The organism is Paenibacillus sp. EB106-06-01-XG199 (genome assembly GCF_058791575.1).
Map to the genome: position 1 here is coordinate 623,564 of NZ_JBYTDQ010000003.1, position 57,671 is coordinate 681,234.

Here is a 57,671-nt window from a genome sequence, read left to right on the forward strand (position 1 = left end):
CTATTCCCATCTCTTCTGCCCAGCATGATAATCCAAACCCGCTGGCTGCAACTGTATCTCCATCTTTAATGAGCTCCGCTGCTTTTGCGGCTGAAATTACTTTTGTCATTTAATCTGCTCCCTCATATGTGAATATTTTCACTTTTCTGATTAAAAAAATAAAACTATTGCTTCGCATGCCTTAAATCTATTGTGAAATATTTCGCAATATCATCGTATTACAGAAAAAAGAACGGGTCAACAGGCCCGAAATAGCTCTACATCAAGGTTTTTTTCTGTAGATTTTTTGCGACTCACTCTTTTGAACACACTCTTTTTAAGCGCATTTTTTCTTTAATGATTAATAAGCCTGTGGAATAGACAAGTGAAATTCAACTCTAATTTTTTCTTATTCGGATTGGATGTAACAGTCGCAAAATAACCACACTATTTCATTCATCTTGTTTAAAAGATATTAAAACAACCTGGAGGTGACTTTTTCATATTCGGCGAATTATACAAATTCGTGCAGAATGCATTTTAAGATATTTTACAAATATCAAGAAAAAAATAAAATATTTTTCCCATGCTGCGTAAATTGCATTTTTGCAACACCTGAATCTCTTGAAAAAGACAGAGCTGTAGTTCAATTAATCACCATTGCTAATCAGAAAGGTGTCCCAGGTAAGACTGCCAATGCATACAATCTGGCGCTCCCTGTCCCATAAAGACCTCGTTAACAATCCTTCCTGCTTTCAGCTCGAAACGACCGAACCTGAAGTCCGCTTACCAGAATCAACATATAAACGTCATAATACATAACATAAAAAATTTAAAATACGCATTAAAAGTGCCTGGATATTAAAAATTTTAAATTTTATGTTATTATTATTGACATTTGTGTTGTGACTATTTATATTGACAATATAAGATTTCAACGACACAACATTGTGTCAACGAAGGATGCAACGGTTTCTCCCCACAATGCTGTGGCTGGATGGCTTGTTGCACCGGTATTCTTACATTTACTTATAAAGTCAGCCACGATGATGTGGCTGCAATTGGCAACGGGGCCGATTAACAAAATCCGCAGTGCGGGTTCTGTCAGTCGGCCCTTTTTTGCCGATTCCCTTACTTGGGGTTCATAAAAAGGAGGATGTCAGCAATGGAAGCCAAAGGTTTTCGCAAGGCGGGTCATGCCCCGAGTTTGTTCTCAGCTTTTTTGTATTTTGACGTAAGCTTTATGATTTGGGTGCTGTGCGGAGCTCTATCGCTCTACATTACCAAGGACTTCGGATTATCGGATACTCAAAAAGCAGCTATGGTCGCCATCCCTATCCTCGGCGGCTCGATATTCCGGATTCCTATGGGCATACTGGCTGACCGCATTGGCAGTAAAAAAGCGGGCCTAATCGGGATGTTCCTTACCATTATCCCTCTTCTGTGGGGCTGGCTTGGCGGAACCAGCCTGCTGCAGATCCACATGATCGGATTCCTGCTCGGTTTTGCAGGTGCAAGCTTTGCCGTATCGCTTTCCCTTGCAAGCCGCTGGTACCCTCCGCAATATCAGGGGCTGGCGATGGGCATTGCCGGCGCAGGGAACAGCGGAACCGCGCTGGCCACTTTTTTCGGACCGCAGATCGCCCAGGCTTACGGATGGCACAGTGTGTTTGGGCTTGCGCTGATTCCGCTGGCGATCGTTATGATTGTTTTTGCTATATTGGCTAAAGACGCTCCGAATGCCCCTGCTCCCAAGCCGCTCAAAGACTACCTCAGCGTCTTCAGGCATGCGGATACCTGGTGGTTCTCGATGTTCTATGCTATTACCTTCGGCGGGTTTGTCGGGTTCGCCAACTATGCGAGCATTTTCTTCTATGATGTGTATGGCGACGGCGTACACTCCGGGGGTCTAACCAAAGTTCAGGTGGGATACCTGGTTACCATCACAGTCATCGCGGGCAGCTTCTTCCGGCCTTTAGGCGGCTGGATTGCGGACCGGATTGGCGGCATGCGCCTCCTGCTTGTTTTGTACAGTGTAATTTCGGTATGTGCGTTTGCCATTGCGTCAATGCCGGGTTCATTCCTGGTGATGCTGCTCTATACCAGTGTAATGATGGCCTGCCTCGGGATGGGTAACGGCTCAGTCTTTCAGATCATCCCCCAGCGTTTCTCCAGTGAGATCGGAGTCATTACCGGAATTGTCGGTGCTGCCGGAGGTCTTGGCGGATATTTGCTGCCGACCTATATCCTGGGCCCGCTGAAGCAGTCCACAGGCTCACAGGTTACCGGTTTTCTGTTGGTCGGTTCCATTGTGCTCCTTACCACCCTTATCTTTTACGCGGTAACAAGATCCTGGAGAAAATCCTGGGCGAAGGCAGAATCCGGGGTTAATTTCTAACCAGCTTGTGCAGAAAACTTTGAGGCGGTGAACTCACATGACAACTGGCAAAATCAAAAGCGTCTGTCCTTACTGCGGGGTTGGCTGCGGGATCGTACTCGAAGTATCGGATAACCGCGTGGTCAAAATCACCGGAGATAAGGAGCATCCGGCCAATTTCGGCAGGCTCTGCACCAAAGGCAGCACTGCTGCAGCCGCGATCACAGAATCCGGCCGGATGGAGTATGCATACAGCCGCCCGTCCAGGGGGATTGAACCTGTCCAAATGGAAATAAATGCAGCCATCCGCGATACCGCGCAGCGGCTGCGCAGTATTCTGGAGGAACACGGCCCGGAAGCCCTCTCCATCTATGTATCGGGCCAGATGTCTCTGGAGGCCCAGTACCTGATTAATAAGCTGGCCAAGGGCTTCATCCGGACGCCAAATATGGAGTCCAATTCACGTCTGTGTATGGCAGGTGCCGGCAATGGCTACAAGCTCTCTCTGGGAGCAGATGGCCCTCCGGGTTCTTATCAGGATATGGATCAAACGGATTTATTCTTCGTTATTGGCGCCAATATGGCCGACTGTCATCCGATTCTGTTCCTCCGGCTGATGGACCGGGTGAAGAGCGGAGCCAAGCTGATTGTCGTTGACCCCCGGCGGACGGCAACTGCGGAGAAAGCTGATTTATTCATGCAGATCAGACCCGGAACAGATCTCGCCCTGCTCAACGGACTGCTGCATCTGCTTGTAAAAAGCGGCCATACGGACCCGGCCTTTATCGCCCGGTTCACCTCGGGTTTTGAGAGTATGGAGGAATTTCTGGAGGATTATCCTCCGGATAAAGTCTCCGAAATAACCGGCATCCCGGAAGCGGATATCCGGCAGGCGGCCGAGTGGATAGGCGAGGCGCCGGAGTGGCTGTCCTGCTGGACCATGGGTCTCAACCAGAGCATCCACGGCACCTGGCACACGAATGCCATTTGCAACCTGCACCTTGCTACAGGAGCCATCTGCCGTCCGGGGAGCGGCCCCTTCTCACTCACCGGACAGCCCAATGCCATGGGCGGCCGGGAGATGGGTTACATGGGTCCAGGCTTGCCCGGTCAACGTTCTCTGTTGTCGGAAACCGATCGAAGCTTCATAGAAAAGCTGTGGGAGATCCCCCGGGGAACGCTTCGAACCGATGCCAGCGGCGGCACCATTTCCATGTTCGAAAGCATGATCTCAGGCAAAATCAAGGCCTGCTGGATCATCTGCACCAATCCGGTGGCTACCGTCCCCAACCGCAAGAAAGTAATCGCTGCCCTGGAAGCGGCTGAACTGGTCATTACCCAGGACAGCTTCCTGGATACGGAGACCAACCGGTATGCGGATATCCTGCTGCCCGGAGCCTTATGGGCTGAAGGTGAAGGGGTGATGATTAATTCGGAGCGCAACCTGACCTTAATGCAGCAAGCCGTCGAGCCGCCTGGAGAGGCCATGCCGGACTGGCAGCTTATCACCCGGGTAGCCGCTGAAATGGGTTATGCTGAAGCTTTTTCCTATTCTTCTTCGGCAGAGGTCTATGCGGAAATCCAGCAAGCCTGGAACCCGAAAACAGGGTACGACCTGCGCGGGGCCACCTATGCACGGCTGCGTGAAACGCCTGTGCAGTGGCCTAGTGCGCCGGATCAGCCGAACGACCGCAATCCGATCCGTTATTTGAACCGTCAAGGCGGCACTGCACCAAGTGAGCTTCCAGATGACAGTTCTCTGGGTATCGTGTTCCCTACAGAAAGCGGGAAAGCTGTATTCTGGGCACGTCCGTATATGCCGCCTGCAGAGATGCCGGACAGCGATTATCCCTTTGTGCTGAATTCCGGCCGCTTGCAGCACCAATGGCATACATTGACCAAAACAGGCAAAGTTCAGAGGCTCAATAAATTGAACCCGGGTCCCTTTGTGGAAATTCACCCGGAAGATGCTGAAGTGCTGGGAATTAAAGACCGAGATCCGGTAGAACTCCGTTCGCGGCGGGGGCTGGCAATTCTCCCGGCGCTCCTTTCAGACCGTGTACGCCCCGGCAACTGCTTTGCCCCCTTTCACTGGAATGATGTCTTTGGATCACAGCTGGCTGTCAATGAAGTTACCAATGATACCGTCGACCCCCTGTCCTTACAGCCCGAGTTGAAATTTTGTTCTGTGTCACTGGTCAAGGCTGCAGGCCAGCCTTCCGGGGAACCGCATGCGCCTGTTATCGACAGCAATCCGGCTTCAACTCCAGCCAGCGCTGAGACCGCCCGTCCGAAGGAGGCCGTAACTATGAAGCAGCTCGACACGCTCGCGGGCATGCTTGGGATTGAAGCCCCCGCAGCCATGATTCTGCATAACCACGAACAGGCTTATCTGTCCGGCTTCATCACTAGCCTGCGCACCGAGGCCGGCCGGTCCGCTTCCGGCATTCCGGTGCTGCCGCCCGCCGCCCCTTTTGAGCCACCAACCCGCTTCTTTGTTGATGGCCTGCTGGCGGGCATGTTCTCCCGCACTCCCCTTCCCGGGGCTGAAGCTAACTTTAGACCCGAACCGTTATCGGAGTCGTCCCCTTCGGAGGCTGCCCCGTTCCCGGAGAGCCCCACGACAACCAACCTTCCGGTAACCATCCTATGGGCTTCGCAGACCGGAAATGCGGAGGGTGCAGCCATTGACTGTGCCAAGAAGTTACAGCAAGCCGGTTATGATGTGCAGCTCGTAAATATGAATCAATATTCCGTGAGCGATCTGGCCAAGAACCAGTCTGTCCTGTTTATCGCCAGCACCTTCGGAGCCGGCGATCCTCCGGACAATGGAGAAAGCTTCTTTCAATCCCTCAGGGCAGAGAATGCCCCACAGCTCCAGGATCTGCGTTATGCCGTGCTCGCTTTCGGGGATTCCAATTACGATCTCTTTTGCGGCTTCGGGCGGAATCTGGATACCCGTCTGGAGGAGCTTGGTGCACAGCGGCTGCTTGACTGTGCCCATTGCGATACGGACTTTCAGGAGCAGGCGGAGGCATGGACGAATGATGTCTCTGCACTGTTGGGCGGATTTACAGGCAGCCCGAAGCCCGCTATACCCGCCGCAGTAAGCGGCATCTCATCCACTCCGGTTGCCGTATCCATCCCGGTTACCACAAACCCGGAACCACGCGGATATCACCGGAACCACCCGGTACCTTCACGGCTGCTGTTCAAGCAGAATCTGAACAAGGCCGGATCTGAAAAGGAGACCCGCCATTACGCCTTCGACCTTACACCTGAAGGAGTGCAGTTCGAAGCAGGCGATGCTCTGGGGGTGTGGCCTGCCAATTGCCCTGACTTGGCCCGCAATCTGCTGCATACGCTGGGCATTGAACCTGCTACACCAGTAATGGTCAAAGGCCAGGGAGAACTGCCGGTGACCGAAGCACTGCTGCGTCATTTCGAGATTGCCCGGGTGACAACCGATATGCTCCGGTTCATCCGGGACCGCGCTCAGGATGCCCGGTTAAGCAAGCTGCTAGACAATGAGAACCTGGCGGACCTCAAGCAATGGCTGTGGGGCCGTCAACTGATTGATGTGCTGCAGGAATACCCGGTTTCCCTCAGCGCACAGGAGCTTGTGGAACAGCTCAAGCCTTTGCAGCCCCGCCTCTATTCGATTTCTTCCAGTCCGAAAGCAAATCCCAACGAGGTTCATATTACAGTTTCCACCGTTCGCTACGAGAACAACGGCAGCGCCCGCAAGGGAGTATGCTCTACATTTCTCGCCGACCTCGCTACAGAGGATACGATCATTCCCATTTTCATTCAAAAGAATGCCCAATTCCGTCCACCGGCAAATCCCGATGCCCCGATGATTATGGTTGGTCCGGGTACAGGCATTGCTCCGTTCCGGGGTTTCCTGCAAGAGCGTAAAGCGTCCGGAGCCAAAGGAAGAAATTGGCTGATCTTCGGAGAACAGCGGAAAGACAGTGATTTTTATTTCTACGACGAGCTTGAAGCTCTTCAGAAGGAAGGCTTCCTGCATCGGCTGGACACAGCCTTTTCGCGCGATCAGGCTGACAAAATCTATGTACAACACCGCATCCTTGAGCATGGAGCCGAGCTATGGGCCTGGCTTCAGGAAGGCGCGCACTTCTATGTATGTGGAGATGCCCGGCAAATGGCCAAAGAAGTAGATGCCGCACTGAAAATGGTAATCCGGCAGCACGGCGGTATGCCTGCGGATGAAGCGATTAATTATGTACAAGAAATGTCGTTATCCAAGCGGTATGCGCGGGATGTCTATTAAGAAGACTATGTGAACTCGCTTTTTCTTTTTTCCATTTATACAACAAACCTAGTACTGGGTACTGGACCGGGTACTGGGTTTGTTTTTTACAGAAACTGTATGCGTTTTGCAGGGCTCTCGGGGCTAATGATTACATATTATTTCAAACATTATTACAATAACTGCTCCCAGCTTAATGGAGTTCCAATTTTTAGATCTTTTTAATTTGCTTTCCCAAAAGTAGATCATAGTATTTTGGATCCAAACCAAATCCTGGACGAATCACTTTTATATTTTCCATTGTCAATACTTCGCCAGCCTTTATATCCTTTGAAATATAAAAAGGGAATCGTATTAAGATTCGAGTTTTCGGGTGAAGCTGGATAACTGCTCGTGCATTTTAATAAAATGAAATCAACGCAGCCTGCATCCTTAATTGTTTTTACTAAATTTTCAATTTCACCAAGTGAAGCCATCCCTGTTGAAACAATCATCGGCTTTCCTTTTGATGCGACCTTTCTTAATAAAGGGATATCATTATTTTCGAAGGAGGCAATTTTGTAGCAAGCAACATCAAGGGTTTCTAAAAATTCAATGTTTTTCTACGGTATAATAAACATCTTTAATATGGTCATAATTTGCTGCAATTTGCCGTAAAGTATCATTAGCTTTTAAATCAGCGGCAATTACGGTATCAAAATGCTGACTAATTCGAATCAATTCACTTTTATTTTCGTAAAATATAAAATGAACCGCTTGATGTGGATATATTTTTGTAAGATATTCTTTAAAATGAAAAGGCACAGCCAGTTTTAGAAGTATATTATCTCTATACATTTTTTTTGTTTCTTTTATCATCGTTTCGAGGTTGCTATTTTTTTCCAGGTCAGAGCAGAAAAGCAAAATAGCCCTATTGTAATCATACATACAACTGCTATTAATTAGCGCTAGATCAATTTCTTCCCTTATTCTTGCAAGTTCAATGTTATTTTTTATTTCAGTGTAATGATGTTTAACAATTGCTGGTGTATGTTTTTCCCGTAGAAGTCTCCCTGCATTTTTCCTTTTCTCGTTTTTTTCTTCAGTATTATAACTTTTGGATTTATAATGATAAATATAGCAATCATCGGCAACCTTTAGTTTAAACCCTGCATTGACTGCCCGAATACAATAATCATCCTCTCCCCCATAGCAAGGAAAGTTTATTTCATCCTGATCACCTATTTTTTCAATGACGGAACGGTTAATCATAAAACAAAACCCATTCACATGATTAACAACTGGAAATATTCTTTTTGATTGTTGTTCTATAAAATATGCCATTTGTTCAATGGTTAGCTCTTTACCGCCTAATTTTTCCAATTCGTTTACCGTGCCTCCATTTCCATTAACATCCTTAGGTACTGACTGATAGCTGGCCGAATTTGATAAAGGTCCAACAATCCCTGTACTGCTTTCAGATTCCATACAATCCATCAGTTTTTCTAACCAATGAATAGATACAATTGTGTCACTATTTAATAACACACAATATTTTGATGTAAACAATTTCAGTCCTTGATTTGATGCAATTGTGTAATCAGTCTTTGAGTTATTAGTTTTTAATTTACAATCATATTTCCTTGCGAAAGAAGCTAAATAGTCTTTTGTTTCTTTTTCACTCCCACTATCCACAATGATTAAATTGAATGGAATGGTTTTTTTTGCTATCAAGGATTCTAAGCACAATTTGACATACTCCAACGCGTTATATACACAGACTATTACATCTATAGTATGTGATCTGTTTAAATTACCACTTTCCAATAATCTCACCTCTACCTCTATTTTTTCTCCCTTTTAAAGGCTAAAAGTTCATTCTATATAAGCGATTTCGCATTTTAATAATTTCTGGACGTCTTTTTGAAAGACTTAATGATTCAACAATAAAAGTTGAATTAGCAGTTGGAATTAGTTCATGCTTAAACCCCTGTGAATGAGTGCGTTTAAATATTTCTTGTGTTGCCCCACCATATTCATCAACACGCTCACAGAACATGCCAGCTCTTATTAGATCATTTCGGTAAACACAGGAGAAGTTCTCAACAAATCCTTTTATTATTCCTTTTGTACCAAATAACCATTTTTTAGGCATTAGATTTTTGACAAATTCACTAATAGCATTGGAATGCATACTTATACGCTGATCGCAAAATACTAAAATATCACCACTTGCCTCTATTATCCCTACATTACGAGCTCTAGCTAGCCCATAATCATTTTCCTTTCGGGATGTGTTTCGATATACAACTGGAAAAGAGACTGAACGTGCAAATTCCTCTATTACTGACTGATTTTCACTATTCGGATTGTCATCACAGATAATTAACTCTTTATTAACATAATCTTGGGCAGCAATAGATTGTAAACAATTAAGTATTGTATGATGATATTCATAAATTGTTACAATTACAGAGACTGGGGTTCCAGGAAAAAGGGAACTGTAAAGCTTTTGATAATTGTATGCTCTGCGTTCGTCTGCTTGTTTTGAGCCAATTTGCCAAGCTCTCTCGCGCATAACTAAGAGCTCTTGCTCGTTGCTCAGAAGATTCTCAATAGCATTTGTCAATGAAGCGACATCATTTAATGGAGACTCTAATAATCGCATACTATTCTTTTTGTTAAGTTCTGGCACATGTCCGACTAAACGGGAAAGAATTGGCACCCCAGAGATCATGGCCTCTAATATTGAAACAGGTCCAATCTCACTTTCATCCGAGTTACAAACGAATAAGGTAGACTGATAATACAATTGTTGAAGTTCTTCCTTACTCATCTCTTGTCGGTAAGTAACACGTCCAGTTTCTAACACTTTAGTTAAATAGCTTTCATCCGATTTTCGACCAACCAATAAAAGGTTTAGCCCAAGGTTACGGCATGCAACTGCTACTTCAAAAACTCCCTTTTCTTGCTTTATTTCATCGGTAACCATAATCAAATTTTTATTATTCGTCCACTTGTCATTAAAAGTCCAGAAATTAGTATCCACTGTTAAAGAAATAAACACGCTGCCCGGTATTCTTCTTTGCATCGTTTTATTTGAAGAGACTACTTTATCAAACATGCTATATTGACTGTTATTTAGATAATCAGGAATATAGTTGGTTAATATTTTTTTCTTCTCTGAAAGCCAGGGATACCTGTTTAATAGCAAAAGCGCAATATGAGGATGTTGAAAATCAATAATGTCTGCATCCTTACCGTATTTTTCGAATCGCATAAGTTGAGAAGTACTTGGGGTTGTAGGATGTACATCCAAAACTTGGTAATCATAGCGATCCATATAGGGCAATAAACCATTAGCTAAATAATCTATATCTGAACCGATCTGGTCAATTACGCTAACTATTTTTAACAAAATTATATCCCATCCTTTCCTCCCACTATAAAATAATAAATGCTTTTCCACTCACATCCTCAATTAACTTATGTCTCAAATTTAATCATTGTCACTTAATTTGAAAGAAAAGGCTACTGATTGTATTCCCCTCCCCCGGCCACATCAGCGGGTATATCTTAAAAATTTTGCTGGGTTACCAACAACTACATTGTTTTTCGGAACATCACGCAAAACGGCACTATTCATCCCGACAAGTGAAAAATCACCTATTGATACATTTTGTTTTATTGAGCTATTTGTTCCTATATAGCATGATTTACCAATTGCAACAACACCGGAAATACAAACTCCACCAGCAATACAGGAGTAATCGCCGATAATATCATCGTGACTTATCACTGTATTTGGAAGGATGATTACATGATCACCAATTTTAACATTTGATGTAATCGTGACATTCTGGAAAATAACCGTCCCCCGACCAATATCAGACATTTTTGATATATGGGCAGTAGGATGAATAATAGTTTCGAATTTTTCGATACCGACTTTCGTCTTTGCTATAATAGATTCTTTTTCCCAAAAATTTCGAGGACTTCCTATACCGTTCACAATAAAATGCGATGGAGGAAGGTCTTTGGCAGTGGGAAGCGGGCCAAGAATGGGTAACCCTGCAATCCTTTGTCCCCAATGATCTGGGTTATCATCAAGGAATCCGACACATTCATATTTTAATTGAATAGCATTAATGTCATTTATTGTATCCAAAATATCAATACAGTTTCCACCTGTACCTAAGATAACAATTGGTCTGATTGTCATTATTACACACTCCTTGAAAGTCGATTAGTTATATTAATGTATGAGACATTAAAAATGTGTTTAATCGGAAGTTCCATTCATGTCTATGGAATGTTAAACATCCAATGCATAATATAATTTTGAAACTTGTAGATGGATTTTTCATGAGTTGATTGATTGACTAATTTGAAAGGAGTAACTTATGGAAAAACTCAAGATATTATATATTAGCCGTGATTTTTCCAAAAAGACGGAAAGACATCCATATTATCTCTCTCAGGCATTGTCTAAGGTAATCGATTTAGTGCTATGGAGTGAGCCAGGGGATATTCAAAATATCCTGAATCATATCAGGTTTAGGCCGGATTTTATATTGATCAATGATCCGGTTGACAATCGTTCTCCCGTCATCACCGGACTCTCCTCTCTTAATATCCCATTCGGTGTTTTCATGTATGATCTTCATCGACTCGTGCAAGAACGTATCCTTTTTATTGAGCAGAATCATGTTCCATATATTTTTACACTTTGTCGAGATTACTTTATAAATAGGTATCCCAAATATCTCCAAAGAATGAGGTGGCTGCCTCACTTTGCCAATGAAGAGGTCTTTAAAGATTATGGGTTACCTAAAGACATCGATTGTTTAATGATGGGGGTAGCAAGGAGGTATTATCCGTTAAGAAAAATCATGTATGATGCTTTAATAGATAAGCCTTTTTTTGTTTATCATCCACACCCTGGTTACGAAAACCAGGATGAAACCAGGAAAAATATTATTATAGGAGAAAAATATGCTAAGGAAGTTAATCGAGCAAAATTATTTTTAACATGTGATTCAACCTTCCATTATCCATTAGCAAAGTATTTTGAAGTTCAGGCTTGCAACACTCTTTTGCTTGCGCCACCCTTAAAAGAGCTAGAGGATATAGGATTTATACCGGATGTACACTTTGCCTCTATTAATGAAAAGAATTTTTTGGAAAAGATTGAGTTCTATTTAACCCATGATCAAGAACGGGCAAAGATGGCAAATGAAGGTTATAGAATGGTTCATACAAAACATTCAGCGACGGTACGTGCCTTAGAGTTAGTAAATATGATTAAGAGTATCTTAGGTACTCACAATTGATATAAGAAAGTGGAGTTACAATTTTTTCTAATTTGATACCAAAAAGAGGGGATGCAAATGATTGATAGATTTAGAGAGAATGCAAATATAGGTGAACTGGTCGTAATTCAGGAGGGTGTCGTATTAGGAAAAAACGTTTCTATCGGGCATCATACGGCTATTTTGGGAAATACCCGAATTGGGGATAACGTAACGATAGGATCTCACTGTATTATCGGGGTTTATCCCGGTGGAAATGCAAATATGCGAAAAACGGAGACTACTTTACCTCCACTTGAGATCAAATCTAATGTCAAAATAGGAAATCATGTTTCGATTTACACGGGAACTATAATCTCTGAAGAAGCATTCATTGGGGATCAAGCAAGTATCCGTGAAAAAGTACGGATTGGAGCGAATACTGTCATAGGTCGAGGTGCCATGGTTGAATTAAATACATCAATTGGTTCGCATTGCACCATCCAAACCTTAGCTTATGTTACGGCAGATACTACGATTGAAGATCACGTCTTCATTGGTCCATGTGTTTCCATGTCCAATGATAAATATATGGGAGCAAGAGAATTTACATTGAGAGGTCCTTATATTAAGGAAGGAGCAAAAATAGGGAATAATGCATCATTGTTACCTGCCATCATTATAGGTAAGAATACTGTGGTTGGTGCAGGGGCCGTTGTGACAAAAAATGTGCCGGATTTTGAGACAGTTGTAGGAAACCCAGCAAGAAAAGTACCGGATGAAAATACCTTGTAAAGGATTGAAAACAAATGATACCTCAATTGGATTTGAAGGCGGAATACGAGAGTGTAAAGGATGAGATACAGAAGTCAGTTCATGAAGTTCTGGAAAGTGGATCCTATGTTCTAGGGAATAAAGGAAAGCAAATTGAAAAATTGTTATCCGAATACGTAGGGACCTCTTATGGCATTGGGGTTGCGAATGGGACAGATGCACTCCTTCTTTCATTGGAAGCCATGTCTATTGGGGATGGAGATGAAGTCATTACTCCCCCCTTTACCTTCTTTGCCACAGCAGAGGTTATTGCTCGTGTCGGGGCAAAGCCTGTTTTCGTCGATATTGATCCCATAACGTATAATATGAACCCCGCTTTGATTGAACTAGCGATAACAAAAAAAACGAAAGCAATTATGGTTGTACACCTTTTTGGACAATCGGCAGATATGGAAAAGATTATGGAAATAGCGAAAAAATATCGTTTAAAGGTTATTGAGGATGCATGCCAATCCATCGGAGCCACTTTTAATGGAAAAAAAGTAGGATCATTTGGTGATACAGGTTGTTTTTCGTTTTTCCCTTCCAAAAATCTTGGAACATATGGAGATGGAGGTATGGTAGTAACGAGTGATAAGGATTTATATGAAAAAATTAAAGTATTGAGAAATCATGGAAGCGAAAAAAAATATGTACATTCTGATATCGGTTTAAACAGTCGGTTAGATGAAATCCAAGCAGCCATATTAGAAGTGAAATTGAAGAGACTAGATGATTGGAATCAAAAAAGGAGAGAAATTGCGAACCGCTACTCAGAAAAGTTGATAGGTTTGGTTAAAACCCCTATTACGGTGAAGAATCGGGAACACGTCTTTCACCAATACAGCATTGAAACAGACAATCGCGACGAATTAGCCTCATACCTAAACCATAGAAAAATTGCTACAGGCATCTATTATCCCCTACCCCTTCATCTTCAACCTGCCTTCCATGGACTCCATTATCAAAAAGGAGACTTTCCAATAGCAGAAAAGGTTTCGGAAAAAATCCTGGCCCTGCCGCTTTATCCAACGTTAAAAGAATACGAACAAGATTATGTAATATCCTCAATTAAAGAATTTAAGGGTGATAGTAATGGAATTAATTAATATTGGGGTAGCCGGAGTCGGAATTATGGGCATGAATCATTGCCGAACCCTGGATAAGATGAAAAATGTCCATTTTGTTGGTGTTTATGATAACGATATGAAACGGTGCCTGAAAATAGCTAAGGAGTACGATGTTTGTCCTTTTTCGTCATTTAGTGAATTATTAAAAAAAGTGGATGCAGTAATCATTTCTGTTCCAACCAGTTTACATTTCACTTTCATCCAACAGGCATTGCAGGAAGGAAAACATGTTTTGGTTGAGAAACCATTCGTCAGTTCGATGAAAGAGGCAGAACAAATTAAACCATTAATCAAGGCTAAGAATGTCATTGTTCAGGTAGGGCATGTGGAAAGATTCAATCCGGTAATTCAACAGCTAAACAAAATTATTAATCGCCCCAAAATGATTTCCATTGAAACGAGGCGATTAGGGGCCCTCAACCGAGTGATTGACATTGATGTTATTTTTGACCTTATGATCCATGACATTGATATTGTCTTAAGTTTGGTCGGAAGTCCGATTCAAAGCCTTTCTGCGGTAGGTTATAGCCTGACTGAATCTGGGCAGATGGATGTGGCTAATGCTGTGCTTACATTCAAAAATGGGGTCATAGCAAATCTGGTAGCCAACCGCCTATCTCAGGAAAAAGTAAGGACGTTGACGATCACCGAAAGAGATCGGTTGATCAAATCTGACTATATGACCAAAGAGTTATTTATCTATCAAAAAGTGGATTCTGTTATAGAAAAAAATCTATCCTACCGACAAGAAAGTATAGTTGAAAAGATCATCGTTCCCAACACTGAACCCCTTTTTGCTGAAATCGATCATTTTGTGCAATCCATTCGAATGAAGCAATGTTCCATTGTAGGGCCTGAAGAAGCATCCAAAGCCTTGGAAGTCGCACAGATGATTAGAGCATACATCGAGGGGAACAAGTAACAAGTGGAGGTGGACTATGAGGCCTAAAATAAAAAATAGCACGATATTAATTACCGGCGGTGCGGGATTTATAGGGAGTCACTTGGTAGAACAATTAATGATGAATGAAGCGAAACAAGTCATAGTTGTTGACAATATGTTTTTAGGAAACAGAGAAAACTTATCAGACGCATTGTCCAAGGGAATGGTCTTATATGTAGATGATGCCGAATTAAAAGACTCTCTGGAATATATAATTGAAAAACATAAGATTGATATTGTTTTCAACTGTGCCACCAAGGCATTGAATTATTCCTTTATCAATCCATCGAATGCCTATATGACAAATGTGATCGTTTTAAATAATCTGCTTGAGTTACAGAGAAAAGGAGCATTTAAAACACTTTGTCACTTTTCATCATCTGAGGTTTATGGCAGCGCACAATATGAGCCGATGGATGAACAGCATCCGATACTTCCAACTACGGCCTATGCTGCAGGCAAGGCCGCTGCTGACACCATGTTACACAGTTATGTTAACATGTTCGGTCTGGATGCGTTTATCGTCAGACCCTTTAATAATTATGGTCCTAGGCAAAATTATGAAGGCCCTCTATCAGGAGTGATTCCTGCAACGATTATGAAATTGTTAAATGGTGATGCTCCGGAAATCCATGGAACCGGTCTACAAAGTAGAGACTATATTTATGTAGTAGATACAATCGATTCTATAATCAAGGTTTATGATGTGATTAAACGTGGAGATTGTGTAAATATTGCAGCCGGTAATCACATTGCAATTAAAGAAATTATCTTAAAAATATCAAAAATCCTCAATTATAAAGGTCCGATTTTATATAAAGATTGTCGACCGGCAGATGTAGCCTGTCATCATGCAGGCAATCAAAAGATCAAGTCGATGATTGATTTTAATTTAGTGGATTTTGATGAAGGGTTATTAAAAACGGTTCGATGGTATAAAGAAATATATAACAAGAGGAATGTTCTTAAATGATAAAATTAATAAAACCTTATATTACCTTTCAAGAAGTTGAAGAAGATTTCAAAAGAATATTTGAATCAGGAATTTTTACCAAAGGAGAATATGTAAACAAATTCTTACAGGAAATAAAAACTTATTTAGGAGTCGATCATGCCTTCCTGACCACCTCTGCGACTACAGCATTGACAATGTGCTTAAAATCACTCGGAATAGGATTGGGAGACGAGGTGATCGTATCCGACTTTTCTTTTCCGGCAACCGTAAATGTTGTAGAGGATATCGGAGCGATGCCAATTTTTGCGGATGTGGATCAGGATACTTTCAATATGAAATCGGAAGAACTAGAAAGGAAAATAACCAAAAAAACAAAAGCAGTCATATTCGTGGATGCGTTCGGAAACCCAAGCGGAATATCTAAAATAAAAGGGATATGTGAAAAACATCAAATACCGTTGATTGAAGATGCTGCTTGTGCCATCGGGAGCAGTGAAAATGGAGTCAACGTAGGTAAAATCGCAGATCTTACCTGTTTTAGTTTTCATCCCCGGAAATTGCTTACGACTGGCGAAGGAGGAGTGATTACAACCAATAAGAAAGAAATCGCGGAAATTATGAGTGTTAAATTAAACCATGGAGCGATTGTCCGAGATGGAATGGCTGATTTCATTAATTATGGATATAATTACAGACTATCGGAGCTTCAAGCAGCAATGGGAATAAAACAATTAAATAAATTAGAATCAATTGTGAAAAGTAGGAACAGTATAGCTGACGAGTATAAAAAGAGACTCCATCTTTTAGGTTTTAAAAGGCAAAATTCGCTGGACAATGTGATTCATAATATTCAATCCCTCGTTTTTATGGTTCCCGAAGGGATGAATAGAGATCATTTAATCGCTTATTTAACAGAAAATGGAATTGAATCCACAATAGGAACGTATTGCCTGAGCAATACAACTTATTATAAGAACAAATATAATAGTGTTCAGCCAATTGCGAAATATCTTGAAAAAAACACCGTAACTCTTCCTTGTTATGATAACGTGGATCACAAATATATTAGCAACATAATAGAAAAATATGTGAGGACTCTCGAGGATTAAGCAGTCCAATGGGGTGGCTGCCGATTTCTTCTATTTGAAAACACCCGTCAAGGCTAAATGAACGCTTCGTGGCCTTGACGGGTTTACGGTCCTGGACAACTACTCCAGCTATTTTCGGACAACCCGTCCCATCCTCTTTTGGACATTATGTGGTACGTAGTTATCTTAAGCGATCATTCGCTAATAGACTCGAGGAGGGCATACTATGAAGGTAGTTGTTTATACTTCATTATTTGGTAATCATGATTCCGTTAAAGAACCCTTATGTATAGATAAAAGTGTGGATTATATTCTGTTTACAGATGACCCGAGCATAAAGTCTGAAAATTGGACGATTAAAGTATTGGAAAAACAATTTGAAAGCCCAAGAAAAATGGCTCGTTTAACCAAATTGTTATCTCATAAATTTCTACCAGAACATGACCTAAGCATTTATTTGGATGCAAATTTTAAATTAAAAGCAAAAGATATTTATGAGATGATAGTGGAATGTCTAGAGGGCCAAGATATTGCCTTATACAAGCATCCAAGACGAAACTGCACCTATCAAGAATTAGAACACTGTTTAAAAGTCAACAAAGTAAGCACCGAAATTGCGGACCGTGTAAAAATAAAGTATCTAAATGAAGGATTTCCTCGTGATTATGGATTATTTGAGAGTGGATTTATTATTAGAAAAAACACGGAAAAAATAAACCAATTGAATGAACTTTGGTGGAACGAAATCGCTACTGGAAGCGAACGAGATCAGTGTTCTCTAGTGTTTTGTCTGTGGAAATTGGGAATCACTGCAAATGAAATCAAAATTGGCCAACAAATTCGTATAAATCCCTATATCATTGGGTATAGACATAAAAATAATTCATAAAAACCTTTTGTTTCAAAGAATTAGCCCCATGATTTGACACGGAGCCCCTGCGAGCACGATTTTCTTGCGATCGGACGATGCATTACCATTAGCTGAACGCGTCCACTCGTCCCCCCCTACAAGATAAAAACGCCTTGCTTCCTTCATTGGGGTCAAACCGTTCCATGTCCTCCAGTTCCCGGCGTCCAGATGCTGATCGAACCAGCCATCCCCATAAGAATCGGCGTATGCACACATCCTTCCTGCCTTTTCTTGAATATATTTTGCAGACCGTTTAGGCATTTTAATTAAGCATAACAAAATTAAACGCATATTATTATATGAGACTATTTTGGAAGGGGAGTAAAAGTGGGAAAAAATCCGATTAAGATAACATTTATCCCCAAAAGAAGGCCTTTTATAAAAAATGCCACATCAAGACTTCGGGCTTTATATCTAATAGATCATCTTCAAAAGTTATTTCCCAACAAGTATATAGCTAATCTTGATGATCCGGAGAATGCTGACATTATTGTTGTGAATCAATCCGCTTCACAAGAAAATTTAATAAAAATTCTAGATCAAAAAAAGAAACGAAAGGTTTTTCTCATCTATGATGTGGTAGGACGGCAGTACGATGATGCCAGAGAATCATTTAACCAAGTTGCGCAGCAAGCTGATTTAATTACTGTTGCAAATGAAACTCAAAAAGCGCGGATAGAGGAATTGAAGCTAGGTAAACCATGTTGCATTTTGAATGATGGTATCGATTATGTTGAACAATTGAACCCTTCCCTTTCACCATTTAACGGAAAAGTAGTTTGGTTTGGTAATCACCAACTAGGTAATTTAGAATCAGCAATGTGGGCAATTGATTATATATCCGCGCAACCTAAATATTCAATAGGTGTTATAGGCAATAAAGAAATTAAATTAGACAATGTTGAGTTAATAGAATGGAAATATGAAGGATTTATTAATAATCTAAAACGTTATAGTCTATGCTTTTTGTCTCACGATAGTTTGGAAAAACAAAAGAGCAATAACAGATTGCTAGTGACGATTGCAAATGGTATTCCCACAATTGTATCAAATTCTGCTGCTTATTCTGAGTTACTTCGTAAGTTCAAGTTAGATTATGCCATTGTCGAAAATGAAAATGAATTACAAAAGGCTCTTTCCATCCTTAGTGATGAGGAACAAAGACAAAAGTATTTAAGTGAGATACAGCCTTATATTTTAGAGAACTACAATTATAATGCTGTAGCAAAAAAGTTTGATCAGATATTAAATCTCTACTACTTAAAAGGTATATAAGAGGTGTAATTAATGTCCAGAATTGCCATAGTAGGTACAGGTTATGTTGGTTTAGTGTCGGGAGCAATCCTGTCAGACTTTGGCCATAAAGTTACATGTGTTGATATTGATCAAAACAAAATTGCTCGTTTAAAACAAGGTATTATTCCCATATATGAGCCAGAATTAGAAACAATGGTCGAAAAAAATTATTATTATAAACGACTATATTTTACAACTAATATCCAGGATGCTGTAGAAAAAAATGACATTATCATCATTGCGGTTGGAACACCGCCAGCAGATGACGGAAGTGCTGATCTTCAATATGTTCTTACTGTTGCCGAGAGTATAGCTACTTACATGAATGGATATAAGGTGATTGTCAATAAGTCGACTGTACCCGTAGGAACAGGACAAAAAGTCAAGTCACTGGTGCAAGATGCTCTAAACAAAAGAGGGGTAAACTATACTTTCGACGTAGTTTCAAACCCTGAATTTTTAAGAGAGGGATCTGCAGTTAGAGACTTTACTCATCCCGATAGAGTAGTTATCGGTGCTGAAAATGAAAAAGCTATCAATCTAATGAAAGAAGTATATCGAGTCCTATATATCAATGAAACTCCTTTTGTCATAACGAACATTGAAACGGCAGAAATCATTAAGTACGCATCAAATGCCTTTCTTGCCATGAAAATTACCTTTATTAATGAAGTAGCTAATCTTTGTGAAAAGGTGGGGGCTGACGTTCAAAAAGTAGCTAAAGCAATGGGAAAGGACGGACGCATCTCCCCCAAATTTTTACATGCAGGTCCTGGTTATGGAGGAAGCTGTTTTCCAAAGGATACCAGATCTCTCGTTAAAATTGCCCAAGATAGCGGTGAACCTCTCTCTTTAATAGAAGCTACTATAAAAGCTAATGAAAGACAAAAGCTTAAAATGGTAGATAAGATCGTGGATGCTCTGGGTGAAGTTGAGGGGAAAACTATAGCGGTTCTAGGGATTACTTTTAAACCTAATACAGATGATATGAGGGAAGCACCTTCATTAGTCATCTTACCAGAATTAGTGAAGTATGGTATAAAGCTAAAGGTATATGATCCAAAAGGACGTGAAGAAGGTACATGGCGTCTTCATGATATAAAAGATAACCTGATTTGGTGTGAAGAAACTTACGAGGCTATTACAAATACGGATGCTACTTTGATTCTCACTGAATGGAATGAATTCAGAAACCTGGATTTTGATAAATATGATGAACTAAATAGTGGAAAGTATTTCTTTGATTTTAGAAATATTTACGATAAACAAGAATTAACTGGAAAAGGATTTAAATACTATGGTGTAGGTGTGTAAAATGAATTTAAAACCTGTAGATAGCACAAAAACATATCTTGTTACAGGTGCAGCCGGCTTTATTGGTATGCACCTTTCCAAAAAGTTATTGAGCATGGGTTGCAAAGTAATAGGATATGACAACATGAACGATTATTATGACGTGAACCTTAAACTTAGCCGTTTAAACATATTGAAGAAATTTGATCATTTCACTTTCCATAAAGCAGATTTAATTGACAGGGACTATCTTGAAAACTTGTTTTCAAAAAACAACATTGATATAGTAATCAACCTGGCGGCACAAGCAGGTGTAAGATATAGCATTGAGAAACCACATGTTTATATACAATCCAATATTGTGGGTTTCTTCAATATTCTCGAGATGTGTAGATACCACAAAGTAAGCCACCTGCTTTATGCTTCCTCAAGTTCTGTGTATGGTTCTAATCAAAAGATACCATTTTCAACAGAAGACATGGTTGATCAACCAGTTAGTTTATATGCAGCTACAAAAAAGTCTAATGAACTAATGGCACATACTTATAGTCACCTTTATAAAATACCTGCAACCGGAATGCGTTTCTTCACAGTTTATGGTCCGTATGGAAGACCTGATATGGCATATTACTCTTTTACAAAGGCTATTATTGAAGATAAAATGATAAAAGTATTTAATAATGGAGATATGTACCGGGATTTTACTTATATTGATGATATTATTGAAGGTGTCACTAGACTTATAGAAAACTCTCCTGCAATATTTAATAAAACCTTACCCTACAAGGTTTATAATATTGGGAATAATAAACCTGAAAGATTAATAGATTTAATTCAAGCGATTGAACATTCAACTGGTAAAAAAGCGATTAAAAAATATTATCCAATGCAAGCTGGGGATGTGTACCAAACCTATGCTGACATAAAAAATTTATTTGAAGATGTAGGCTTTAAACCAAATACATCAATTGACGACGGTATCAACAAATTTATAACCTGGTATAATCAATATTACAATCAAATGGACATGAATTAGGGAATTGACTTATGTGTATTCTGTCAATTCCCTTTTTCTTTATTATTTAACATATTGTCGAAAAATTGATACTGCGAAAGACTTGCTTTTTCTATCGAATAATTTTTAGCAGTTTCTATTCCATTTAAGAAAAATTTATTTCTTATACTTTTATTTTCTACTAAATAACTTATAAAATGAATAACCTCTTCATTATTAGCAGTATCAACTAAAAAACTGTTGTATCCATGTACCGCATATTCATATATTCCTCCTATCTTTGGAAGGATAGTAGAGCAACCAATTGCCATTGCCTCTAATCCTGAACGTCCAAAAGCTTGATAAGTTGATAAATCAATAAAAATATTGGAGTCTTGTAAAAGCTCTGCAACTTGTTCCCTATGGAGTATCCCCTGATTTTTAAAATCAAAATTCAAAGGAACATTTAAAGAGTTCAATTCATTATCAAAGCAACCAAATATAGAAATTTCTATTTTTGAATTATATTTTTCTTTTATCGCTTTCAACACTTTCATTGTTTCTTTAGGCGATCTTCGAGGAGTTTTTGGCCTGACCATTGCCACAATATGAACAACATCTTTTTTACTATTATTTATTGTCACTGCAGGTTTAAAAAGCATGTTGTCTAAACTCGGAGCAATTTTATAAACCTCAATTCCATGATTTTCTTTTATTATATTACGGATCCAATTCGTTTTGGCAAAAGCATTATTATTTAGAATTAATGTATAAGATTCTATCGCTTCTTTATACCAATGATGATCTTTATCAAACATCAATGGTTCATAATCTTGTATATAGTAGGAGGGTTTTATATAGGGGTGACATTCGATGATGTTTTTTAACATTTTCACCGTTGTAAATACGGTAGCTACTACGATGTCGAAGTGTTGAGAAAGGCGAATTAATTCATCTTGATTTTTATAATAAACACAAAATTCATCAAAATTTAAGTATTTTTCAGAAAATGGAATCTTATAGGTAAGATTGTTGGCTATTTTTGCATTTACATTCAATGTACGAAGTCCCATTGTTTCCTGTACAACTGAGTGTGATCCCCCATCTCCTCCTTTTGTTGGCAAAATAAATAAAATTGAGATATTACTTCTTTTTAACTTTTCACCGTTTTCTATCGCATTTTCAACTTTTTTCCTCAAAGTGTTTAGTTCCTTATTTTCTTTTAAAACTGTCATACAATCTCTTATTTTTTTACTGGAATACTTTCTGCAAATTAGCTTATCTGCTTGTTTTTTTAACAATTTTTTTTGGTCACTCGTGTAACTACTAGATTTATAATGATACACGTAACAATCATCGGCTACTTTTAGTTTGAAGCCAGCATTTTTTGCTCGGATACAATAATCATTTTCTTCGCCATATCCTTCCGAAAAAGTCTCCTGATCAAAATAACCAATTTTATCTATAACCTCTCTTTTAACCATTAAACAAAATCCATTTAAAAGTGGAACTTCTGGATAACATTTATCTGACCGGTTTTCCACTAAATTTGACATTTGTTCCAAGTTCATTTTTTCTGGGAGTGAATTTTTTGCCCAATCCTTTTGTTCAAACAATTTTGGTACGGATTGCCAAGAAGCTGCATTGGAAAGAGGACCTGCTAAACCTACAGCTTTCTCAGATTCCATACATGCAATTAGCTTTTCTAACCAGCGAAGTGTAACGATTGTATCACTATTAAGTAACACACAATATTTAGAAGATGATGCCAGCAACCCTATATTAGCGGCAATTGTATATCCTTGTGCATAATCATTTCTAATAAGCTTACAATTATAGACTTCAGCATAAGCCCTTAAAAATCTACTTGTTTCCTTGTTACTGCCATCATCAACTATAATAATATTAAAGGTTAATGTTCTCTTAGCAATTAATGACTCGAGACATACCTTTACTTCCTCTAAAGCATTATGCACACAAATGATTACATCAATTTCTTCAGTATTAGTTTCATTACGTTCATCATTACTTATTAGTTTTTGCTTATTCAGTCTGTCTTCTTCTAAAATTAAACTTATTAAGCCCGGTTTTTTTTCAGTCATTCCATTATTCATATTCTCGTAAATTTGTCTCCTTGTTCTAGCATAATCCCAAATTCTAACATTAGTAATTTCACCAATAAAAAAACCGTAATTACTCAGACCCCCGATTATCCCTGAGGCAAAAACATTTGTTTTCAGGCTTTTCAAACCCATTTTTCTAATCTCACCATTAATAAAAAGATATGGGGTTTTATCACGATAAACAATTGCAATGTGAGTCCAGTCAGTAATACTTGTTTCATATACTAAAGTAGCTGGCAGATGATTTGCTGTATGTTCAAAAACTGAAACACCATTCGTCCCTACTGACACTCCTGTTCCAGCATACTCATTATCGCCCCCATAACCAGCCGCAATAACATACCTTTGATCTGAAATACCTGAAACACCTATAACTGACTCTTTTCTAATTTTATGAGCTGCTTCAGGCTTAACCCAGAATTCATATGTGAAGTTATTCTTTACTTCCTTAAATATGGATTGAATTGTTAATTTATCGCTACCACCGAACCTCATTTTAATATCACCCTTTTTCTTTGAACATTAGCATTGCATCGAGCTGTCAATGTTCACGGAATACCATATCGGAGGTGTTAACTGTCCCATCAAAAGGAAAATACCAACGGAAAGGATTCAGCAAGTAACAGTCACTTTCGCTTAGAGAGCCCCTCCCCGGGTGGCTCTCTTTATAAACATCACGTCGCTCTCACTTATTAACTCAATGGCTCTATTCCACCGAAATATTCATTCTTCGTGACTTTAATACTTCGTATTGACATTAGATCAAAGATTTTTTTTGATTTGTCTGATGATCGTGAATTCTCCATTTGAAGTATTTATTATCCCTAATATAATCATCGAGAATAGAAAAAGGGGTATTATACTTCCAAGCGATATAATTAAAGCTCATCTGATCTCTTTTACTGAAGTTTTCAACTTCATTCCACCAAGCGTCCATTGTTTCTATAATTTTTGGATCCTTGTGTCTCCTTAAAATTACTCCAGTAGAAATAAGGCCATTATTTTCTGGATATCTCTCTTTTTCATATCTTTCAGCTTGGGCAAGAATTACATTTTTGTCATCTTTATTTCTCCGTATGCAAGCTTCTGCTTCTTGATATATACAGTTTCTTCCATCAGAGTGCCTAAAAAAGACAAGAGAAGATTCCTTCAAATAACTTTGCAGCAACTCGTATAGATCTCCAACGATAGTAATATTTGCATCTACCCATACACTGTAGTTATAGTCTTGAAAAAACAAGTGAGGTAGTATTTTTACATATCTTGCCTTTCTTGTCGAATCAAGATTATGATGTGGTAGTGGTATTATTTTCCAAAAATTTGACTTTATATCCGGATTGTCAGTAAAGCATACATAATCAAATTTATCGGATTTATACCGGGGTTCATAAAGATTGTCATAATTAGCTGTGATAGCAGTATAAACGACAACTTTATTTTTATTAATTTGACCGACTGAAGTACCTACATCAGATTGATATATTATTTTGTTTTGCTCCATTAGTAAATACCTCCAGTGTGTTTGCTAATCTAAAAGTGTACCACTTACACAGCGTCTGCTAACGCAAAAGTTCTGAGCCAGGTACCTGTTATGCTGAATGAAGCTCAGCAACCTGGGGGAGAATCTCCGATCCTTACAATGTTAGGTGTATCTATATTTTTAAAGGCATTTCTTGTATCTATAATTAAGTTAGAATTTTCCGAAATCTCTTGGTAGTTATAAACATTATGGTTTGTTAATAAGATAATACAGTCAAAATTACGAAGATTTTGATGATCCAATTCAATTGAATGTACAATATTTCCTTCATTATCTGTAAACTGGGCTGCATAAGGATCATTGTATTCAACTAAAGCGCCCATTTCTTTTAATGTATGATAGATAGAAAGACTAGGAGATTCCCGTAAATCATCAATATTCGGCTTATACGCCATGCCTAGTAATAATATTTTAGAGTTTCTGACAGATTTATTAACATTATTAAGTGCTATTTCAACCTTATTTAACACATACTCCGGCATATAATGATTTATTTCATGTGCTAATTCAATGAAACGGCTATAAAAGTTTAATTCTCTTGCTTTCCACGATAAGTACATAGGGTCAAGAGGAATGCAGTGTCCTCCAATACCAGGGCCAGGAGAAAATGGCATAAAACCAAAGGGTTTTGTACTCGCTGCTTTAATTACTTCCCATATATTTATTTCTAATTTTTCGCATAACATCGCCATTTCATTAATAAATGCAATATTCACACTGCGAAATGTATTTTCTAAAAGCTTACTCATTTCGGCTATCTTAGGGGAAGAAACAGTCACAAGTGATTGAATGGCATCCTTATATAACAAGGTTGCTATTTCAGTACATAATTGTGTTTTTCCTCCAATTACTTTTGGTATGTTTTTTGTATTATATTTGCCATTACCAGGATCTACTCTTTCTGGGGAAAAACAAAGAAAATAATCCTCACCAGCTTTATATCCTTTTTTTGTCAATTCATATTCGATCAATTCCTCTGTTGTACCCGGATAAGTAGTACTTTCTAAAATAATGAGTAATTCTTTATGCATATATTGTTTTATTTCTTCAACTACTGATTTTATATACGACATATCCGGGATGTTATCCTTTGTTAAAGGAGTAGGAACACAAATGTTAATAGAATCTAAAGATGAAATTACTGAAAAATCATTTGTAGGAATAAATTTTTTACTGTTTATCACTTCGTGTAAATCTTCTTTATTTACTCCTGAAATATAGAAATCCATGTTCTTTAATCTACTGATTTTTTCTACATTAATATCAATTCCATAAACTTGGTAACCTTTTTTTGATAATTCAATTGCTAAAGGCATCCCTACATAGCCAAGTCCAATTACGCCAACTTTAGCCTTTAGAGAAATTAATTTTTCTTTTAAATTAGAATATGGTGAGTTCTTCTCCAATTCTATTACCTTCCTTCTTTCTACATTTTTTACTTATAATTACATTATTTTCAGTTAAAATGGATTGAATGGACTTCGTGATATAACAGGCTTATTGTAACTAGTCATGATTATGGATACCCTTGTCAATCAATATCGCCCCCCCTAGTGCTGTCTACTTTCATACTATGTATTGATAATCAAAACGTAATAGGATATAAGACTAAATTTAGCGTGTGAATTAGTCTCATCTAATTCGCATGTTGTTTTTAATGTGGCCAATATCATCGGATCCCCGCTTGCAACGGCATCGCATCATCTTAGGACGCTAAAAAAATTAAACCTGGTTAAATACCGCAAAGAAGGAAAGCTGGCGTTTTACTCCCTGGTAGATGAACATGTGCGGCAGCTGATTCAGCTTGCTTCTACACATAGTCAGGAGTTGATGACAGTTGGAAAATAATACACAAAACGAAGATGAAGAAGGACTGATGGAAGTCAAATTCACGGGGGGAGGTGGGGATTTTTGGAACTGGAAGAGCGAAAGCGTCCGCCCGAAAGCTTTCCGAAGGAAAGCTCGCATCGGAAGCATATGCTGTCTCCGGATTTTATCCGCTAGAAGCGGTATAAATCAGGAAATCCGGAGACAGCAGCGGCTGGATGTCCATAACATTCGCCGTAGTTACGGCAATTTAAGATTGAACCTTCATTAACAAATGATCGATTCGATGTTGAAAGGTGTGTGAAGTCAACACGCGTTTTCTTGCTTTTATAGCAATTTGTTTGCGTTCTTCGTCGTGTGCAATATAATAATGAATCTTCTCAAGTAAATCATTCTTATCTTCGAAAGAAACAATTTCCTTCCCTTCCTCAAAATGATTTACCAGCTCCTCTTTAGAATCAATAAGTTGAAATGCTTCGCAACTGGCAGCATCAAAGGTACGGTTGTTGATACTTTTGGCAATAATACCCATACGATTTCTATTGTATTTCTCATCAGAAGGACGGTGGATATTTAAAACAATTTTTGAACCATTATAATAATTCACAACGGTTTCGGGCTTTACCCAGGCATTCACTAAACCTAAATCTAGATTTAAATTTTTGTTCCATTCATTATTATGCTTGCCCCATCCTCTCCCAACGATTTGAATTTGATAGTCTGTTCTCTTTAACAAGAATTCTATAAGCTCAATTCGATTACTATAGGGAACTCCTACTAAACAAATATCACTTGTAAACTCTTCAGAGACTAGTGTGGAATGAAACACTTCCGGATCTGTTCCTAACGGAAGATGATAAACATTTGGATGCCCAAGTCCTTTATATTGTTCCAATGCAGCTTGATCGATGGTAAAAATATAGTCAAAATAAGGGATAAGCGGAAGGGTCCAATCCATATAATAAGGATCTTCCGTCATCCAAATGACCGACTTTACTTTTGTTTGTTTTAAAAATTCTAGTATTGGTTTGGAGATTTTCAAACCGGCTATTGCTAAAATAAGATCTGGCTGCAAAGATTCTTTCTTAAGTTTTAAAGCATTTAAACCATTATTTAATGTAAAAGATTCACAATAGTGACCTGCATTCTGAAATGCTTCTACTATACTTTGTTCAAAAAAGTAATAAACTGCTCTAAAACCTGAAGTAATAATAATAATTTTCATTTTTCTTCCTCCCTTGTAAATTCGAGGTTTTTTTAGTTAATAGGATATTGACACAAACATAAAATAAAATAAGTCATATGATGGTTTTATAAAATAAGTGGAGGTGAAAATATGGCACAAACCTTAGTTGAATTCGGTAGAAGCGTCCAGACAAACCTGGACAATGGAGTTATTGTTCCAATTAATTCCACAGCTAAGTTGATATTAGAATTTGGTATTAATGTTCCAACTGCAACCAACTTTGTAGAACTCACTACTACAGTAGGTTGGCAGGTAACGAACGTTTTTGCTACACCACCAGATCAACCCAAACTCTTCCTTCAAGTCCTTACGGATGGAATCGTTGTTGGTAGCGCTGAGCAAGAGTCCATTTCAAACGATGAAGATGAACCACTTGAAATGACTACAACGTTCCAGACAATTCTTACGAATGTATCAGTAGGATTTCATGTATTTCAGGTGTTTGCCTCAAACCCTGAAGACCTCCAGGGGGATATTACCTTAACTGGTCCAGTCAATATTACTGGAAAAGTTTACGCGCCTGTGTAAACTTACTAAGCTTCCTCGGCTGACTCTGTTCGGCTATATAAATTTTCCAGTAATGACTCAGTAGACAAATCATCATTTCTCGGCCCATACTTTTATTAATCAAAGTAAAAACTCCTTTGTAGAAGTCTTGTTTGTTTTAGGGAACAAACAAGGTCAACACCTTCTACTTTAGGAGTTTTTTAAAAGATGAAAATAAATGATCTCCAACCATTACCTTCCATTAGATTTCCATATGCTTTTTTAAGAAATTCGGTTCCATATACTATTCATCTGAATGACGGCATATGCTAAAACAGTTGAACATTTAAACATATTTTCATTAGCGACCCGCCTGATGTTGTAGTTTCTTATCTTTAAGACGCAGTTCCTCCAGCAAGTTGAATCATGGAATACAGCAAGGATGTTAGCCTTGGTGAGCTTAACATCGAATTCAATCACTTCCGCTCCGTAATCCAAGGCGGCTTACACTACTCTATTTCATTGGAGGCGATAAGTCCTACCCGGTAAGTGAAGAATTTCAGAACACGCATTCCGTAGCGGTCAACGGACGCTTAAGCAATTCCCATCCGGTCTTGGCGGATATAAAAGAGGCCAGCTCCCATCCCATCCGGTAATGCGTCTGATAGCCGGGATGATAACGGCCGCCCCATCCTTCCACCTCTGGATGAATCAGCCCTAAATCAACCAATAATATCTTTCCGTTTCCATTTTGATTAAAATGGGCCACGACCTTATTCACACTGGCGAGATAGTTGTTGTTCATGGTTCCAACACAGCAAAAGACATAGGGATCGTTGTATTGATCCAGGATAACCTGAATGAATTTTATATAAGCGGCAATATACTCCTCATCATCAATTGGTGTAGAATAATCGTTTTGACCCAAATTAATGACAATTCCATCAGGAATATACCGGGAAAAGTCCCATGGCGCCGTGTCTTTGCCGAGGGTCCCCAAAAAATGCTCCGGCAATCCATGCCTGTTCCCTACGGCATCCTGCCAAACGCCAATGCCGCAAATGGCCATCGTATGATATTCCGCGTTCAACATTCTAGCGCTGATCCCGACATAGGACATATAGCCGTCGTCAAGATGCGGGGCTTCAGCGAGCACATGCGGATGGCCGATCCCTGCTCCATCTGTGATGGAATCCCCAAAGTATTCAAGCCGGATAGGTTTGGCCGCAGGCGGGGCAAGGAAGCTTCCGCCGCCAGGAAGAGAAAAATGATGAAATGCGATATTCCCGGTCAAAATTCCCGTCCGCTTGTGGATTTCCAAAGTGTGTTCTCCATCCGGGAGCCCCTGTTCGATTATGTATACATGAACCCCCTTCTTCAGATTAATCCAATTACGGGCGATCCCGTCCAATACGATTTCAACGTAATCCTGGCCGCCGGAATCCCCTGCTGTCATAGAGATGGCCGTACCCCGGAAGGCAAGATGAACAGCACTATTAACCCATCCGCATTTCGGATTCCCTTTGTCAGTCAGATCAAATCTCCCCATCAGCCTGGTGTACCTGGTAAAATCAAAATCCAAAGTAACTCCTCCCGTCAATTACCGCATTGACTATCCATTCCCCATCGGCACAGGCTGCTATCACCCCCTGCATAAAGGACCCTTCCGGAATGCCTACCGTGCTTCCGGAAGGGGTTCATTCAGTTAGTTCATAGAAGTAAGCCCTAGCTTCGGATTCGCCAGATCGAGTTTATACATGACTTGATTGTAGTTATACCGCGGTGTCGCTACATGATTCGTGAACGTATTCGTATAAGTCCCCTCGAAGTAGATTACCCGGCCGCCATCCTTATTGAAATTTTTGTGCTGGGCAACGTTGTAAAAAGTATAATTATTGTGCGTTACGATCTTTTTGGCATTAGTCCACGGACCTTGAGGCGCCGGAGCTTCCGCGTACCAGATTTCTCCGAGCACCGATGTCTTTCCCTGCAGCTGCTGCCCGATCATCACGTAACGCTGCCGGTAATTGTTCCATTCGACGGCGCTTGAGGAGATTTGAACCTCTTCGCCGGTATCGGCATCTTTCAATTGATAATAATGCAGGTCGGCCGCTTGGATCACCCCTAAACGGATCAGCTCCTTCTCTTGATCCTGCTTAAGCGGCGGAGTATTCTTTTTCCAACCCCATACAAGCTGGCCGTTTGCGTCGCGTTCCAACGACGTTTGAGCTCCGTTGTACGTCGTTCCCGGTGTTAAAGCTGTAAACGATTCATATTGAGTATAGTCGATGATGGCGTCATAGCTTGCGGATACGCGCAAATTTGGCATCCGGTGTTCGGTAAAGAGCCAATAGCCCACCCCGTTCTCCTCATAATAGGTCGCCTGGCCGCCCGGATGGCGCCAATCGTCTTTGGAAGGGAACTGGACGACTTGCTCGAATTCCTTGATATTGTCATTAAAGGCAAGAATGCCGAAGGCGCTGAGTCCGGGATTATGGGTACTATATCCGGCGAGCAGGCGTTCATGTCCGGCACTGTCCTTGGCAGTCATCAAACCGAACACCCAAGCTATGCCGGCGCCGTCAGGCAGCTGCGGCACCAAGCTTTTGACGAAACCGTCCTCTTTAGTGAAATAGTCCAGATTCACACCGGCGTCCGGATCCAATCCGCCGTTTTGCGGCATCTGAGAAGTTGCTCCCGTCACACGGAAGTTCCCCAGCGGATACGCTGGTCTGTCGGTATCACCCCAGAACCAATACAGCTTATCTTTGTACGTGATCGTCTGCACAGAATCCTGTCCCATGACCAGACCGTTTATCAGCGGCTCCTGAATCGGCGCCCCCAAACCAAGGAGCATACTGTCGCGATAAATACCTTGGCCCGTAATCCGGTACAGCCGTTCAGCGATGTTGACCCGGTTCATCTCGATTGTAATCATACCCCCGGGCATAATCTGTACAGCCTGCCCACGATTGCCAAACATATCGGCGGGGATATCATAACCGTGGCTCGACAGATGGAAGAAGACCGGCTGATCCATCAATCCGGGTTCACTGAACGCCACTACACCAGCACTATCCGTGTAATACAGAACGTTGTTCGTCGTCTTCAGCTCAACAAGCGGAATGCCCCGGCCCGTCTCGGCATCCACGACCTTGATCTTGAACGGCTCCTGGACCCCTTTCTTTACAATGCTCAGATTCTGCCCGTCGCCACTTTCCGCCGCCTGCGCTGCAAACGCGCCGCCCGGCGCCGTCATAATCATCAGCACAAGGCAAGTCCATATTCCCGCACTTTTCCACTGTTTCATTTTCATTTCGTTGACCTCCCGGCCTTAGTAGATTTGATAGAATGAAATCGTTGCGCTGCAAAACACCATCTGTTCAAACCACTGATGATGTACTCTCTCCCACAAGCCACCCCCTGCTTATTCATATCGCTCCTTGCGAAGCGCCAATCGAATGGTCTTCACCTCGAACGGACGGAATTGGAGCCTTACATCTCCGCCTTCGTGCGGCACTTCTGCAATCTTCTCCTCCAGCATATTCGCCTCACTAACCGCCGCAACGGACAGCCCGGCGTGAAGCTTGCAGACTACCGTGGCCCCTTTACTCTCATACAGACGCACAACCCAATCGCCCGATCCGTCTTCGGCAAGCTTGACCGTCTCCGCAATCACATTGGCTTGATCGATGCAGAGTAAGGATTGTGCCCCACACCCTCCTCCAGGCACAAGGCTGACAGGATAGTTCAGCTCATAAGCTTCGCGCACAACAGGACTGTCGAGAAATGCACCGTTCCAGAATGTAAATCCATAAGTAAAATGATGCAACCCTTGATCGGACGTTTCATCCGGCCAAGTCGGAGCCCGAAGCAGTGTTAAGCTCATCGTGTTATCGTTGACGGAAATGCCGTATTTGCAGTCGTTCAGCAGTGCGAAGCCGCGGTTTGCCTCTGTAAGGGCAGACCACTTATGCTGAACCACTTCGTAACGATCCGCATCATGCGGACGCGAAGCATGATTCGGCCTCTTGACGTGACCGAACTGAATTTCCTGCAGAGACTCGTTCGTATGAATGCGAACCGGAAAATCGACTTTCAGCAGCTTATTCTTCTCGCGCCATTGAATCGTTGTATGGAATTCCACCCGGCGGCTGCCCGCACGCAAGCGGATATCCTGAATCATGGTCGAGTGATTCAATTCCCGCTCAACCCGAAGATTTGCGAAGAGCGGTCCATTCGCAGTAACGGATACCTTGGCGTTTGCGTTCAGCTCAATGGGTGCCAAGCGGTAGCGCCGGTCAATCTCCCAGGCATCAAAATCCGAATTTTGATCCCGGTACATCCGCATAACATTGCAGCAGTCTGCTGCCCATTCCGTGCCGGTCTCCTTATCGAAAATCCGTGTAATCTCACCCTTTTCGTTAATTCCAAGCGCAATCCATTCATTCTCCATATGCGATTCACTTGCAGAGACTGTCGACAGAACAGGAACGACCGGCACTTCCGTTTCAGTCTTGTACGTCGACCAGCCCATGGAAGGAGCCTCCAGCTGAGCATAGCTAACACCTTCGTGCAATTGCACCGGTAGAACGGCTCCATTCCTATCCGCAATCCCGTGAACGCCATTAGGTAATGCTACCAGTTCCCGTCTTATCCAGGACAGCGAGTTAAATACGGTAACACTGGAGGACTCGCCGTCTGTGATTGCACCTCTTGCTTCTGAAGCCACGTCGTACACGTCCTTATTCAATTCCATCAGTTTAAGCTGCGCCTCTTCATGGACGCGGTGGATAGATGAGCCCGGCAGAATATCGTGGAATTGGTGCAGCAGCAGAACCTTCCACAGACGGTCCAGCTCCCCGTAAGGATAGGTCCGGTTATTTAAATGCTCCGCTGCAGCCCCCCATAACTCCGCCTCACGGAAGCCAATTTCCGCCTTCCGGTTCAGCTTTTTGATGACCGCTTGTGTTGTATAAGTCCCGCGGTGAGCGGGATAATAGAGCTCTCCTACGTACTTGACATCAGGAATGCCCTTTTCGGTCTGATCCCGGAAAAATTCGATTGGCGAGCCGTGCTTCGTCTTGGGGACGCCCTCCAAATTGCCGAGCCTGCGCATAAACTCAAGATCGTCCCGGTTGGAGCCTCCGCCTCCGTCGCCATGTCCGAACTGCGTGAGCCGCGTAGAAATCCCTTCAAGCTGGACGCGATCTTTCCACTGATGGATTAAGAACGACGGGCGGATCCGAATCGGGTAGTAGTCTCCATAGTTGAGCAGATGCGACAAGATTTGCGAACCGTCGATCCCTTCCCACAGAAACGTATTATGCGGGAACGGATCTGCTACATTATCATAAGTACCGAACAATTTAACGGAACCGAAATATTTAATCCCGCAACCCTTCATAATTTGCGGCAGGTTCCCGGAATAGCCGAACACGTCAGGCAGCCACAGCATTTCGTTGTCTACACCGAATTCTACCTTGAAGAAGCGCTTGCCGTACATCGCCTGGCGGATCAGGCTTTCGCCGCTGGGGAGGTTCGTATCGGGCTCTATCCACATGGAGCCTTCGGGAATGATTCTGCCTTCCTTCACCGCTTGTTTGATGCGCGTATACAGCTCAGGATACAGCGTCTTGACCAACTGGAATAAATAAGGCTGGCTCTGCGTGTAAGTATATTCCGGATATTCGTCCATGAGCGCAAGCTGATTGGACATGGTCCGTGCAATTTTACGCTTCGTCTCCTCAATCGGCCACAGCCAGGCCACATCCAGGTGGGACTGTCCCATAAGGTACAGGGTAGGCGCCGTTGAACCGTTCACACAAGATAAAAGCGGTTTCATAATCTCCCTGCACTCTTTTACGTTCTCTCCCAACAATTCCTGACGCAGGGTCAGGTCGACCGTCGCAAATACCTGAGTCAGACAACGATCAATCTCCGCAACGCGGAGAGATTTGACATCGAGATGATTGCGAAGATCGTACAGGCATTCCAAATCGATAAAAAACTGGTACACTTCTTCTTCAAAAATACAGAGTTGCGACTCTCCGAACAATGGCTGAGAATCGGAATGGCCGGCGTACGCCTCTGCGACAATTTCGAATTGCTGGCCGCTTTTCGCCGAACGGGTTAAGGTTACGTAATGATGGTTAAGATCCTTTGCACCACTCACGATGCCGTCAACATACACGGTCGCTTCGGCTCCAAAATCAAGCATAGCCACCAGCCGTTTGCCTTCGGCCTCCTTAGGGGCAATGATTGTGGACCGGAACCAGCCGTACCCCCAATTCTCCCCCCACTGTTGTCCCCTGGTTATGCTCTGGAACGGTTGCTCATCCATTTCATGAATGAACAGCTGTTCCTTTGTCGTAAAACCTGAAAACTCCATTGGAGAAACCTTTGTAATCATAAATTGATTTCTTTTATTCAGAAGCTTTTCCACATGGAATAAAATCTCTTTTTTCTCGTTCAAAACTCTTCTCACATCCTATGGTTTCGTTATCTTACATCCTATCGCTTTGCGATATATTGCCGCCCCGAAGCAATCAGCAACAGAGGGACAATCTCTATTAGTTTGCTGTTACTCTTTGCGCAGCATCGTTATAAATTTTCAGCGCTTCATCAATGGCGCCCATTTTTTGGACCTTATCAATGAATACCTGCCAATCATCGAAGCTGCTCTTGCCTGCCACGAATTTGGCCTGTTCTTCCGTAACAAACGTTTTAACCGGGTTCATAATCTCCGAGATCCGCTGGTTTTCATCGCCTGTGAGTTGAATCGAAGGTTCGCTCAGCCAGGAAGGAACATATTCGTTCTCAGGCATGGGTAAGCTCGTCAGGAATTGTGACTTCTCAATCGGCACCTCTTCATATTTCCCGTTAAATACGGTATAGTCTATCGCGGCAAAATCTACAAAAGCTCTTGCGTCACTAACCATCTGCAGGCCAGGGTTATGATTCCGGCTTGCCCGCATGCCGTATTTATCGCCTTCCAGCCACGGATCCTTGGCATTTTTCAACGAGTCCACAAAGGTCGGAATACCATTCTCCCCAATCGTATAGGTCGTACCCTCAATCCCCCAGGTGATGAGTCTGATCATTTCATCCGAATATTGATAATCGATGAATTTGATCAATTCTTCGGGGTTTTTCACTTTTGAACTTAGGCCGTAAGCTGCCCAGCCCAAATCAGGAGTATTGCCATTCACCACTTCCTGCCAGGCTTTCCCGTATTTCGGATTGTCAGGATACAGGGAAACTGCAAAAATCTTGCCATCATTGGCCGTTCTTGTGTACTCGGCCGGAGTGGTAAACCACTGCGTCAGCCACATGAGGTTGTCGCCATTCAGCGCTTTTCTTTTCAGCGTATCATCTGTATCAATCGTATACTCCGGATCTAACAGCTTATCGGCATACAGCTTATTTGCAAATTGGAGCGCATCTTTAAACCCTTCTTCCAGAACCCCATATACATATTTCTCGCCGTTCCAGAAGATTTCGTCCTTGATATGGTTCGCAGAGAACAGCGATCTCAGGCTGTTCCATTTGGTTGCGACAGGATATTTGTCGGGATAGAGTTTTTTAAGGCTTTTGGCAGCCTCATAAAATTCATCAAGTGTTTCCGGAATTTCGATATTATTCGCTTTGAACACGTCATAGCGGTAAGAGGACGTATTCTGAATGAGCATACCGCGATCCTCAGGGAACCTTGGAGTGGAAGTTTCCATAAAGGTATACATCTCGCCGTCAGCATTCGTCACCCGCTTCATTCCATTTTTCACCTTGCTAATGTAGTTCATATAATTCGGCATTAAATCTTTATATTGGGCTAATTCGAGAAGCTGGCCCTGACCGGCCATTTCGCTCGTATCATAAAATAACGGCGTCACGAAGAAGTCCGTCAGATCGTCGCTTGCAATCATGAGTTTGACCTTCTCGTCATACTCGGAAGACGGAATATAGTTATATTCAATTTCCACCTTTTTACCCATGTATGCTTCCATGCGTTTGTGCCATTCCTTGCCTACGAGACTATTCGGATTATCCACGCCATACGTAGGCAGAGTCACCGAAAAGCGCATCACTTCCTGATTCTCTCCATTGACGGCAGAATTCTTAGAGTCATTCGAACATCCTGAAAAAATCATCAGCGCGGCCAACCCGAGGACAAGTATTTTCGCCAGCTTGTTCATTTCATTTCCCCCTAATTTGTACGATAAACCTGCTTTTTCAACTCTCATCATTAACAATGAGCCGTCCGGGCACCCACCTCTTTACACCGGCACATCCGCAGCTCAGCCTTTGACGGAGCCTACGAATAATCCCTTGGTGAAATGCTTCTGAAAGAAGGGATAAATGCACATAATCGGAAACATGGTAATAATAATGACACTCATTCGTACCGCCTTTGGATCAAGTGTTTCTCCCGGGGCATTGACAGCAACAGCACCGCCTCCTACCCGGCCTTGAATCGCAGTCGTATCCAAAGTGAACAGATAGTTTCTTAACACCATCTGCAAAGGGTACTTATCCTGATCCCGCAAGTAAATCAAAGCTTCGAACCAGCTGTTCCAGCTTCCGACCAGACCGAACAGAGCAAAGGTTGCAAAAAGCGCTTTCGACAACGGCAGTATGATTTTGAATAGGACCACTAAATCATTCGCCCCGTCGATATAAGCGGAGTCCTTCAGCTCAGACGGAATATTAAGAAAGAAGGTACGAAATAAAAATACGTTATAAGCGCTGATTGCGCCCGGGAGAATCATGACCCATACCGTGTCTAACAGGTTCAAACTGCGCATAAGCAGATAGGTCGGAATTAAACCGCCACCGAAAAACATCGTTATCATAAGGAAGAAGGTTAAAAATTTCTTACCCGCAAATCCAGGGATCGTGAGCGGATACGCCATCATTGCCGTAAAAAGCAGCATGATGCCCGTTGAGCCTGTCGCATAAATAATCGAGTTCAGATACCCTTTAAAAATGTATGGATCATGAAATACCGTCGTGTACGCTTCCAGATTAAATCCCTTAGGCCAAACCGTTACGCTCCCGGAAGAGATGTAACTTGCACCGCTTAGCGATGTCGCGACAATGTGCAGAATCGGATACAGCACAACAACCAGGATTAACAGCATGATCATAACGTTTATTGCATCGAAAGCTCTGGAACCTAAGCTAACCCTTTTCAACCTCTCACCACCTAGAACAAACTTGTCTCTGATACTTTCCGGCTAATCCAATTGGTCAAGTAAAGAATAATAAAGGAAATAAGCGACATGAACATTCCGATTGCTGTCGTGTACTCGTATTGCGCACCCAGTATACCTTGACGATAGACATAGGACCCGATGACATCCGCTACTTCGTAAGTCTCAGGTGAATAGAGCAGAATGATCTTCTGAAAATCACTTCCAAGAACTCCCCCTACAGCGAAAATCAGCAATATGATTGTGGTCGGCTTGAGCGAAGGCCATGTAATGTGCAAAACCTTCTTCCATCGCCCTGCGCCGTCTACTTCAGCCACATCATAAAGCGTTGGATCTATTCCGCTTAATGCGGCAAGGTAGATGATCGTGCCGAACCCGACGCCTTGCCATATACCGGAAGAGATGAAGATGGACCGGAAAAAATCCGACTCCAGAAGAAACATAACCGGTTCTCCGCCGAAAAAGGCGACAATATTGTTAAACAAGCCGTCCCTCGCCGTAAATTCCTTAAGCATCCCCGCAACAATGACGACCGAAATGAAGTGCGGGAAATAAGATACCGTCTGAACGATCTTCTTAAATCTTTTGTTCCGCAGTTCATTGAACAGCAGTGCCAATATAATCGGCGCCGGAAATGACCAGAATAAAGTATACAAACCGAGAAGCAATGTGTTCTTCAAAACCCTAAACGCCATGGGATCATTAAAAAAAGAAATAAAATACTTGAATCCCACCCACTCGCTTCCCCATATCCCCTTGGAAGCGTTAAAATCCTTGAAAGCGATTAAAATTCCGTACATCGGAAAATAGTGAAAAACCAGCAGTGTCAGGAAGCCGGGAAGCACCATAAGGTAGAGATAGCGGTGCCTGATCATTCTGGCTATGAACCTGTTATTACTTGTCTTCACAGAAACACCTCCTGACTGTCAACATGTTGTAGTCTGATAGGCTGGTACTAGGGCTCACAGATGCGTGAACTCCGCGACTCAGCCGGCATGCAAGCGCATTCAATTCACCTCCAGATTGGACCCTAACGTTCGCCGAAGCCGGGTTGCTTCTGCTTTCCGTTTTATACAGAGTAGACCATCATGATGCCGAAAGTTATTATGCTAGGTAAAAAATAGCACATACTATTTACTGCGTCAATATATAAAATCCAAATACAAATTAGATTTATTTCGTATACTATTTATGAATATTTCCGAATTGGCGGTATCGATGGGGCGTCAGGTTGTGTCTCCGCTTAAACAAGTCATAGAAGTAGCTAACATTCTCAAGTCCGATTTCCAAACTGATATCCACGATTTCCATACCCGTGTTCAGCAGCAAATTCTCGGCGTAGGAAATTCTTAATTCATTGATATACTGGGTCGGAGACATCCCGAGATACTCTCTGAACATTCTGCACACGTAAGCATGCGATTTGCCCGACAGTTGGACAAGCGCGGCTGCTCCCCGCGTAAATTGTTCTTTCTGTTTCACCTCTCTGCATAGAGCCTTTAACCATTCCGGCTGTCCTGCCGGTTCGAACGGCTCCGCTTCAGCCTTGATGTAGCGGGAGAACAGATCGGTCAAGATGGCTCTTACCTCTGCTTTGATAGCCAGCTTCTTCTCCTGCGGGATCAGACTGAGCTGCTCCAGCCGATACCGCACATATTCCTTCTCCGTTTTGGACAACAAAGTCGACGGCGGCATGGCCGGCTCAAGAAGCCTTCCACTCGGGAATCCCTCTCCCAAGAAAGCAATCAGGTCATCCAGGACCTCCCGGTTGAACGACAAATTGATGAACTGGCAATCGCTATCTGTCGTCTGCTCATAGCAATGCACATCCCGGTCCCGTATAAACACGAGAGTATTTTCCTGCAACAACTGCCGGTTGCTGTTAATGACATGTACAACGCTTCCCTTCAGAATAAGAAACAATTCAAAAAAGTCATGACTATGCATGCCGATCGTATCGCGCACCGAAGCGATCAGCCGGTAATGGGCCTGAATCTCAGAATCAATGCCGTCCGCCGCGAGAAGCTTCAACATTGGCCATCTTCCTCCTTGTTCGTATATGTACATTGATAAAGACAAGTCTTACAATGTCAAACCACCATAATGCATTTAAAATTGGAGCAAGAATTGGGACATAGCTATCCATTAGGATAGAATTGTTATTGAAGCCTGAAAGGAGATTGCCACAAATGAACTTATTGCAACTGCGTCAGCAATTTGAAGCAAACAAACGCATTTATGAAAGCGCCAAGCTTGTTTTCCACGGAGTCGAAGACTTCGATGTCTACAACCCTACGATCCCGTTTGAATGGAACGGCAAGCGCTACATTTATGGTCGCCTGGAAAAACGCCATGAGTGGGCAAGGTCTTGGGTCCGCCTGTTCGAGCAGAGTGGTCCGGATGAGTGGACTGCCGTTCCGGACACAATGATTTATCAGCTTGAAGACCCTTACATTAGCATAATCCACAAACAGCTCATATTAGGCGGTACTCATGTCCGTTACAAGCAGGGACAGCTTGATACTTTCTACGGTTACTTCTACAAAGGCCATGATATTCATGATCTCTTCTACTTCACGACCGGTCCGGATTATATGAAAGACATTCGGCTTGTAGAGCTTCAGGATGGCAGGATCGGTGTCTTCTCACGACCACGCGGAGAAGAAGTACGCAAGGAATTCGGAAGTGAATCTTTAGTTGGATTCACAATCATCAACAGCCTCGACGACCTGTCTCCGGAGGTTATTGAGAACGCCCCCAATATCAGAGGCCTGTTCCATGAGGATGAGTGGGGGGGCTGCAACCAGGCCTACTTGCTTGAGAGCGGGAAGATCGGCGTCATTGGCCATATCTGTTATGCTCAAGGAGATACATCGACCTATATGAACATGGCCTTCGTATTGGACCCGCAGACGAATCAGTTCTCAGAGTTGAAAATCATCGGCACGCGTCCTTGTTATCCCGAGGGTCCCGCCAAGAAACCGCATCTAACGGACTGCACATTCACCGCCGGCATCGAAATGCGTCCCGATGGCAAGGTCAATCTGTACAGTGGCATCGGCGATTGCGAAGTTGGTCGTATTGTCATCGACTACCCGTTCGGGAAGGAAGGCACTCTTGTTACTATCTAAATGAAATACTCAAGCGTCGGGCTGCTGGATTTGCCAGCAGCTCTTTTTGTTGTCCGTTGACGGCGTAGCGGACTGCAGTAAAGCTATTATGTTAAGTTAATGAAAGAGCATACTTTATTTGACCCCATAGTAATACAGACCTGCACAAATTTCAAATATTTTATGTTATTAAGCCCCATTATTACTTAATTTTCGAGAATCTCCTGCTTATTTGATAATAATCCATCTAAAACACACTCTAAGTACGTATACTTTTTAAAACGATATACGCTATAATTGAGGAAATGTCGATATGAGGTGAACTTACTTGAGCAAGAAGGATTTGACTCTGACAAAGTACCAGATGGTGAAAGACTATGTCTTATCCCAGATTGAGAATCAGGAATTTACAGAGGAAGACCGGATTCCTAGCGAGTCGGAATTTTCCAAGCTGCTGGATGTCAGCACTATCACTGTGCGCAAAGCTCTGTCAGAGCTGGTGAACGAGGGCGTGATCTACCGTATCAGAGGTAAGGGGAGCTTCGTCGCCAGTCAAGCGGCCGTCCCGGAAAAGACCTCGAATCTGGTGGCTTTCGTCATTTCTGGCGTCGAACTGTACGATAGTTCGTATATGCAGATCATGAGGGGCATCCAGTCCTTTCTGGGCAAACATGGCTGCAAGCTGATCATTGAATTCGTGGAAAATGACTTCGAACAGGAGTGCGAGCTCGTTCTGGGGCTGATTCAAACGGAACTAAGAGGATTACTCATCTATTCCTCTGATCCCGAAGCTGCAAAGGGCTATCTCGGGGAAATTCGAAAAAAAGCGATCCCATTCGTTATGCTTGACCGTTCGCCTTCCGGCTATCCTGTCAACGTCGTCACATGTAATAACCACGACGGTGCTTATGAAGCAGTAGAATACTTGATACAGCAAGGTCATCGACGAATCGGATTTGCGGCTTACGACTATCATCTGAGTCCGGAGATTGACAGATATAACGGTTACCGCAATGCCATGTTGAATGCGTCCATTCCAATCTCCGAGTCTCTCTTGTTCCTGGATAAGGAAATGGACCACTCTGTGCTTGCACACCTGATACAAAGCGGGGAGCTGACTGCACTTTTCTGCGCGAACGATAAGCGGGCCCTTGAGGTCATAGAACGGCTGACCGCAATTGATATCCGTATCCCTGAACAAGTATCCCTAATCGGCTTTGACGATTTCGAAAGCTCCAAGTTCGCTAAGGTCGCCTTGAGCACAGTGAAGCAATATTTCGACGTCCTTGGCTATGAGAGTGCCAAGCTGCTGTTCGAAATTACCGAAGGCTCATCTTACGGCAATAAGAAAGTCATGTTGCCTACAAGCTTGGTCATACGTGAGACAACTAAGCGATTTCAGGGTTAATGCAATACAAATATAGCAGACCGCCATCGATCAGTTGAACGCATGCCGAGGCCAGATGATGGCCGATAAAGCCGATATTTCTGAAAACTGTACGCCTCCCCCCCTTCTACGCTAACCCCCTGAGCAACAGCAACTGTCAAGTCTGATGCTGCCCATCCCCTACTTATTATTAGAGAATCAAGTAGGGGGTGCCCCAGTCAACAGCTACACAAAAATTTATAATCTTTTTGATGCACACGAGAGTGAGTTTTTCACAGCCTGAGGACGGCAGTCAATTCCCGAATAGGAGCCATCCGGTGAGATCATCATGCCAAATTTCACACTGAGGATGGCATCTTCGTGCTTTCTTCCTTTCAAAGCTTCAGCAACCAAAAGTTCATTGTCTCCCGAACTATAAAAGCCACCTGTATCTAGAAGCGTAACTCCTGCATCCAGTGCCGCGTGAATCGTGTTAATACTTTCTGTGCGATCCGCCTCTATTTTGCATAATATTTTTCCCAATAGTTAGACTCTCAACTTTCTCAGATCATTGCGGCTTTTGCACCAGAGATAACAAAAAGGCCGGCTACACCCTTATCAGAGTGAAAACCGGTCGTTTTGTAATCAAAACCTGGAGTGTTGCAAGTTCTCTTTTTTGTTGGAAGTACCTGTAACTGGCCAAGAACGACTACCCCTTATCCATGCTCCGGTCACTTTGAGTCTTCAACTCATTAATACTCTCATCACACCAACGTATAAGGCTACTGAATTGTCTTTTACCATAATTATTGGTAATTATCCAGTACTTAATATTCGGGTCATCCGGCTCTTGCTTCAGAAGCCATTCCTCAAGCCCCAAAAAGATCTGTAATGCTTCCTCCAGCTTTTTTTTATGATCCAAAATATGCCCGATAATAATGTCAGTTGAAGTATTACTACCGAAAAATACCTTTAGCAGTAATTCGTTCTTCTTTAGCATCACCATGTGCTCCATTGGCTGGGAGAGCCAATTTTTCAAGAGCTGCTTTCCCTGTTCCGTAATGCTGTATATTTTTTTATCAGGCTTCCCATTCTGGCGCTGTACACGGACTGACACATCCTTATTTTTCAAAAGCTCGGCCAGGCCCGGATAAATCTGGCCGTAATTTTCTTTCCAAAAATACTGGGTACTTTGTTCCATATGTTGTTTAATATCGTAGCCGGTGTGTGGACCTATTGAAAGAATGCCCAGTATCGCAAGCATCGTATTCTCTTTTGCGGATAGTGAAGCCATTGTTGTATTACCTCCTATGGAAATGCTGCCAGAATCAAACGATTAACCCTGAACGGAACTGGCAAGTTAATTATAAAGCATTTCAACATAATGCACACTGATTATTTTATATATTATTATAATATATATTTTTATAATAATTAGTATTGACAAGGGATTCTTCACCGTTTAGATTATAGGTATGAGTAGAACTCTCATTTAGAACCACACTACTTTCTTGGGTATCACCTATAAAAAAGGAGCGAATTATTATGACTATGATTGCAGTTAACTATCCTGAAGGCCGTATTTCCTTAGAGCAACGCCACATTCTTGCCGAAACACTGACAGATGCAGTGCTGGTTCCAGAGGTTGGACAGTTTTGCCCGCCAGCACGTGAAGGTTTCCAGGTTCGATTCTCCGAGTTCTCCACCGGGCATATGGGTATTGGAGGAAAATTAATAGTGGATACACCAGAAAAGGATATCATCCTTATAAACATTCTGGTCATGGATGGAGATTGGAGAAATGAGGTCCGGAAAGAAGTTATTCAGAATATACTATCCAGTTTGGCCCAAGCACTTGATGTGAAGGAGCCGTCTCCAGGCTGGTGGGTATCCTTCCAAGTGATTGATGAAGGAAGCTGGGGTTCCCGTGGTGGAGTATTATCCATACTGGATCTGTTGGATTCAGGTGTCTTTACCAAAGAAAAAGCCGAGTCCATCCGTCAAAATTTTTCGTAATCTGAGTCTCAAAGAAATCGGAATAATCCGCGGAATCGATACTTTTCCAAGCCGTTATTTGGCAATGGATTACGAACGGCGTCAGTCAAGTGATGATCTGACGCTTTTTTAGTTTACCCACCTTTATCAAGGGTTTGGTTGGAGATATGAGCTGCGAATATTATATTTATTATAAGGAGAGATAGTTAATATGGACCAAAAGAAAGGGAATATTTTAAGCTTTGTACTTTTAGGCATTTTGATAATTCTGGAATTTTGCTCAGTACTTATGATGTGGATGGGAGAAGACTATTTAGGTGGCTCAATCCATGCTATTCTAGCTGTCATTTTCTTATTCCTTGGAATGAGAACTATTCGAAATGCAAAAAAAGCACTTGCTGAAGAGAGGGTGGACTACCGATGAATAAAAAGTTATCTAAAGAAAGTATTTATCCTTTACTTTTTATAAACTTATTAATGTTAATCATGATTGCAATACACGATTACGATCATATGCGTCAAGCAATGAATTGGGGGTATAAATTCACCTTACCGCTGTTATTAGTGAATTTTATCGTGTATGTTCCAAACTGGTTATCTTTATTATTAGTATCCAAAGGCAAATTTTTTGGACTAATTACTACAGCAATTAGTGGACCACTTATCGCAATCTCCTTTTTAAAAATTCATCTATTAGGTTCTTGGATTCCTGTTTGGGGACCATGGAATGATTCATTTTTTGTGTTAGGTGCAGATAAGATTAGTTGGACTATTCTTGTTTTGACTGCTGTCGTAGGTGTCTTAGTAGGGATGTATGCGATTTACTTTTTAGGAAAAGAAATTGAAAAAGGAAAAAGGCAAAGTTAATTGTGAACATGGAAAAATACACTTAAGAGCTGACCCAACAAATAATTGATAAAGGAACAATTTATTAGTTAAGTGACAAAAGGAGGATTTTGATAATGAAAATAGGTCTAGTTTTAGAAGGAGGGGGCACTAGGGGAGTATTTAGTGCGGGAGTATTGGATTATTTTATGGAAATAAATTTATACTTCCCATATGTAATTGGGGTTTCTGCTGGGTCAGGAGTAGGTGCGAGTTATGTATCTAGACAGCCAAAACGGATTAAAAACTCTATGATTGACTCCTTAAGAGAAACGAAGTATGTCAGTCTAAAAAATTATTTTAAGACCGGAGATTTATTTGATATGGATATGATCTATGATTATTTTCCGAGGGAACTATATCCTTTTGATTTTAATACGTTTTTTTCTTCCAAGCAAAAATGTATTACTGTTGCAACGAATTGTGAAAATGGACAAGCGGTTTACTTAGAAGAAAAAGAAGATAAAGAACGATTTATGAGGTTCTGTAGAGCATCTAGTAGTATGCCTCTAGTGAGCAAAATTGTACATATTGATGGAATCCCTCTATTAGATGGTAGTGTTTCTGACTCAATTCCGATTCAACGAGCAATAAAGGATGGATGTAAAAAAAACGTTATCATTCTTACACAGAATAAAGGATACTTAAAAAAGTCAGATAAACCATTTAATCTAGTGGCAAAATTTTTTTACAGACAATACCCTAAATTCTATCAAGCTTTAGTTAGTAGAGCATATGAATATAATCGGATTTTAACTTATATAGAACAATTAGAAGCAGAGGGAAAAGTATTTGTATTACGGCCAGAAGTGAAAGTCGTCAAAAGAACGGAAAATGATCCAGACGTATTGACAGAATTCTATCAACATGGCTTTAACGTAGCACAGAGAAATTACCCAGCCTTAGAAAAATACTTGAAAGATTAATGTGTCTATTTGTATTAAAGTAATGACCTTCAGAAAACCTTGCCTGAGGATGGAAATGTGCTGAAACTCTCTTCAAGAAACGGAAAACTGAAGACTTACGAGTTCTAACTTTCTTGTGAGTAAATTCGAATGAAAGCAATCGAGCTCTAAACCTATCCCTCACGGAACATATCGTGCGATACGCAGCTGTCGGCGCATCGCACGTTTATTATGCTTTCTCGATTGCTGCGAAAGAAGACTTTACATGTCACAAGCACTGTATCTTCCCAAGCATAGTATAAATACGGCGGGTATAACCTGATGAGACAGCAATAGGAGGCTTGGTATAATTCCCCCACGACAGCTCCGGATAATTGATTTCACTGTTGATTAAGAACCTCGTATCACCGATTTCACTCCCGTCCATCACCAAAAAATGATCAATGTTTACGTAGCTGTTGTTAGAACCTTCCGCCCTTTCGCCTGTCACTTCAATCCGCAGGATATGCTTGCCGTGGGGCAAATCCTGAATGGAGTACACCAGCTGACGGAAATACTTCTTGTAGCCCCGAGCATGCTTGCCGGCCCGGCTCACACCCAGATCAACACAGACATCCTTCAATTCGCCGTCAATATATACCCTGGCTGTTCCACAAATCCGGTCCAGACTGGAGTACCAGGCTATTCCTGTTCCGGTAAAGGTATATTCACAGCTATCTCCTGCCGTTTTGGACCACATCTCTGTGCCTCCGAGACTGCGGTATTTGGTGTCCTGTGTTAACCAGCTGCCCTTGTAGTCAATATCAGGATTCCGGTCAGATATGAGATGATCCGGCTTAAAGCCCACCTCCATCCGTATGGAATCACTTCCGTCAGACAGAGCGGTGAAGGCCGCGCCGTCCTTCTCCATAGCGGCATAGGCAATAGACGGCTTCATACCCGCAAAATCACGGGTTCCCCGGCGGCCGATATCATATTTGCCGAACAGGGAGGCATCCTTCTCATCCATCTGCCAGCCCCAATCAGGCGGGGAATCCGCCTTGTTCACGCCCTGAGGGTTGAACCTCGGAGTTCTCCCTGTAAGACGGGCCAAATGCCAGTCCGGATATACATTCCACAGGCCCGTTCTTTTCCATGACAAGTTATGCAAATCGCCGGATACCGTAAAGGCAATACCAACTTCGTGATAGCCGCCCGAATGGGAAGTAATACTTGCACCAATCGCAATTTCTCTGGGACTTGGATAAGGCATATCCGTAATCGTATACGACGTTTCCATAAGTCCGTCCGCGTCCACTGACATTACAAAGCGCACCTTCACTTCACCATAACAGCCGTCCAATGTAATCCGGGCATTGCCGTCAGCCATTCCGGCCTCCAGGGTATCCAGCTTCCATGAAGCCAAGTCCAATCCGGTCAAATTCAGAAACGGACCTCCGGTGAGTATAAGGCGGTTCCGGTAATATCCTTCGCTGATCAATCCGGATTCGGCCGAGAAGATCAGAGAAAATTCCTTGCCGCTGATGATTACACTGCCTTCTTCTCTGGTAATGACAGGCTCACCTCCGGTGAGACAGGGCAACTGCAGGGGTGTGGCATTTAATGTATACACCGCTTCCTCTACCTGATATCCGAAAGGATCGGTAAAGGTCAGCTCCAGCGTCGCCCCTGACCGGTAACGGGCAGGAAGACTCAGCAAGCCTTCACCCCGCGGAGGAACGTCAGGACCCTGTATTTCTCCCGACATACCGTCAAGGCTCCAGGTAATGCACAGCTCACTCAAGCAGGTATGATTGAAGCGGTTGTGGATAGTCAGAGCTATGCTTCCGTCCTGATCCCTGGGTTCGCCTGACAGACGTACCGGCGAATATCCTTTGCGGGTATGCCAATATTCTGGCTTCAAGCGCCGCCAGCCATCAATGATCCCCCATGGATAAGTATACGAAGCCTGATCCTGCAATCTAATATCGTCGATGCCAGCCCAAATCGCGCATCCTAAGGCCCCTTTGGTCATCCATACCTTGTCCCAGAATCTGCAGAGGGTCTCCCCCCAGAAATCCCGGACTCCTGGATCGTGCTGAAGCTCACTGCGGTTATAACATGGAATGTGGGTCGATTCATCATGAAGCACAGGCCGTGCTGCCGGCTCATGGCGGCTCCGGTGGAAGCAATCCGTCAAATCAGCGAGGTCACTGTCCCCTCTCTCGTAATGCACACTCCAGATATCTGCCGGGATGTCATTCTCCATTTGTGTAAGCGGATAACTAAAGATGGTCAGTCGTCCGGGGTCCTCCTTATGGGCATAATCGTTCATCAATGCCAGATTCTCCCCCCAATAACTCTCATTGGCCAAAGACCAGATAATTACACTCGGATGAGAACGATCCCGCTCTATCATTTCCGTGAACTGCCCCATAAAACATGCTGTAAATTCGGGATCACTCTGGGTATGCCAAGTGCCGTATCCCAGGAAAGAGACTGCAATCTCATCCTCCACGTACATCCCGTATTGATCGCATAGGTCCAAAAAATATGGGCTGGGCGGATAATGGCTCGTTCGGATAAAGTTAATATTGGCTTCCTTGAACAGACGCACATCCTCTTCCATCAGCTCGCGGGTTAGAGACCTGCCCGTAATAGGGTGAATGTCGTGACGGTTGATTCCGCGGAGCTTGAGCAGCTGGCCGTTGACAAATACTTCATCGCCTCTCTGTTCGATCTGCCTGAATCCGATTGTTTTGACGGCAGTTTCTACACAGCTGCCGTCTACAATCAGTGAAGCTGTAAGGGTGTAGAGATGCGGATGCTCACTGTCCCATTTCAGCGGAGCAAGGATGGTGTATGCACCTATCAAGTCACATTTGGCATTCCCTGCAAGCGGTGCAAGCTGCATCACCTCCCCGGAGGGTGAGGTCAGTTTCATCGCCACGGTCCCGCCTCCTCCAGCAATCATAGCGGAGACGGTAAGGGTTGCATCTGTATAGCTTCCGTCAAACACAGTATCGGCATGCAGGCGGGCAAGATAAGTCTGAGGCACGGTGTAGAGAGCCACCTCACGGATCAGCCCTCCCCGATGAAACGGATTCACCTCCGACGGCTTATCGGTAATCCCTACCACCAGCCGGTGCGCCTGGCCGGGGACGATATAGTCGGTAATGTCACAATCCCAGCTGACAAAACCTCCATAATGATCGCAGATAAAAAACCCATCAATGAACACGCGCGCATAACAGTTAGCTCCGTCAAAACGCAGAAAAACTCTGTTCTGCTCCCATTCTGCAGGAATGTGCAGCTCACGTGCGTATGCGTATTCACTCTCCCCCGCATCAATCTGCAGGGGAACAGTAGTATCTGACCAACCGGAAAGGTCTGCGGCTGGATCAAAAAAGTCTTCCGGAGGGGACATATTTAATTTCCAGTCTCCTCCGCAAAGGCTTACCAGGGAATTTTCCGTGTTACTTATCCGCTGGGGCAGAGGGTTAAGGCAGGGCCGGAGCCAATTGATTTCTTTATTCATGCTGCGTCGCTCCTGACATTCAAATTGAACATTTAGCCCCCGCCGCTTCATTCATTTCCTTCTCCAAAAAAATGATCTCTCAAACGCAAGGACAGATCATCGTCTGACAGCGGCTTACGGTGTGTATTCTCCAGATAGATATACTTCTCCGTTTCCGGCATCAGATAAGCTTTATACCACAGGAAGAAATCCGGGCTGTCACCGTGCATCCGCAGATAACGTCTTAATGTCTCCACATTGTTGATCGTACCCTCTATATTGGTCAGCCAGTCCGCCCTGTAGAACCGCTCCCATTTGCCGTGCTCGGACGCGCGCAGAACATCAAGCCCGCGCCGGTAACTCCAGACTGATTGCGAAGCATGGACAAATGCCTGCGGGTACTGTTCCTTACGGTATGCATCATAAGAACGGCACAGCCAGTAAAAGCCTTCACACCCTGACAGATGGATCGCTCCATGAAAGCGTAAATGATCCTGAGCTCTTTGTCTGTCTTCTGTACCAAGCCTTGAAATAATTTCATCACATCGGTCAAGCCATGCGCTCCAGGTCTCTATGCCGGATGCCAGTTTCTCCTCGAAACTGCGTACCTGCTCCGGAAACGGTGCATCTCCCACCGCCCACTGCAGCTGCGCAAGCGGCTGCCCGCCTTTCCCGGTCAGCCAGTGCCCGATGATTTTGCGTGCCGGGTGATGATAATATTCGTCGCCTGCCTGGTCGTCGTCGTGCGGTCCGTACGCAATGGCTGCATCGGCATAGCTCTGAACCAGCGCCGCCAGATCAGCGTGGAAGTTCGAATAGTAACTGCCGATGAAATCCCGTAAATGCCCGCTGACATCAATGCTGCCGGTGTTCCACAGCTCCCGGATCACATCGAGCATATAGACATGCGGCCGGATATTGCCACAGTTAAGCAGCACATATTCGTGCGCTCCGGTCTTGAACGCTTCTTCCACTTCCTGTTTCAGAAGGGCGGCAGGCCCGGGGAACATCGTCAAATGATTGGAAGCCTGCAAATCATGAAACGTGACATGGTAATAAATTCCGTGCTTCCCTTGGTCGCTGGCCGCTGGCAGAGAAGGTACTCGCTGATTGAGATTGCCGTGTCTGCGCGACACCATTTTTCCATACCCATTGTCGGCCCATACCTTGATGACATCATCCGGCAGTTCGATATGGCCACTTTTATACAGCTCAGCAATTTCCCCATACAAGGCGACGCTGCATACCGGATTCCGGACCGCGCTTCGTATCATGTCATACTGCTTCCGGACCACCTGCGCAATCATCGCGCCGCGTTTCACAGGGGTATCGAAGGCTGGATCCTGCTCCCAGAATGGCTGATCGCCTTGTCCCCTGAAGGACAGTACCCAGACGACATTCTTATCCTTCTGCTGCTCAATCGCTTCCGCCCATAATGCTTCAAACAGCTCCGGATGCTTCCGATAGCTGGCTTGTTTGCCCGGATACGCCCGCAGGAACATTTCGGCCCCGAGTGGCTCGGCATGATGATGCGTCAACCAGAGGCCCATTTCAGCAGCAATCTCATAGTGAACACCATGCCGGGGCAGATCCGTACCCGGAATAACCATATTGCCTCCGCAGCGCAGAAGCGCTTCAAATACCGGCTCCCACACCTCCCGCGCAGGAGGATAAGGCTCCTTCCAGCCGATCAGGCAGACCTCATCGTTAACAAACCAGCCCCGGAAGCGCACCTTGGAAGGCATTGAATGATAAGTCTCGCAAGGGATCTCAATCACTTTCCGCCGTTCAACCGGCTGGTCTGCCCAGAACCAGAAGGGCGTGATGCCGAGAAATTTGCGGCTGAATTCCAGGATGCCATAGACGATCGCCAGATCATCATAGCCTATAATGTCCATCCGTCCTCTACTTCCATCTGATTCGAAGAGAAACGCATAGGCTTCCGGAAGCTGAATTTCCTCATCCAGAGCTGTAGCATACCGAATATAAAGATCTGCCTGCTCATTAGTTCCACCATTCAATAGAGGCTTCTCGCCCAGAACCGTCTCCAGATCGCGGTCCAGCATCCGCAGCGCATGCTGGACCGGCCGGGTTGGCTCCATTTCCAGGTGAATCTGCAGTTGTCCCTTGAAACGCAATACATTTGCAGAAGCATTCATCGTATGGTCTTGGAGCCGGTGATACGGAACATCTCCGTTCGTCTTCATAACCCTGATCTCCTTCAGTCTAGTTTAGATCGGAATAACCGTTATCCGTAATTATCCGCGTTCGGATTGCCCGCAACCACGGACATTTCCTTGGCGGCAAACAAACTTTCTGTGAAGTCCTCCGTCCATTCTGCCCCGGGAGTGAACCGGTCTGAAGAGCAATAGTTCAGCAATGAGTGCAGCAGCTGTCTGGCTTCCGGCCGGTCCATCTGGCTCCACAGGTCAATGGAACAGACCAGCAGCTTTCCGCCAGACACCTTCGCTTCAAACACAATCCCCAGCTTATGCTGTCTGGCCACGTTGTCGATGACCTGAACGATAGGCCGGTAATCCGCCGCCGAATCGTCCAGCACTATAGCCCGGGAATGCCTCATCAGATGCCACCACTGCCACTGCGCATGCGCAGCTGTCGGAAATGCCTCCAGCGCAGGATGGTCCCTATCACAATACAGGCCTAACGTTCCGGGAGGACCGTACTTTTTGAACATCGGATAGCACCAGAAGTCGGGGATGAATGTCCCTTCGGGACCGCTCCCGAATGAGCCCTGAGCCGGAGGAATAAGCAGCACAGTCCTGCCGCTACGCAGCTCGCGCCGCGTGTTCTCATCGAAAGCATCCGCAACTACAACCGGTGCTGGAATTGAAATATCCAATAAATCAGGATAGATCCATAACGAATATTCATTGTTATACGCTGTTCCTTCAATACTGAGCTGAAGCGTCCATTTCTCTGCCTTGGAAATGGCAGGAATGCGGAATTCACACTCCCCGGCAGACCACAGCCCGCCTTGGGGAATAGCGTCTGCTGTAAGCCGCCCTTCTCCGATCTGTCCGCCATCAGCGCCTGTGATAGACCAGATTACTGCAGCATCCGTAAGCGGCTCCGGTCCGTAATTAGCGATTTCCCCCTGCCAGAGAATGCTCTCGCCTTCCGTCCACACATACCGGTGCAGCCGGGCTAAAGGCACCACTTCACTGCAAAACCGCCGCCACTCTTCAGGAGTAATAATTCCCTTGGGTTCCATGAAGGCGTCCAGCATACCTACAAACGCTCCCCCCTGACCAGGGAAATCCTGCAAATCGAGCAGCTGAAACCCAGCCATCCCTGGTGTACGTAGGGCTGCCTCAATCTCCTCACGGTAGCATAAAGCGGCGAGGCGGCCGGAGGCGGCATGCAGATTGTCTGCCTGTTCAAGCAACCCTGAAGAAGCACTCAGGCTCCGGAATCGTATCAGATGTTCCGGCTTTAGCACTCCCTGGTATTTGTCAATCTCCCGGAAGTCAGGATACACCTGGTATTGCCCGACCTCATGTCCGATTACCGGGAGCGAAACCCCGCGGATTTCCTCGCGGTAATCCTTACGGCCGGAGGGCGGGCTGTTGTTGATGAAGCCGCGTGTCGGATGGGGCGTTGCCCCGCGGACATGTTTCCCTCCATATCCGGCCTTCTTCACATTCCAGCTCCCTTCAGTCCAGAAGGTGGTCCAGTAATCCGAGTTGCCGGGCAACCCCGCATGGAGGAAGAAATTATTGGAGCCGATCGCATACAGCTTGCCCGGGTCCCAGCTGCGGGCCTTTTCTACTAGCGCCTCCATCCGTTCCATCGACCCTGCCAGCTCATTGCCCCAGGCAAACATGACAAATGACGGGTGGTTGCCGTACGCTTCTATAATCCGGAACGTCTCTTCCGAGAAGTACTGCCATTCTTCATCATTTTGAAATGCTGTTCCGGGGTCCCAGAACGGGAGCTCCGGCTGCAGATACATGCCGCTCTGATCAGCTGCTTCAAAGGCCGCCCGCGGCGGGCACCAGGAATGAAACCGGTAATGGTTAATACCGTAAGCCTTCGCTGTCCGGAATACTTCCAACCAGGATTCCTTCTCCATAGGGGCGTATCCCGTTAACGGGAACACACAGGCGTCATGCTTGCCTCTGAGAAACGTAGTTCTGCCGTTCACTTCAAATTGGGTTCCCGCAACGCCAAACGTGCGAATGCCAAGAGGCACCGTTAACTCATCTGCTGTAGCCCGCTCCCGGTATGTCCCCTCCAGAACAGCATGTACTGTATACTGCACCGGATTGAATTCGTCCCAGTATTCCAATGCATCACTTGCAGGAATGATAAACGGAATTTCCCTATCGCAAGAACCCGCTTCCAGCCGGAAAGGAATTTCTCCGCCGACATAAAGCTTGCTGCCTGCGGAATCCAGGATGCTAAGGGATAACCGCCCTTCAGCAGTGCCATCTGCGGGCTTGCTGATGACGGCTTTGCCTCGAACCTCCCCTCCCCTTTGAGGATACAAGCGGATCTGCCCGATCCGCAGCGGTTCTACGGCGGTAAGCTCGATATCGCCGAGGATACCGTTCCAGTTCGTCTGTGTATGATCCGTTGCCATATGCGAATTAAGGATGCTTTTCCAGCTCATAATTCCTGAGGCATTATCCACAACAACAGAGAGGACATGCTGCCCCGGATCGAGATAGCCGGTTACATTATACAGCTGTGGTGTTGACAGTGTGTTGCAGCTGCCTGCCTGTATCCCGTCGATCCAAAGCTCCGTTCCCCGTGTCCGCTCCATTCCGAAGAAGAGCACTTTGTCCCGCCATTCCTCTGGAATCATCACCCGGCGTTCGTAACGGGCACGCCCTTCATACGCATGCTTACGGGTCAGATGCTCGGAGGAAGCGCTCGGTACAAGCCCCAGCCCATGTTCGTCAAGCGTTCCTGGTAATGTGATTTCCCTGGATATCGTCTTTCCCGGTTCATTCCAGTCTTCAAGCGTGGCGCTCCAGCTGCCGTTCAAACCCATTATTTGCCTGCTATTCATCATCCACTCATCCTTTCAATCCCGTCGTGCTGATCCCTTCTACGATATAACGCTGGAATACAAAGAAGATAAGGATAGGCGGAATGAGCGATAGTGTAGCCATCGCAAACATGGCTGACCAATCCGTACCGGAGCTCGGATCTGCGAACAGACGGAGTGCAACGCTGATCGTATACAGCTGTGGTCTGCCTAAATAAATCAGCGCGCCGAAGAAATTGTCCCAGGACCAATAAAATTCGAAAATGGCGGTTGTCACCAAAGCCGGCTTAATCAGCGGCAGAATGACCCGTGAGAAGATGCCGAACCGGCTGCAGCCGTCGATTTTGGCCGCTTCATCCAGCTCATAAGGAATGGTGCGGATGAACTGCAAGAGCAGGAAGATAAAGAAGGCAGACCCGAAAAATGCCGGGACAATCAAGGGCAGGAACGTATTGACCCAGCCCATCTTATGAAAAATAATATACTGTGGAATCTGCACAATCTGTCCCGGCAGCAGCAGAGTCAGCATCACGGTTCCGAACCAGAAGCCCTTCAGTTTAAACGGTATTCTGGCAAATCCGTAAGCAATCAACGAGCAGGAGACAAGGGTTCCCACTACCACTGAACATACTATAATGATAGTATTTTTGAAAAATGTCCCGAACGTGATTCCCGCAAATCCCTGCCATCCGTTTGTATAATTACTGAAGTCCCAGCTTCTAGGGATCAGCGATTGCGCACTCACAAAAACTTGGGAGCTCTCCTTAAACGAGCTGGCGACCATCCAGACCAGCGGGTACAGCGAGACGATCCCGATGATAAGACACACTAGCTGGATCGTCAGCTTACCCACACTAAACTTTGAATTTTGTATCATAATGACTATCCTTTCGACTCGTAATGTACCCATGAGGACGACGATTTAAAGACAAGCGCGGTCAGAACCGCAACAATTACCAGCAAGAAGCAGGACAGCGCCGCAGCATACCCCATATCCAGGAATTCAAAGCCCTGCCGGTACACATAGAGCTGGTAGAACAAGGTCCGGTCCAGCGGTCCGCCTGACGTAATGATAAGTCCCTGGGTAAACGTCATAAATCCGCCAATGATTTGCATTACAAGATTGAACAGGATGACCGGAGTCAGCAAAGGAAGCGTAATTTTCACAAACCTGTGGAACGCATTCGCACCGTCAACAACCGCCGCTTCATAATAGGAATCCGGAATGTTCTTCAGCCCGGCAAGAAAAATAATCATCGGGGAACCGAACTGCCAAATGGCCATCAGTATGAGCGTCCACAGTGCAGTATCGGGATTGGCAATCCATGATGTGTTCGGGCTGGTGCCGGTTAAAGCTCCAATGATTCCGTTGACAGCCCCATTAAGTCCAAACAGTTGTCCCCACATTACCGCTACCGCTACACTGCCTCCAATAATGGAAGGTACATAGAATGCTGTCCGATACAGTCCCACGAACTTAATCTTCATGTTCAGCAGCATTGCAATGAACAAGGCGAAAACAAGGCGCAGCGGGATCGCTGTCAGGACATAGAAGAACGTGACTTTAAGACTGGTTACGAATTTCTCGTCCACGGTGAACATGCGGATAAAATTATCCAGCCCGATCCATTTGGGTGTTGATATGAGGTCGTAATTCGTAAAGGAAAAGTAGAATAATGCCACGAACGGAATGGCCGTAAACGCGATAAAGCCAATAATCCAAGGTAAAATAAACAGATAGCCGGCTCCGTTCTCATAACCGCCTGCTTTTGCGACTTTTTGTGCCATTATTTTCACCACACCTATCTACGGCCGGCTTGCTTAATCGTAATCAAGAGCCGGCCGCTTTGTTTGTCACTGCTTATGCTTGGCCACTATAGCTGCTGCATCCTTCTGCAGCTTCTCATATGCATCCTGGATCGAAATCTGATCGTACATAATCTGCTGTTCCAGATCAATCATGAGCGTATCAATTTCCGTAGCCCCGGCCGGAGCTGGCGGGTCGAGCGGGCCGCTATGCTCAGCTACGATTTCCATATAATCGGCTACATTCTTCATTTCAGGTTCGAACTGTTCCATCAGGGCAGCGCGTACGGTACTTGAAATCGGCATCCCTCGGTTCGCATTCAGCACTTTGTTCGCTTCAACATCATTAATGAAGTAACTGATAAACTTTGCCGCTGTTTCTTTGTTGGCGGAATTTGCAGCGATGGAGAAATGCAGACCTGGCCGCACATCCATCGCCTTCTCAGAATTCGGTCCAGGCATAAGAATCATCTTAAGCGGCCGTGCTGCCGCTTTTGCAATTCCGGGATACTGGTTTGTATAGCCAACCATCACAGCAGATTGGCCCTTCACGAGGAACGATTCCTCCGGATTTTTTACTGACATGGAGGCGTCCATCTTCGGAATAAGGCCTTCCTTGGCCCATTCCTGACGGTAAGTAAAGAAATCAGTGTATAATTTCTCATCAAAACCGATTCCTGTATCCTCAGCATTTACGGTCTGATCGAACTGGCGGGCATAATAAGGCAAAGTGAAGGCGATATTGAACAGGTCGTCTGCCCCATATGCACCGGTGGTCTCCTTCAGCTTTTTCAAATCTTCATACAGTGCTTCCCAGTTTGCGTAACCGTTTTCAGGAACGGTAAGGCCTGCTTTTTCATAAGCGGCAGGGTCAACGATCATGACTCTGGCGTTGACACCAAGAGGAATCCCGTACATTTTGCCGTCCGAGCCTTTACCGCCGGACAGCGTGCTCTCCCCAATCTCCGAAACATCAATCAGACCTTTCTCGATATAACCGTCCAATGGCTCAACCAACCCTTTATCAACAAACTGATTCGCATCGCTGGCGCCTACATAAAACTGAAAAACATCAGGCATATTGTTGGAAGCAGCGAGCAAGGTGAGCTTTTGGTAATACCCGTCGAATCCCTGATATTCCGGCGTGAAGGTTACTCCAGGATTGGCTTTGGAGTAGAGGTCGAGAACCTCGGACGTTAAATTATGCCGATCCTGATTTCCCCACCAGATCACACGGAGATTGCCTCCTGCTTCCTGCGTACTGCTGCTGCCGGTTTCTTGTGCAGGTTGTGTCGTTCCGCTTGGCTCAGCCGAGTTGCCCCCTGAACATCCGGCAAGA

General features: G+C 43.7%; 44 protein-coding genes and 1 pseudogene (2 of these 45 running past the window's edge). 20 read left to right on the forward strand and 25 right to left on the reverse strand.

Annotation, left to right across the window (positions count from 1 at the left end):
* Positions 1-109, reverse strand: the beginning of a protein-coding gene (locus AC3WT9_RS13610) for an acyl CoA:acetate/3-ketoacid CoA transferase (protein ID WP_492407641.1). Its footprint begins 1,475 nt before the window's first position; the window shows 109 of its 1,584 coding nt (coding positions 1-109); it begins with the start codon at positions 107-109; its stop codon lies beyond the left edge, outside the window.
* Positions 110-1,144: 1,035 nt separating this feature from the next.
* Here AC3WT9_RS13610 and AC3WT9_RS13615 point away from each other — a divergent pair.
* The gene (locus tag AC3WT9_RS13615) at positions 1,145-2,377 is read left to right on the forward strand and encodes an MFS transporter (RefSeq protein WP_341095228.1); all 1,233 of its coding nucleotides are present in this window, start codon (positions 1,145-1,147) and stop codon (positions 2,375-2,377) included.
* Between the two features lie 37 nt (positions 2,378-2,414).
* On the forward strand, positions 2,415-6,650 hold the full coding sequence (locus AC3WT9_RS13620; protein WP_341095230.1) for a bifunctional nitrate reductase/sulfite reductase flavoprotein subunit alpha: 4,236 nt from the start codon (positions 2,415-2,417) through the stop codon (positions 6,648-6,650).
* Positions 6,651-6,802: 152 nt separating this feature from the next.
* On the opposite strand, the pseudogene AC3WT9_RS13625 reads toward AC3WT9_RS13620, so the two are convergent.
* The 4 genes and pseudogenes from AC3WT9_RS13625 to AC3WT9_RS13640 all read right to left on the reverse strand — a co-directional run.
* Positions 6,803-7,225, reverse strand: a pseudogene (locus AC3WT9_RS13625) (N-acetylneuraminate synthase family protein); the annotation flags it as partial.
* Entirely contained in the window at positions 7,221-8,444 is a 1,224-nt protein-coding gene (locus AC3WT9_RS13630; RefSeq protein ID WP_341095232.1) for a glycosyltransferase family 2 protein, read from the reverse strand. The pseudogene AC3WT9_RS13625 and the gene AC3WT9_RS13630, both read right to left, overlap by 5 nt.
* Positions 8,445-8,475: 31 nt before the next feature.
* Positions 8,476-10,077, reverse strand: a complete 1,602-nt coding sequence (locus tag AC3WT9_RS13635) for a glycosyltransferase (protein ID WP_341095234.1) — start codon at positions 10,075-10,077, stop codon at positions 8,476-8,478.
* 93 nt (positions 10,078-10,170) lie between these two features.
* Positions 10,171-10,830, reverse strand: a complete 660-nt coding sequence (locus tag AC3WT9_RS13640) for an acetyltransferase (protein WP_341095236.1) — start codon at positions 10,828-10,830, stop codon at positions 10,171-10,173.
* Between the two features lie 181 nt (positions 10,831-11,011).
* On the opposite strand from AC3WT9_RS13640, the gene AC3WT9_RS13645 reads away from it, so the two are divergent.
* From AC3WT9_RS13645 to AC3WT9_RS13690, 10 genes are all read left to right on the forward strand, one after another.
* Positions 11,012-11,941, forward strand: coding sequence for a glycosyltransferase family protein (locus AC3WT9_RS13645; protein WP_492407642.1), 930 nt, complete (start codon positions 11,012-11,014; stop codon positions 11,939-11,941).
* Between the two features lie 57 nt (positions 11,942-11,998).
* Entirely contained in the window at positions 11,999-12,694 is a 696-nt protein-coding gene (locus AC3WT9_RS13650) for a DapH/DapD/GlmU-related protein (RefSeq protein WP_492407643.1), read from the forward strand.
* 14 nt (positions 12,695-12,708) lie between these two features.
* On the forward strand, positions 12,709-13,821 hold the full coding sequence (locus AC3WT9_RS13655; RefSeq protein WP_492407644.1) for a DegT/DnrJ/EryC1/StrS family aminotransferase: 1,113 nt from the start codon (positions 12,709-12,711) through the stop codon (positions 13,819-13,821).
* Positions 13,808-14,764 (forward strand): Gfo/Idh/MocA family oxidoreductase, encoded by a 957-nt coding sequence (locus AC3WT9_RS13660; protein WP_341095245.1) that lies wholly within the window; start codon positions 13,808-13,810, stop codon positions 14,762-14,764. The genes AC3WT9_RS13655 and AC3WT9_RS13660 overlap by 14 nt, the downstream gene beginning before the upstream one ends.
* Before the next feature lie 16 nt (positions 14,765-14,780).
* A complete protein-coding gene (locus AC3WT9_RS13665; protein WP_341095247.1) occupies positions 14,781-15,758 on the forward strand; it encodes an NAD-dependent epimerase/dehydratase family protein in 978 nt (325 codons plus the stop codon).
* Entirely contained in the window at positions 15,755-16,849 is a 1,095-nt protein-coding gene (locus AC3WT9_RS13670) for a DegT/DnrJ/EryC1/StrS family aminotransferase (RefSeq protein ID WP_341379372.1), read from the forward strand. The genes AC3WT9_RS13665 and AC3WT9_RS13670 overlap by 4 nt, the downstream gene beginning before the upstream one ends.
* A gap of 205 nt (positions 16,850-17,054) precedes the next feature.
* Positions 17,055-17,717 (forward strand): glycosyltransferase domain-containing protein, encoded by a 663-nt coding sequence (locus AC3WT9_RS13675; protein WP_341095251.1) that lies wholly within the window; start codon positions 17,055-17,057, stop codon positions 17,715-17,717.
* Between the two features lie 348 nt (positions 17,718-18,065).
* Positions 18,066-19,013 (forward strand): glycosyltransferase, encoded by a 948-nt coding sequence (locus AC3WT9_RS13680; protein WP_341095253.1) that lies wholly within the window; start codon positions 18,066-18,068, stop codon positions 19,011-19,013.
* A gap of 12 nt (positions 19,014-19,025) precedes the next feature.
* Positions 19,026-20,348 (forward strand): UDP-glucose dehydrogenase family protein, encoded by a 1,323-nt coding sequence (locus AC3WT9_RS13685; protein WP_492407645.1) that lies wholly within the window; start codon positions 19,026-19,028, stop codon positions 20,346-20,348.
* Position 20,349: 1 nt separating this feature from the next.
* Entirely contained in the window at positions 20,350-21,363 is a 1,014-nt protein-coding gene (locus tag AC3WT9_RS13690) for a GDP-mannose 4,6-dehydratase (protein ID WP_492407646.1), read from the forward strand.
* A gap of 23 nt (positions 21,364-21,386) precedes the next feature.
* On the opposite strand, the gene AC3WT9_RS13695 is transcribed toward AC3WT9_RS13690, so the two are convergent.
* From AC3WT9_RS13695 to AC3WT9_RS13705, 3 genes are all read right to left on the reverse strand, one after another.
* Positions 21,387-23,939, reverse strand: a complete 2,553-nt coding sequence (locus tag AC3WT9_RS13695) for a glycosyltransferase (RefSeq protein ID WP_492407647.1) — start codon at positions 23,937-23,939, stop codon at positions 21,387-21,389.
* A 262-nt stretch (positions 23,940-24,201) separates the two neighbouring features.
* On the reverse strand, positions 24,202-24,945 hold the full coding sequence (locus AC3WT9_RS13700; RefSeq protein ID WP_051051336.1) for a glycosyltransferase domain-containing protein: 744 nt from the start codon (positions 24,943-24,945) through the stop codon (positions 24,202-24,204).
* Between the two features lie 104 nt (positions 24,946-25,049).
* On the reverse strand, positions 25,050-26,390 hold the full coding sequence (locus tag AC3WT9_RS13705; protein ID WP_341095262.1) for a nucleotide sugar dehydrogenase: 1,341 nt from the start codon (positions 26,388-26,390) through the stop codon (positions 25,050-25,052).
* Between the two features lie 196 nt (positions 26,391-26,586).
* Here AC3WT9_RS13705 and AC3WT9_RS13710 point away from each other — a divergent pair, with 196 nt between their 5' ends.
* Positions 26,587-26,832 (forward strand): ArsR/SmtB family transcription factor, encoded by a 246-nt coding sequence (locus AC3WT9_RS13710; protein ID WP_492407708.1) that lies wholly within the window; start codon positions 26,587-26,589, stop codon positions 26,830-26,832.
* Between the two features lie 229 nt (positions 26,833-27,061).
* On the opposite strand, the gene AC3WT9_RS13715 is transcribed toward AC3WT9_RS13710, so the two are convergent.
* Complete coding sequence (locus AC3WT9_RS13715) at positions 27,062-28,036, reverse strand: CgeB family protein (RefSeq protein WP_492407649.1); 975 nt, start codon at positions 28,034-28,036, stop codon at positions 27,062-27,064.
* A 111-nt stretch (positions 28,037-28,147) separates the two neighbouring features.
* Here AC3WT9_RS13715 and AC3WT9_RS13720 point away from each other — a divergent pair, with 111 nt between their 5' ends.
* Positions 28,148-28,585 carry a hypothetical protein gene (locus AC3WT9_RS13720; protein WP_341095264.1) on the forward strand — a complete coding sequence of 146 codons (438 nt, stop codon included), beginning with the start codon at positions 28,148-28,150 and terminating at the stop codon, positions 28,583-28,585.
* 240 nt (positions 28,586-28,825) lie between these two features.
* On the opposite strand, the gene AC3WT9_RS13725 is transcribed toward AC3WT9_RS13720, so the two are convergent.
* The 8 genes from AC3WT9_RS13725 to AC3WT9_RS13760 all read right to left on the reverse strand — a co-directional run bounded on the left by AC3WT9_RS13725 (position 28,826) and on the right by AC3WT9_RS13760 (position 39,789).
* On the reverse strand, positions 28,826-29,041 hold the full coding sequence (locus AC3WT9_RS13725; RefSeq protein WP_445744987.1) for a glycerophosphodiester phosphodiesterase family protein: 216 nt from the start codon (positions 29,039-29,041) through the stop codon (positions 28,826-28,828).
* A 61-nt stretch (positions 29,042-29,102) separates the two neighbouring features.
* Positions 29,103-30,125, reverse strand: coding sequence for an SGNH/GDSL hydrolase family protein (locus AC3WT9_RS13730; RefSeq protein ID WP_341095266.1), 1,023 nt, complete (start codon positions 30,123-30,125; stop codon positions 29,103-29,105).
* A gap of 123 nt (positions 30,126-30,248) precedes the next feature.
* Entirely contained in the window at positions 30,249-31,859 is a 1,611-nt protein-coding gene (locus AC3WT9_RS13735) for a hypothetical protein (RefSeq protein WP_341379376.1), read from the reverse strand.
* Between the two features lie 111 nt (positions 31,860-31,970).
* Entirely contained in the window at positions 31,971-35,018 is a 3,048-nt protein-coding gene (locus AC3WT9_RS13740; protein WP_341379377.1) for an alpha-mannosidase, read from the reverse strand.
* A 97-nt stretch (positions 35,019-35,115) separates the two neighbouring features.
* Entirely contained in the window at positions 35,116-36,738 is a 1,623-nt protein-coding gene (locus AC3WT9_RS13745; protein ID WP_342480367.1) for an extracellular solute-binding protein, read from the reverse strand.
* A gap of 102 nt (positions 36,739-36,840) precedes the next feature.
* Positions 36,841-37,737 carry a carbohydrate ABC transporter permease gene (locus tag AC3WT9_RS13750; protein ID WP_341095273.1) on the reverse strand — a complete coding sequence of 299 codons (897 nt, stop codon included), beginning with the start codon at positions 37,735-37,737 and terminating at the stop codon, positions 36,841-36,843.
* A gap of 11 nt (positions 37,738-37,748) precedes the next feature.
* The gene (locus AC3WT9_RS13755) at positions 37,749-38,663 is read right to left on the reverse strand and encodes an ABC transporter permease (protein WP_341095276.1); all 915 of its coding nucleotides are present in this window, start codon (positions 38,661-38,663) and stop codon (positions 37,749-37,751) included.
* Between the two features lie 277 nt (positions 38,664-38,940).
* The gene (locus tag AC3WT9_RS13760; protein WP_342480369.1) at positions 38,941-39,789 is read right to left on the reverse strand and encodes a helix-turn-helix domain-containing protein; all 849 of its coding nucleotides are present in this window, start codon (positions 39,787-39,789) and stop codon (positions 38,941-38,943) included.
* A gap of 155 nt (positions 39,790-39,944) precedes the next feature.
* Between AC3WT9_RS13760 and AC3WT9_RS13765 the strand changes: the two genes are divergently transcribed.
* Positions 39,945-40,886 (forward strand): MTP-1 family protein, encoded by a 942-nt coding sequence (locus AC3WT9_RS13765; RefSeq protein ID WP_341095279.1) that lies wholly within the window; start codon positions 39,945-39,947, stop codon positions 40,884-40,886.
* Positions 40,887-41,193: 307 nt separating this feature from the next.
* Positions 41,194-42,273 carry a substrate-binding domain-containing protein gene (locus AC3WT9_RS13770; RefSeq protein WP_341095280.1) on the forward strand — a complete coding sequence of 360 codons (1,080 nt, stop codon included), beginning with the start codon at positions 41,194-41,196 and terminating at the stop codon, positions 42,271-42,273.
* A gap of 216 nt (positions 42,274-42,489) precedes the next feature.
* Here the strand turns inward: AC3WT9_RS13770 and AC3WT9_RS13775 are convergent, their stop codons facing one another.
* A complete protein-coding gene (locus AC3WT9_RS13775) occupies positions 42,490-42,774 on the reverse strand; it encodes an aldo/keto reductase (RefSeq protein WP_492407650.1) in 285 nt (94 codons plus the stop codon).
* A gap of 166 nt (positions 42,775-42,940) precedes the next feature.
* The gene (locus AC3WT9_RS13780; RefSeq protein ID WP_492407651.1) at positions 42,941-43,525 is read right to left on the reverse strand and encodes a PadR family transcriptional regulator; all 585 of its coding nucleotides are present in this window, start codon (positions 43,523-43,525) and stop codon (positions 42,941-42,943) included.
* 251 nt (positions 43,526-43,776) lie between these two features.
* Between AC3WT9_RS13780 and AC3WT9_RS13785 the strand changes: the two genes are divergently transcribed.
* The 4 genes from AC3WT9_RS13785 to AC3WT9_RS13800 all read left to right on the forward strand — a co-directional run bounded on the left by AC3WT9_RS13785 (position 43,777) and on the right by AC3WT9_RS13800 (position 46,037).
* Positions 43,777-44,247: a tautomerase family protein gene (locus tag AC3WT9_RS13785; protein WP_492407652.1), complete on the forward strand. Its 471-nt coding sequence runs from the start codon at positions 43,777-43,779 to the stop codon at positions 44,245-44,247.
* A 190-nt stretch (positions 44,248-44,437) separates the two neighbouring features.
* Positions 44,438-44,650, forward strand: a complete 213-nt coding sequence (locus tag AC3WT9_RS13790; RefSeq protein WP_341095285.1) for a hypothetical protein — start codon at positions 44,438-44,440, stop codon at positions 44,648-44,650.
* Positions 44,647-45,093 carry a hypothetical protein gene (locus AC3WT9_RS13795; protein WP_341095287.1) on the forward strand — a complete coding sequence of 149 codons (447 nt, stop codon included), beginning with the start codon at positions 44,647-44,649 and terminating at the stop codon, positions 45,091-45,093. Before AC3WT9_RS13790 ends, AC3WT9_RS13795 begins: the two co-directional genes overlap by 4 nt.
* Before the next feature lie 95 nt (positions 45,094-45,188).
* On the forward strand, positions 45,189-46,037 hold the full coding sequence (locus AC3WT9_RS13800) for a patatin-like phospholipase family protein (protein ID WP_341095289.1): 849 nt from the start codon (positions 45,189-45,191) through the stop codon (positions 46,035-46,037).
* A 247-nt stretch (positions 46,038-46,284) separates the two neighbouring features.
* Here AC3WT9_RS13800 and AC3WT9_RS13805 read toward each other — a convergent pair whose 3' ends face one another.
* The 6 genes from AC3WT9_RS13805 to AC3WT9_RS13830 all read right to left on the reverse strand — a co-directional run.
* Positions 46,285-49,533 (reverse strand): glycoside hydrolase family 2 protein, encoded by a 3,249-nt coding sequence (locus AC3WT9_RS13805; protein ID WP_492407653.1) that lies wholly within the window; start codon positions 49,531-49,533, stop codon positions 46,285-46,287.
* A 47-nt stretch (positions 49,534-49,580) separates the two neighbouring features.
* Complete coding sequence (locus tag AC3WT9_RS13810; RefSeq protein WP_492407654.1) at positions 49,581-51,719, reverse strand: glycosyl hydrolase 115 family protein; 2,139 nt, start codon at positions 51,717-51,719, stop codon at positions 49,581-49,583.
* A gap of 41 nt (positions 51,720-51,760) precedes the next feature.
* Positions 51,761-54,547 (reverse strand): DUF8487 domain-containing protein, encoded by a 2,787-nt coding sequence (locus AC3WT9_RS13815; protein ID WP_492407655.1) that lies wholly within the window; start codon positions 54,545-54,547, stop codon positions 51,761-51,763.
* 7 nt (positions 54,548-54,554) lie between these two features.
* Positions 54,555-55,403 (reverse strand): carbohydrate ABC transporter permease, encoded by an 849-nt coding sequence (locus tag AC3WT9_RS13820; protein ID WP_341095297.1) that lies wholly within the window; start codon positions 55,401-55,403, stop codon positions 54,555-54,557.
* A gap of 5 nt (positions 55,404-55,408) precedes the next feature.
* A complete protein-coding gene (locus AC3WT9_RS13825) occupies positions 55,409-56,314 on the reverse strand; it encodes a carbohydrate ABC transporter permease (protein WP_341095300.1) in 906 nt (301 codons plus the stop codon).
* 66 nt (positions 56,315-56,380) lie between these two features.
* On the reverse strand, positions 56,381-57,671 hold the 3' portion of the coding sequence (locus tag AC3WT9_RS13830; protein WP_492407656.1) for an ABC transporter substrate-binding protein. Its footprint extends 53 nt past the window's final position; the window shows 1,291 of its 1,344 coding nt (coding positions 54-1,344); the start codon falls outside the window, past its right edge — the gene reads right to left on this strand; its stop codon occupies positions 56,381-56,383.

Excerpts from the sequence above, each read along its gene's own strand:
- AC3WT9_RS13615 (WP_341095228.1), top strand. The coding sequence starts at position 1,145 with ATGGAAGCCAAAGGTTTTCGCAAGGCGGGTCATGCCCCGAGTTTGTTC.
- AC3WT9_RS13620 (WP_341095230.1), top strand. The coding sequence starts at position 2,415 with ATGACAACTGGCAAAATCAAAAGCGTCTGTCCTTACTGCGGGGTTGGC.
- AC3WT9_RS13640 (WP_341095236.1), bottom strand. The coding sequence starts at position 10,830 with ATGACAATCAGACCAATTGTTATCTTAGGTACAGGTGGAAACTGTATT.
- AC3WT9_RS13645 (WP_492407642.1), top strand. The coding sequence starts at position 11,012 with ATGGAAAAACTCAAGATATTATATATTAGCCGTGATTTTTCCAAAAAG.
- AC3WT9_RS13650 (WP_492407643.1), top strand. The coding sequence starts at position 11,999 with ATGATTGATAGATTTAGAGAGAATGCAAATATAGGTGAACTGGTCGTA.
- AC3WT9_RS13655 (WP_492407644.1), top strand. The coding sequence starts at position 12,709 with ATGATACCTCAATTGGATTTGAAGGCGGAATACGAGAGTGTAAAGGAT.
- AC3WT9_RS13660 (WP_341095245.1), top strand. The coding sequence starts at position 13,808 with ATGGAATTAATTAATATTGGGGTAGCCGGAGTCGGAATTATGGGCATG.
- AC3WT9_RS13665 (WP_341095247.1), top strand. The coding sequence starts at position 14,781 with ATGAGGCCTAAAATAAAAAATAGCACGATATTAATTACCGGCGGTGCG.
- AC3WT9_RS13670 (WP_341379372.1), top strand. The coding sequence starts at position 15,755 with ATGATAAAATTAATAAAACCTTATATTACCTTTCAAGAAGTTGAAGAA.
- AC3WT9_RS13675 (WP_341095251.1), top strand. The coding sequence starts at position 17,055 with ATGAAGGTAGTTGTTTATACTTCATTATTTGGTAATCATGATTCCGTT.
- AC3WT9_RS13685 (WP_492407645.1), top strand. The coding sequence starts at position 19,026 with ATGTCCAGAATTGCCATAGTAGGTACAGGTTATGTTGGTTTAGTGTCG.
- AC3WT9_RS13690 (WP_492407646.1), top strand. The coding sequence starts at position 20,350 with ATGAATTTAAAACCTGTAGATAGCACAAAAACATATCTTGTTACAGGT.
- AC3WT9_RS13695 (WP_492407647.1), bottom strand. The coding sequence starts at position 23,939 with ATGAGGTTCGGTGGTAGCGATAAATTAACAATTCAATCCATATTTAAG.
- AC3WT9_RS13700 (WP_051051336.1), bottom strand. The coding sequence starts at position 24,945 with ATGGAGCAAAACAAAATAATATATCAATCTGATGTAGGTACTTCAGTC.
- AC3WT9_RS13715 (WP_492407649.1), bottom strand. The coding sequence starts at position 28,036 with ATGAAAATTATTATTATTACTTCAGGTTTTAGAGCAGTTTATTACTTT.
- AC3WT9_RS13720 (WP_341095264.1), top strand. The coding sequence starts at position 28,148 with ATGGCACAAACCTTAGTTGAATTCGGTAGAAGCGTCCAGACAAACCTG.
- AC3WT9_RS13735 (WP_341379376.1), bottom strand. The coding sequence starts at position 31,859 with ATGAAAATGAAACAGTGGAAAAGTGCGGGAATATGGACTTGCCTTGTG.
- AC3WT9_RS13745 (WP_342480367.1), bottom strand. The coding sequence starts at position 36,738 with ATGAACAAGCTGGCGAAAATACTTGTCCTCGGGTTGGCCGCGCTGATG.
- AC3WT9_RS13760 (WP_342480369.1), bottom strand. The coding sequence starts at position 39,789 with ATGTTGAAGCTTCTCGCGGCGGACGGCATTGATTCTGAGATTCAGGCC.
- AC3WT9_RS13765 (WP_341095279.1), top strand. The coding sequence starts at position 39,945 with ATGAACTTATTGCAACTGCGTCAGCAATTTGAAGCAAACAAACGCATT.
- AC3WT9_RS13780 (WP_492407651.1), bottom strand. The coding sequence starts at position 43,525 with ATGGCTTCACTATCCGCAAAAGAGAATACGATGCTTGCGATACTGGGC.
- AC3WT9_RS13785 (WP_492407652.1), top strand. The coding sequence starts at position 43,777 with ATGACTATGATTGCAGTTAACTATCCTGAAGGCCGTATTTCCTTAGAG.
- AC3WT9_RS13790 (WP_341095285.1), top strand. The coding sequence starts at position 44,438 with ATGGACCAAAAGAAAGGGAATATTTTAAGCTTTGTACTTTTAGGCATT.
- AC3WT9_RS13795 (WP_341095287.1), top strand. The coding sequence starts at position 44,647 with ATGAATAAAAAGTTATCTAAAGAAAGTATTTATCCTTTACTTTTTATA.
- AC3WT9_RS13800 (WP_341095289.1), top strand. The coding sequence starts at position 45,189 with ATGAAAATAGGTCTAGTTTTAGAAGGAGGGGGCACTAGGGGAGTATTT.
- AC3WT9_RS13805 (WP_492407653.1), bottom strand. The coding sequence starts at position 49,533 with ATGAATAAAGAAATCAATTGGCTCCGGCCCTGCCTTAACCCTCTGCCC.
- AC3WT9_RS13810 (WP_492407654.1), bottom strand. The coding sequence starts at position 51,719 with ATGAAGACGAACGGAGATGTTCCGTATCACCGGCTCCAAGACCATACG.
- AC3WT9_RS13815 (WP_492407655.1), bottom strand. The coding sequence starts at position 54,547 with ATGAATAGCAGGCAAATAATGGGTTTGAACGGCAGCTGGAGCGCCACG.
- AC3WT9_RS13820 (WP_341095297.1), bottom strand. The coding sequence starts at position 55,403 with ATGATACAAAATTCAAAGTTTAGTGTGGGTAAGCTGACGATCCAGCTA.
- AC3WT9_RS13825 (WP_341095300.1), bottom strand. The coding sequence starts at position 56,314 with ATGGCACAAAAAGTCGCAAAAGCAGGCGGTTATGAGAACGGAGCCGGC.